This is a genomic window from Kitasatospora sp. NBC_00240 (assembly GCF_026342405.1).
Lineage (GTDB): Bacteria > Actinomycetota > Actinomycetes > Streptomycetales > Streptomycetaceae > Kitasatospora.
Window position 1 is genome coordinate 1 of record NZ_JAPEMU010000004.1, and the last position, 55,034, is coordinate 55,034.

59 protein-coding genes and 6 pseudogenes (1 of these 65 running past the window's edge) are annotated in these 55,034 nt (G+C 70.5%); 21 read left to right on the plus strand and 44 right to left on the minus strand.

The genetic code is table 11. The features are described from left to right. Nucleotides 1–9 precede the first annotated feature (9 nt). From OG689_RS42985 to OG689_RS43020, 8 genes are all read right to left on the minus strand, one after another. Nucleotides 10–806, minus strand: a protein-coding gene (locus OG689_RS42985) for an IS5 family transposase (RefSeq protein WP_266329156.1) whose coding sequence is annotated in 2 segments (ribosomal slippage) — nt 10–471 and nt 474–806 — 795 coding nt in all. Because the reading frame shifts where the segments join, the coding sequence is not laid out codon by codon here. A 242-nt stretch (nt 807–1,048) separates the two neighbouring features. Further along, a complete protein-coding gene (locus OG689_RS42990) occupies nt 1,049–1,918 on the minus strand; it encodes a hypothetical protein (protein ID WP_266328908.1) in 870 nt (289 codons plus the stop codon). Nucleotides 1,919–2,252: 334 nt separating this feature from the next. Next, a complete protein-coding gene (locus OG689_RS42995) occupies nt 2,253–3,155 on the minus strand; it encodes a hypothetical protein (protein ID WP_266328910.1) in 903 nt (300 codons plus the stop codon). A gap of 272 nt (nt 3,156–3,427) precedes the next feature. Then, a complete protein-coding gene (locus OG689_RS43000) occupies nt 3,428–4,651 on the minus strand; it encodes a hypothetical protein (protein WP_266328912.1) in 1,224 nt (407 codons plus the stop codon). Nucleotides 4,652–4,899: 248 nt separating this feature from the next. Next, complete coding sequence (locus OG689_RS43005; RefSeq protein WP_266328914.1) at nt 4,900–5,124, minus strand: hypothetical protein; 225 nt, start codon at nt 5,122–5,124, stop codon at nt 4,900–4,902. A gap of 140 nt (nt 5,125–5,264) precedes the next feature. Beyond that, a complete protein-coding gene (locus tag OG689_RS43010) occupies nt 5,265–5,702 on the minus strand; it encodes an NUDIX hydrolase (protein ID WP_266328915.1) in 438 nt (145 codons plus the stop codon). Nucleotides 5,703–5,777: 75 nt separating this feature from the next. Then, the gene (locus OG689_RS43015; protein WP_266328917.1) at nt 5,778–6,146 is read right to left on the minus strand and encodes an STAS domain-containing protein; all 369 of its coding nucleotides are present in this window, start codon (nt 6,144–6,146) and stop codon (nt 5,778–5,780) included. A 943-nt stretch (nt 6,147–7,089) separates the two neighbouring features. Continuing rightward, nucleotides 7,090–7,365 carry a hypothetical protein gene (locus OG689_RS43020; RefSeq protein ID WP_266328919.1) on the minus strand — a complete coding sequence of 92 codons (276 nt, stop codon included), beginning with the start codon at nt 7,363–7,365 and terminating at the stop codon, nt 7,090–7,092. A gap of 58 nt (nt 7,366–7,423) precedes the next feature. On the opposite strand from OG689_RS43020, the gene OG689_RS43025 reads away from it, so the two are divergent. From OG689_RS43025 to OG689_RS43050, 6 genes are all read left to right on the plus strand, one after another. Then, nucleotides 7,424–7,693 carry a hypothetical protein gene (locus OG689_RS43025; RefSeq protein WP_266328921.1) on the plus strand — a complete coding sequence of 90 codons (270 nt, stop codon included), beginning with the start codon at nt 7,424–7,426 and terminating at the stop codon, nt 7,691–7,693. A gap of 68 nt (nt 7,694–7,761) precedes the next feature. Beyond that, a complete protein-coding gene (locus OG689_RS43030) occupies nt 7,762–8,271 on the plus strand; it encodes a hypothetical protein (protein ID WP_266328923.1) in 510 nt (169 codons plus the stop codon). 25 nt (nt 8,272–8,296) lie between these two features. Then, a complete protein-coding gene (locus OG689_RS43035) occupies nt 8,297–8,551 on the plus strand; it encodes a type II toxin-antitoxin system Phd/YefM family antitoxin (RefSeq protein WP_266328924.1) in 255 nt (84 codons plus the stop codon). Continuing rightward, on the plus strand, nt 8,548–8,796 hold the full coding sequence (locus OG689_RS43040; RefSeq protein ID WP_266328926.1) for a type II toxin-antitoxin system RelE/ParE family toxin: 249 nt from the start codon (nt 8,548–8,550) through the stop codon (nt 8,794–8,796). The genes OG689_RS43035 and OG689_RS43040 overlap by 4 nt, the downstream gene beginning before the upstream one ends. Before the next feature lie 214 nt (nt 8,797–9,010). Then, nucleotides 9,011–9,280 (plus strand): hypothetical protein, encoded by a 270-nt coding sequence (locus OG689_RS43045; protein ID WP_266328928.1) that lies wholly within the window; start codon nt 9,011–9,013, stop codon nt 9,278–9,280. A gap of 66 nt (nt 9,281–9,346) precedes the next feature. Continuing rightward, nucleotides 9,347–9,514: a hypothetical protein gene (locus OG689_RS43050; RefSeq protein ID WP_266328930.1), complete on the plus strand. Its 168-nt coding sequence runs from the start codon at nt 9,347–9,349 to the stop codon at nt 9,512–9,514. Nucleotides 9,515–9,590: 76 nt separating this feature from the next. Here OG689_RS43050 and OG689_RS43055 read toward each other — a convergent pair whose 3' ends face one another. Then, a complete protein-coding gene (locus tag OG689_RS43055; RefSeq protein ID WP_266328932.1) occupies nt 9,591–10,178 on the minus strand; it encodes a transcriptional regulator in 588 nt (195 codons plus the stop codon). Continuing rightward, nucleotides 10,178–12,073, minus strand: coding sequence for a hypothetical protein (locus OG689_RS43060; RefSeq protein WP_266328934.1), 1,896 nt, complete (start codon nt 12,071–12,073; stop codon nt 10,178–10,180). Before OG689_RS43060 ends, OG689_RS43055 begins: the two co-directional genes overlap by 1 nt. Before the next feature lie 147 nt (nt 12,074–12,220). Between OG689_RS43060 and OG689_RS43065 the strand changes: the two genes are divergently transcribed. Then, nucleotides 12,221–13,017 (plus strand): IS5 family transposase gene (locus tag OG689_RS43065; RefSeq protein WP_266329158.1). Its coding sequence is split into 2 segments (ribosomal slippage): nt 12,221–12,553 and nt 12,556–13,017, totalling 795 coding nucleotides; the frame shifts between segments, so codons are not numbered across the junction. A 10-nt stretch (nt 13,018–13,027) separates the two neighbouring features. Continuing rightward, on the plus strand, nt 13,028–13,339 hold the full coding sequence (locus OG689_RS43070) for a hypothetical protein (RefSeq protein WP_266328936.1): 312 nt from the start codon (nt 13,028–13,030) through the stop codon (nt 13,337–13,339). Nucleotides 13,340–13,565: 226 nt separating this feature from the next. Here OG689_RS43070 and OG689_RS43075 read toward each other — a convergent pair. Next, a pseudogene (locus tag OG689_RS43075) lies at nt 13,566–14,399 on the minus strand (DnaJ C-terminal domain-containing protein); the annotation flags it as partial. 1,013 nt (nt 14,400–15,412) lie between these two features. Here OG689_RS43075 and OG689_RS43080 point away from each other — a divergent pair. Beyond that, nucleotides 15,413–15,784 (plus strand): hypothetical protein, encoded by a 372-nt coding sequence (locus OG689_RS43080; RefSeq protein WP_266328938.1) that lies wholly within the window; start codon nt 15,413–15,415, stop codon nt 15,782–15,784. 139 nt (nt 15,785–15,923) lie between these two features. Here the strand turns inward: OG689_RS43080 and OG689_RS43085 are convergent, their stop codons facing one another. From OG689_RS43085 to OG689_RS43100, 4 genes and pseudogenes are all read right to left on the minus strand, one after another. Beyond that, nucleotides 15,924–16,403, minus strand: coding sequence for a hypothetical protein (locus tag OG689_RS43085; RefSeq protein WP_266328939.1), 480 nt, complete (start codon nt 16,401–16,403; stop codon nt 15,924–15,926). A gap of 461 nt (nt 16,404–16,864) precedes the next feature. Further along, nucleotides 16,865–18,295: a group II intron reverse transcriptase/maturase gene (ltrA, locus tag OG689_RS43090; protein ID WP_266325163.1), complete on the minus strand. Its 1,431-nt coding sequence runs from the start codon at nt 18,293–18,295 to the stop codon at nt 16,865–16,867. An 874-nt stretch (nt 18,296–19,169) separates the two neighbouring features. Further along, entirely contained in the window at nt 19,170–19,412 is a 243-nt protein-coding gene (locus tag OG689_RS43095; protein ID WP_266328941.1) for a hypothetical protein, read from the minus strand. A 310-nt stretch (nt 19,413–19,722) separates the two neighbouring features. Beyond that, nucleotides 19,723–20,346, minus strand: a pseudogene (locus OG689_RS43100) (RNaseH domain-containing protein); the annotation flags it as partial. Nucleotides 20,347–20,528: 182 nt separating this feature from the next. On the opposite strand from OG689_RS43100, the gene OG689_RS43105 reads away from it, so the two are divergent. Next, nucleotides 20,529–21,479, plus strand: coding sequence for a transposase domain-containing protein (locus tag OG689_RS43105; protein ID WP_266328943.1), 951 nt, complete (start codon nt 20,529–20,531; stop codon nt 21,477–21,479). A 620-nt stretch (nt 21,480–22,099) separates the two neighbouring features. Then, entirely contained in the window at nt 22,100–23,887 is a 1,788-nt protein-coding gene (gene ltrA / locus OG689_RS43110; protein ID WP_266328945.1) for a group II intron reverse transcriptase/maturase, read from the plus strand. Between the two features lie 691 nt (nt 23,888–24,578). Here the strand turns inward: ltrA (OG689_RS43110) and OG689_RS43115 are convergent. The 4 genes and pseudogenes from OG689_RS43115 to OG689_RS45135 all read right to left on the minus strand — a co-directional run. Continuing rightward, a pseudogene (locus OG689_RS43115) lies at nt 24,579–25,199 on the minus strand (integrase); the annotation flags it as partial. Nucleotides 25,200–25,390: 191 nt separating this feature from the next. Beyond that, on the minus strand, nt 25,391–27,010 hold the full coding sequence (locus OG689_RS43120) for a hypothetical protein (protein ID WP_266328947.1): 1,620 nt from the start codon (nt 27,008–27,010) through the stop codon (nt 25,391–25,393). A gap of 323 nt (nt 27,011–27,333) precedes the next feature. Continuing rightward, entirely contained in the window at nt 27,334–27,951 is a 618-nt protein-coding gene (locus tag OG689_RS43125) for a hypothetical protein (protein ID WP_266328948.1), read from the minus strand. Nucleotides 27,952–27,954: 3 nt separating this feature from the next. Then, nucleotides 27,955–28,476: a papain-like cysteine protease family protein gene (locus OG689_RS45135; protein WP_354536929.1), complete on the minus strand. Its 522-nt coding sequence runs from the start codon at nt 28,474–28,476 to the stop codon at nt 27,955–27,957. 721 nt (nt 28,477–29,197) lie between these two features. Here OG689_RS45135 and OG689_RS43130 point away from each other — a divergent pair. Further along, a complete protein-coding gene (locus tag OG689_RS43130) occupies nt 29,198–29,506 on the plus strand; it encodes a hypothetical protein (RefSeq protein WP_266328950.1) in 309 nt (102 codons plus the stop codon). Between the two features lie 18 nt (nt 29,507–29,524). Here OG689_RS43130 and OG689_RS43135 read toward each other — a convergent pair whose 3' ends face one another. The 9 genes from OG689_RS43135 to OG689_RS43175 all read right to left on the minus strand — a co-directional run bounded on the left by OG689_RS43135 (nt 29,525) and on the right by OG689_RS43175 (nt 37,530). Continuing rightward, nucleotides 29,525–29,815: a hypothetical protein gene (locus OG689_RS43135; protein WP_266328952.1), complete on the minus strand. Its 291-nt coding sequence runs from the start codon at nt 29,813–29,815 to the stop codon at nt 29,525–29,527. Next, nucleotides 29,812–30,093, minus strand: coding sequence for a hypothetical protein (locus OG689_RS43140; protein WP_266328954.1), 282 nt, complete (start codon nt 30,091–30,093; stop codon nt 29,812–29,814). Before OG689_RS43140 ends, OG689_RS43135 begins: the two co-directional genes overlap by 4 nt. A gap of 411 nt (nt 30,094–30,504) precedes the next feature. Further along, nucleotides 30,505–31,017 carry a hypothetical protein gene (locus OG689_RS43145; RefSeq protein ID WP_266328956.1) on the minus strand — a complete coding sequence of 171 codons (513 nt, stop codon included), beginning with the start codon at nt 31,015–31,017 and terminating at the stop codon, nt 30,505–30,507. Between the two features lie 68 nt (nt 31,018–31,085). Beyond that, complete coding sequence (locus tag OG689_RS43150) at nt 31,086–31,700, minus strand: hypothetical protein (RefSeq protein WP_266328958.1); 615 nt, start codon at nt 31,698–31,700, stop codon at nt 31,086–31,088. Between the two features lie 382 nt (nt 31,701–32,082). Further along, complete coding sequence (locus OG689_RS43155; protein ID WP_266328960.1) at nt 32,083–32,661, minus strand: restriction endonuclease; 579 nt, start codon at nt 32,659–32,661, stop codon at nt 32,083–32,085. Between the two features lie 79 nt (nt 32,662–32,740). Then, nucleotides 32,741–34,447: a transcription termination factor Rho gene (gene rho / locus OG689_RS43160; protein WP_323189413.1), complete on the minus strand. Its 1,707-nt coding sequence runs from the start codon at nt 34,445–34,447 to the stop codon at nt 32,741–32,743. Nucleotides 34,448–34,807: 360 nt separating this feature from the next. Continuing rightward, nucleotides 34,808–35,146 carry an RNA polymerase-binding protein RbpA gene (locus OG689_RS43165; protein ID WP_266328964.1) on the minus strand — a complete coding sequence of 113 codons (339 nt, stop codon included), beginning with the start codon at nt 35,144–35,146 and terminating at the stop codon, nt 34,808–34,810. A 304-nt stretch (nt 35,147–35,450) separates the two neighbouring features. Next, a complete protein-coding gene (locus tag OG689_RS43170; RefSeq protein WP_266328966.1) occupies nt 35,451–36,050 on the minus strand; it encodes a cysteine hydrolase in 600 nt (199 codons plus the stop codon). Between the two features lie 229 nt (nt 36,051–36,279). Further along, the gene (locus OG689_RS43175) at nt 36,280–37,530 is read right to left on the minus strand and encodes an MFS transporter (RefSeq protein ID WP_266328968.1); all 1,251 of its coding nucleotides are present in this window, start codon (nt 37,528–37,530) and stop codon (nt 36,280–36,282) included. 138 nt (nt 37,531–37,668) lie between these two features. On the opposite strand from OG689_RS43175, the gene OG689_RS43180 reads away from it, so the two are divergent. After that, entirely contained in the window at nt 37,669–38,637 is a 969-nt protein-coding gene (locus tag OG689_RS43180) for a LysR family transcriptional regulator (protein WP_266328970.1), read from the plus strand. A gap of 167 nt (nt 38,638–38,804) precedes the next feature. On the opposite strand, the pseudogene OG689_RS45140 reads toward OG689_RS43180, so the two are convergent. Together OG689_RS45140 and OG689_RS45145 are read right to left on the minus strand one after the other, a co-directional pair. Further along, nucleotides 38,805–39,019, minus strand: a pseudogene (locus OG689_RS45140) (Tn3 family transposase). 118 nt (nt 39,020–39,137) lie between these two features. After that, a pseudogene (locus OG689_RS45145) lies at nt 39,138–39,494 on the minus strand (Tn3 family transposase); the annotation flags it as partial. 177 nt (nt 39,495–39,671) lie between these two features. On the opposite strand from OG689_RS45145, the gene OG689_RS43190 reads away from it, so the two are divergent. Together OG689_RS43190 and OG689_RS43195 are read left to right on the plus strand one after the other, a co-directional pair. After that, nucleotides 39,672–40,163: a hypothetical protein gene (locus OG689_RS43190; RefSeq protein ID WP_266328972.1), complete on the plus strand. Its 492-nt coding sequence runs from the start codon at nt 39,672–39,674 to the stop codon at nt 40,161–40,163. Between the two features lie 50 nt (nt 40,164–40,213). Further along, entirely contained in the window at nt 40,214–41,392 is a 1,179-nt protein-coding gene (locus OG689_RS43195) for a barstar family protein (protein ID WP_266328974.1), read from the plus strand. A gap of 49 nt (nt 41,393–41,441) precedes the next feature. Here OG689_RS43195 and OG689_RS43200 read toward each other — a convergent pair whose 3' ends face one another. The 5 genes from OG689_RS43200 to OG689_RS43220 form a co-directional block, all read right to left on the minus strand. Continuing rightward, on the minus strand, nt 41,442–41,636 hold the full coding sequence (locus OG689_RS43200; RefSeq protein ID WP_266328976.1) for a hypothetical protein: 195 nt from the start codon (nt 41,634–41,636) through the stop codon (nt 41,442–41,444). A 51-nt stretch (nt 41,637–41,687) separates the two neighbouring features. Further along, nucleotides 41,688–42,059, minus strand: a complete 372-nt coding sequence (locus tag OG689_RS43205; protein ID WP_266328978.1) for a hypothetical protein — start codon at nt 42,057–42,059, stop codon at nt 41,688–41,690. Between the two features lie 188 nt (nt 42,060–42,247). Beyond that, nucleotides 42,248–43,027, minus strand: a complete 780-nt coding sequence (locus OG689_RS43210) for an SDR family NAD(P)-dependent oxidoreductase (protein ID WP_266328980.1) — start codon at nt 43,025–43,027, stop codon at nt 42,248–42,250. Nucleotides 43,028–43,039: 12 nt separating this feature from the next. Then, nucleotides 43,040–43,528, minus strand: coding sequence for an SgcJ/EcaC family oxidoreductase (locus OG689_RS43215; RefSeq protein WP_266328982.1), 489 nt, complete (start codon nt 43,526–43,528; stop codon nt 43,040–43,042). A 76-nt stretch (nt 43,529–43,604) separates the two neighbouring features. Next, nucleotides 43,605–44,312 (minus strand): SgcJ/EcaC family oxidoreductase, encoded by a 708-nt coding sequence (locus tag OG689_RS43220; RefSeq protein ID WP_266328984.1) that lies wholly within the window; start codon nt 44,310–44,312, stop codon nt 43,605–43,607. Nucleotides 44,313–44,416: 104 nt separating this feature from the next. Between OG689_RS43220 and OG689_RS43225 the strand changes: the two genes are divergently transcribed. From OG689_RS43225 to OG689_RS43235, 3 genes are all read left to right on the plus strand, one after another. After that, nucleotides 44,417–44,863: a MarR family transcriptional regulator gene (locus OG689_RS43225; RefSeq protein WP_266328986.1), complete on the plus strand. Its 447-nt coding sequence runs from the start codon at nt 44,417–44,419 to the stop codon at nt 44,861–44,863. An 18-nt stretch (nt 44,864–44,881) separates the two neighbouring features. Then, nucleotides 44,882–45,241, plus strand: coding sequence for a hypothetical protein (locus OG689_RS43230; protein WP_266328988.1), 360 nt, complete (start codon nt 44,882–44,884; stop codon nt 45,239–45,241). Nucleotides 45,242–45,666: 425 nt separating this feature from the next. Beyond that, the gene (locus OG689_RS43235; protein WP_266328990.1) at nt 45,667–46,008 is read left to right on the plus strand and encodes a hypothetical protein; all 342 of its coding nucleotides are present in this window, start codon (nt 45,667–45,669) and stop codon (nt 46,006–46,008) included. A 30-nt stretch (nt 46,009–46,038) separates the two neighbouring features. Here OG689_RS43235 and OG689_RS43240 read toward each other — a convergent pair whose 3' ends face one another. From OG689_RS43240 to OG689_RS43255, 4 genes and pseudogenes are all read right to left on the minus strand, one after another. Next, complete coding sequence (locus OG689_RS43240; protein WP_266328992.1) at nt 46,039–48,399, minus strand: arylsulfatase; 2,361 nt, start codon at nt 48,397–48,399, stop codon at nt 46,039–46,041. A gap of 107 nt (nt 48,400–48,506) precedes the next feature. Next, nucleotides 48,507–48,809, minus strand: a complete 303-nt coding sequence (locus tag OG689_RS43245) for a hypothetical protein (RefSeq protein ID WP_266328994.1) — start codon at nt 48,807–48,809, stop codon at nt 48,507–48,509. A gap of 408 nt (nt 48,810–49,217) precedes the next feature. Further along, the gene (locus tag OG689_RS43250; protein ID WP_266328996.1) at nt 49,218–49,466 is read right to left on the minus strand and encodes a hypothetical protein; all 249 of its coding nucleotides are present in this window, start codon (nt 49,464–49,466) and stop codon (nt 49,218–49,220) included. A 477-nt stretch (nt 49,467–49,943) separates the two neighbouring features. Beyond that, nucleotides 49,944–50,306, minus strand: a pseudogene (locus OG689_RS43255) (SpoIIE family protein phosphatase); the annotation flags it as partial. A 248-nt stretch (nt 50,307–50,554) separates the two neighbouring features. Here OG689_RS43255 and OG689_RS43260 point away from each other — a divergent pair. From OG689_RS43260 to OG689_RS43270, 3 genes are all read left to right on the plus strand, one after another. Then, the gene (locus OG689_RS43260; protein WP_266328998.1) at nt 50,555–51,028 is read left to right on the plus strand and encodes a DUF5994 family protein; all 474 of its coding nucleotides are present in this window, start codon (nt 50,555–50,557) and stop codon (nt 51,026–51,028) included. After that, entirely contained in the window at nt 51,028–51,477 is a 450-nt protein-coding gene (locus OG689_RS43265; RefSeq protein ID WP_266329000.1) for a CBS domain-containing protein, read from the plus strand. Before OG689_RS43260 ends, OG689_RS43265 begins: the two co-directional genes overlap by 1 nt. A gap of 391 nt (nt 51,478–51,868) precedes the next feature. Next, a complete protein-coding gene (locus OG689_RS43270; protein WP_266329002.1) occupies nt 51,869–52,054 on the plus strand; it encodes a hypothetical protein in 186 nt (61 codons plus the stop codon). A 592-nt stretch (nt 52,055–52,646) separates the two neighbouring features. Here OG689_RS43270 and OG689_RS43275 read toward each other — a convergent pair. The 5 genes from OG689_RS43275 to OG689_RS43295 form a co-directional block, all read right to left on the minus strand. Beyond that, nucleotides 52,647–52,790 carry a hypothetical protein gene (locus OG689_RS43275; protein WP_266329004.1) on the minus strand — a complete coding sequence of 48 codons (144 nt, stop codon included), beginning with the start codon at nt 52,788–52,790 and terminating at the stop codon, nt 52,647–52,649. 160 nt (nt 52,791–52,950) lie between these two features. Continuing rightward, entirely contained in the window at nt 52,951–53,193 is a 243-nt protein-coding gene (locus OG689_RS43280; protein WP_266329006.1) for a hypothetical protein, read from the minus strand. Between the two features lie 174 nt (nt 53,194–53,367). Then, nucleotides 53,368–53,592 (minus strand): hypothetical protein, encoded by a 225-nt coding sequence (locus tag OG689_RS43285; RefSeq protein ID WP_266329008.1) that lies wholly within the window; start codon nt 53,590–53,592, stop codon nt 53,368–53,370. Between the two features lie 227 nt (nt 53,593–53,819). Next, complete coding sequence (locus OG689_RS43290; protein ID WP_266329010.1) at nt 53,820–54,182, minus strand: STAS domain-containing protein; 363 nt, start codon at nt 54,180–54,182, stop codon at nt 53,820–53,822. 809 nt (nt 54,183–54,991) lie between these two features. Then, nucleotides 54,992–55,034 carry the final stretch of a hypothetical protein gene (locus OG689_RS43295; RefSeq protein ID WP_266329012.1) on the minus strand. 263 nt of this gene lie beyond the right edge of the window, so 43 of the gene's 306 nt are visible here — the last part of the coding sequence; its start codon lies off the right edge, out of view — the gene reads right to left on this strand; the stop codon is at nt 54,992–54,994.

Here is a 55,034-nt window from a genome sequence, read left to right on the forward strand (position 1 = left end):
GAGATTGTCTCATTTGGTGAGTCTGCGGTGGCAGATGAGGGTGGCGGCGATGGTGGCGAAGGCTGCGAAGTGGTCGGCCTTGCGTTCGTAGCGACGGTGGAGCCGGCGGAAGCCTCCGAGCCAGGCCATCGTCCGTTCGATGGTCCAGCGGTGGCGGCCGAGGCGGGTGGAGGCCTCGACGCCGCGGCGGGCGATGCGGTGAGCAATCTGGCGGCGTCGCAGGTAGGCCCGGATGAAGCGGTGGTCGTAGGCTTTGTCGGCATGAAGTTTGCCGGGTCGCCGACGCCTGGGGCCGCGGCGGGACCGGATCGGCGGGACAGCCTCGACGAGCGGGATCAGGGCCTGGCTGTCGTGGAGGTTGGCCCCGGAGATCGCAACCGAAAGGGGCAGACCGGTACGTTCGGTGAGCAGATGGATCTTCGAACCGTACTTGCCCCGATCTACAGGATTCGGACCTGTCAGATCCCCTTTTTCAGGGCCCGCATGTTCACCGAGTCGACCGCGCAGCGGGACCAGTCCAGCTTGCCCCGGGCGCCGAGCTCGTCCAGGACCAGGCGGTACAGCTTGGCCCACACCCGCGCCGCGGTCCACTCGGTGAAGCGCCGGTGCGCGGTCGGACCGGACGGGCCGAAGCACGGCGGCAGCTGAGCCCAAGTACACCCTGACGTTGCGACGAACACGATCGCGGCCAGCACCTCGCGGTCCCCGTGCCGCCGCCGACCGCCGCCCTGCGGACGCGTCGGCGCCGGGGGCACCACCCGCTGGAACAGTTCCCACAACTCGTCCGGCACGAGACGATCCACGATCAGCACACCCGGAGTCTACTCAAACATCCAAATGAGATGACTTCTTAGTGGGCTCGGTGGGGTGTTCTGGCTGGTCAGGGTGCGGGACAACCAGGGTGCGGGAGGGCCGACTACTTCTGTGGGAAGTAGTGCTCGCTCGGGTTCCGTACGCCCGTGGTGTTGGTGGAGTCGCGGGCTGCGGGCGGGGCCGGGCGGCCGGTGGGCGGCCCGGCGGGACCGGGGCGAGGCCGGCGGGCCGGTGCTCAGCGCAGGGCCAGGCCCCGGCGGAAGGCGTTGACGACGGCCAGGGCAGCGAGTTGGGCGGTGGCGTGGCGCTGGGGACGGTCGCGGAAGTCCAGGAGGTGGATGGGCTCGCCGGCGGAGCGCAGCAGGATGGCGGACCAGTGGGGGCCGGTGAGGCCGTATTCGACCCAGCCCTCGGGGCCAGGGAAGAGGCCGCGCAACTTGACGAGGTGGACGGTGGGGCGCTCGCCCAGGCTGCTCCAGGTGCGCAGTGTCCAGGTGGGGCCGGCTTGGGGCAGGGGGTGTTCGGTGTCGGTGGGGCCGTGGCGGTCGGTGGGCAGGGTGGGTGGGGGTGGTGGGGCGGTGGGGGTGTCGTCGAGGAGGGAGTCCCATTTCTCCCGGCCGGCGGGGGAGCGGTCAGGCCCGGCCTGGGCGGCGGGGCGGGGTGCGGGTGGGCGGCCGGCGGGTGGCCGCGGCCTCGCGGCGGTGGTGTCGGTGTCGGCGGCCTGGGCGTGCTCGGCGTGGGCGAGGCGGGCCTGCTCCAGGAGGCGGTCGAGGACGGCGGGCCAGTCCTGGTGGAGGTCGGCGAGCAGCTGCTCGACGTCGCCGGCCTCGCCGTTGTACAGGGCGTCGAGGTAGAGGTGGACGTCGTCGGCGAGGGCCTCGGCGATGGCGGGCAGTTGCTCGCTCGGTGTGCCGGTGATGTTCGGCAGGACCATGTCGGCGGGGACGGTGGCGGCCGGTGGCGCGGTGCGCCGGCGCCGGTAGGCCGCGGACCGGCAGGCCGTGTCGCAGTAGGCCCGCGGGCGGCCCCGCCCGGAGGGCGGCAGGTGCTTGCCGCAGGCCGCGCACCGCGGGGCCGGCTCGGGGCCGTGCTGATCGGGGATCACCTGATCCAGCGTACGGCGGCACAAGGTCGTGACGGCGGGATCGTGATCCGTGACGCGGGCCCGCAGCGCGGCCTCCCCACCTGGGCAAACGGGGGGTGGATGTCCTAGGACACAGGCCTGGGACAGCCCTTCGGCGTCACGAAAAGCGGGCCGCGGCTGCCCATGGGAGCCGTCCCGGGAACGGTCGCCCAGCCCCGCCCCTCGCCGCGCCCCGCTGTTCGCTACCGCTTCCTCCAGGCCCGAACGGCGCGTAGGGCCGCGCTGCCTCCCGCCACGGCCACGGCTGCGGCGAGGCCGCCGAGGAACTCCGGCAGCGCCGCGTACAAGATCCCGCTCACCGTGCCACCGCCACGGCGCCGGCGCGCTCGACCTGCTGCGCACCGAGCCGGTGCAGCTTGCGGCGGACCCGATCCCCGTACGTCTCCGGAAGGCCCGCCCGGAGGGCGGCCTCGGCCCATGTGCCCGCACCTTGGGCCCACAGCGCCGCCACTGCCTTCTCCTCGGCCTTGAGCCGGCGAAGGACGGAACGCACCCGCTCGTCGCCGAGCAAGTGTTCCAGTGCACGGTCCTCGGCCGTGCGCCGGTCGGAGAAGAGGTCCTCCAGGACCAGGCCGTCGCCGATCGCGGCGCCAGCCATGAGCAGTCGGCTGTGCCCCGCCCGGCGTTCCCACAACGGATGCCACCGCCGTCGCTCCACCTCCGCGTACTCCCGTAGGATCCGCGTCAGCTCGGGATCGGTCAGGTAGCCACCGAGGTGCTCCACCCAGTCACCCAATAGCGCATCCACCACCCCTTCGCGCCACAGCTCCGGTCGCACCCGCCCGAGCACCTTCCGCGTGAAGTTGTCCACTGTCTCGTAGTCGCCCTCGATCGCCGCCCAGCGGGCCGCGAGAGCGGCGAGCAGCACCTCCCGGGGCTTGAAGGGCGCCACGGCGACCTGCGTCAACTTGCCGAACCGCCGACCCTCCGTCGTGAACAGCCAGAGGTCCACAGTCCCGAAGCGCCAACCGAACCTGGCAAGGCGGGCCGACACCGTGAAGAAGTGAGGGTGGGACCTGTCTCCGAAGGGCATTTCCCGGCCTACCAAAAGCAGGACGAGGATGTGCTCCTGGTCCACTTTCCGGCTGGCCATCTCCTCAGCGGGCACACACCGCTTGGAGATCCCGACTCGGGCGGCGGTCTCCCGCAAGGCGGCTGCCGCCTGGGTGAGCACGCACGGCGTAGTGGTCGCGGTCATTCTCTGACTCCTCCAGTCGTCCATGGGGAGGTTCCCCCATTACCGGGCGCGGCAGAGGTCCAGAGCGACAAAGAATCTTGAGCAGCCGGCTTACGGGCCGGCTTGGTTGTTGGGTCCATCCGCTATCGGGCTGATGTCCCGGTCTCAGGCAGGGTCGCGTCACGAAAGCCAGACCGTTGACCACCTACGGGCCAGCGGCTGGCGCGGCTCTGGGAGGATCGGCGGGTGGTGCGCGCCGCACACCATTGCCCGCGGCGCGCACCGCCTTCACGTCACCGGCCGGGCCGGGGCGCGAGGCGGGCCTGGCGGACGGTGCGGGCCGCCAGCTCCGGGCTGGCGTGGAAGAGCAGCTCCCCCGTGGCGGTGTCGGTGAGGAAGTGGCCGTCGATGATGGCGGCCCAGCGCGGGACGGCGCCGATGCCGATCTCGACCCAGCCGACGATCTCCCCGTCGTGGAGCACGAAGTAGGCGAGGTTGTTGTCCCTCCAGCCGGCCAGCTCCCAGCCCGCGCCGAGCCGCGGCAGCGCCAGTAGGACGTCGCAGTCCCCGAAGCCCCGCTCATAGGGGGTCGGCGGCGCAGCCACCAGACGCTCCCCGTCGGCCGGCTGCCGCAGCTGTTCCCGGGTGGGGGCAGCCGCGGCGGCGGGTGCGGGCCGGTTGCCGGGCTGCGGGGCGCCGCCCGCCGGTGCGGGAACGGGCGCGGGCGTCGTGTCGCGGCCTCGCAGCTGGGGCGAGACGCGGGCGAGCACTTGCGGGCTGGACAGCATGCGCCGGGCCTCTTCCAGTTCGGCCGGGGTCGGCTGATTTACGAAGCGATCCGTAAGACGCGGACCCCCGGGGCGGCCGGCCGAGCTCGGCCCGGACGACTCGACCGGGCCCGGGCGGGAGGCGACCGCAGGCGTGGTTGTCCCGTTCCCGAAGGCGGTCCCGGCCGGGGTTGTCCCACCGACAGAGGCCCGCTTTTCGAAGCGCCGATTCGAAACGGCCGGGCCATCAAGGTGCCCGGAGGGGGCATCAAGGTGTGTGGCGGGGCGGGGCGCGAGGGCGGCAACGGCCTCGTCGTGCGCGGCCTGCGCCTGCTCCAGGAGCCGCGTGGCGAACCAGGGCACGGCGGTGCGCAGCCTGGTCAGGGCCTGGGTGGGGTCGCTGTCGTCGACGGTGCGGGCGAAGTAGTAGGCGGCGCCGGCGAGCGCGTCGGCGAGCTCCAGGACACGCCGGCGCGGGCCGGCCGGCTCATCCTCGGCGGCGGCAGCCAGGACGCCCGGCGGGAGCGCGAACGCGACCGGGGCCGAGCTGGCAGAGACCTCGACGACGGCTGGCTTGGGGCGCTGCGCGATGCGCTGGCGGGCGGCCTTCGACTTACACGACAGATCGCAGTAGGCGCGGGGCCGGCCCTTGGGTGCGGGCGGCAGTGGCGCCTCGCACCAGCCGCACAGCGGGCCCGGCGAGGCCGTACCCGAGGGATCATCATTTCGTAGCGGCGCTTCGGAAGTCACCGGATGATCTTACTCCCGGATACGAAGCGCGCTACGGAAAAGGCCCCACCAGAGTCGACGCCCGCCGACCGCACCGCGCAGCCGCCCGGGGCGCCGCGCTGCGCAGCCGCGCAGCCCGTGCGCAAAGGCCGCGCTGCGCAAGCGGGTGCGTGCGCAGCGCGGCCTTTGCGGGAGTGCGGGTGCGTGCGCAGCCGCCTTGCGGGATTGCGCAGCTGTCCGCACTCCCGCAAAGGCTGCTGCGTGGTCGGTCAGCGGGTGGCGTCGTTGGCCGGGTAGGCGGCGCCGCCCGGGCCCAGGCGGCGGCCGGTCTGCGGCTGGGCGCACTGCGGCGGGTCGTCTTCGTCGGCGGGGGCGGGCGGTTCCCGGAAGGGGGCGCGCTCCACCGGCAGCAGCCGGTCCCGGCCGCCGGTGGGCAGCGGGGCGTCGATGGGGGACGAGGAGAACAGGCTGTGCAGCGCGCGACGGTCAGACATCCCGTCAGTCTTCCAGCTCGACCAGGGGGCCGACGCCACCGCGGCCCGGCTGCGGCCTGCGGTGGCGGGGGCTGCTGGCGGCTGGTCAGTCGGCAGCGCGGGGTGCTGCGTCGCGGTGGCGTCGCGGTTCCGGGCGGCGGTCACTGGCGGGTGGTGCCGTAGCCGGCGCCGCCCGCCGCCAACAGCGCCTGGACCCCGTCGGCGTACCACGGCATCAGCTCGCCGGCCCGCGCCACGGGCACCCAGGCCACCTCGGACACGTCCTCGTCGAGGTGGCCGGCCGACGGCGTGCCCGACAGCAGTTCTGCGCGGAAGACGGTGAACACGTCGTGCAGCTCGGCGTCGATCCGTTCGCTGACGTGCACCACCGCGCCGGCCTCCACGACGACGCCGGCCTCCTCCTCGGTCTCGCGCACAGCCGCCTGCGCGAGGCTCTCGCCGTCCTCCCGCCGGCCGCCCGGCAGACTCCAGGAGTCCCGGTTGCGCACCAGCAGCACCCGCTCCCCGCCCTCGTCGCTCACCAGCGTGTACGCGACATCGACCCGTACCGCAGCCATCACCCGCGTCCTCTCCGTCATCCTCGATTGTTCCCACAACCGGCGCCGACGCCACGGCCTGCCCTGGTCCGGTCCGGCGGCGCGAGCCCCTCGGGGTCAGACTGCGTGGGGGTACGGGAGGGCGGGCCCGTCCCGGTCGACGGGGAACACCCTGTAGGCGCCGGTGAGCTCCAGCACCTTCGCCACCGCGTGGGCGGGTCGGGCCAGGTGAAGGGTCAGACCCGCCTGCTCGGTGGCGATGCGGGCGCGCAGCAGGGCGCCCAGGCCCGAGGAGTCGCAGAAGGTGACGCCCGCCAGGTCGATCACCAGACGGTCGGCCGAGGGGTCGGCTGCGAGGGCGCGGTGCAGGGCGGTGTCGAGGATGGGGGCGGCGTCGAGGTCGAGTTCGCCGGCGGCCTGGACGATCGGGCCGGCTGTGGTGCCGTGCACGGCCGTGGTGAAGCTCGGGTCGGTGGGGTGGCTCACGCCCTCTCCCCTCCCCTGTCGCGTCGTCGTCAACGGCCACCAGCGCGTATCTTGCGCGCCGGTGGCATTGGGCTGGTCCATCCACCGTACGGCGCGGCCCGCAGGCCCCCAAGGGCCGAAAGCACTGTTGCTCACCCCGGGTGCCCGACGGGGGCCGGGGCGGCGTGTCGCGGGCGCAGCGGGGCGCCTGCGCGGGTGGGGGCGGGCAGGGTGTTCGGCATGTCCGAGCGTCGAAACCGTCGTGGTAGCCGTGCCCGGGCCCTGGGCCTTCCCCTCGACCTGGTGGGGCCGAGGCCCGCGCCGCAGAATCGCCCCGCGCGGCCGGCACCGGGTCCTGCGCGGGCTGCCGCCGCGCCGCCGAGGGCGGGCAGCGCCGTACCGGCCGGGCAGAGCCTGCCGGCCGTCGGGTGCTGCGCGGCCGTGCGCAGCCGGGACGTGCGCGAGGGCGGCGGCGTGATCGTGTGGACGAGGCACGCCCCCGATTGCCCGGTCTGGTCGGCCCGCTGAGCAAGTAGGGCGGCGCACGGGCGGGACCGGGCCGGCGAACACCGTCGGCACTCGCCGGGCCCGGCGCGCGAACCTTCGGGACCCTCTCCCTACGGTTCGCGCGGCGTCCGCCTCGCCCGGCGGACGCGCTCCATCCCAGTACTCTCCAGCCTACGACCGCCCCGGCGCCGCCACGGAGGCCTGCCGGAACCGGGGCAGGGCACCACAGGTGGCAGCCGCACCGGCCTGGGCGGCGCAGGCCCGCAGGCGCCCGCGCGGATGCGGCACCGTCCTGCGGACGACCGCCCGGGGGGCTGTGCGCGGCGTCCGCAGGACGGGATGAGTGTGCGCCGCAATGGGCGTACACGGCGTTCAACGACCCCGTGGCATCACGGTCACGGCCGCACTCAGCGCAGGACGACACGACCAGGTGGGGCCGGGCCGGGCGGACGGTCCGCTACCCCGCGTCGGCTGGCTCCGGCGTCGGCTCGGTAGCGTGGAACAGCGCCACATCGGTCGCCGCCCAACAGCCCTCCGCGAGCGCCCGCACCATCGTCGGATGCCGGCGCACCGCGACGACGGCCGCGTCGCGTACGGCGCGCAGCTCGGCGAGGCGCTCGCGCTGCGAGGTGTGCGTCTCAGGCGCCGGCGGGCGCCCGCACCAGGCGGTACCGACCGCCAGGCCCCGGGCACCGGCGGCGCGACGGCCGGCCAGGCCACCCGGCGCGCCCACTGCGGTAGTTCGGCCCGAGTGGACCGGGGGCGGCCGCGGCGGGAGGAGAATGGTTGGCATGCCAACCCAGTGGGTGCACCAGCTTCGGGACTGCCCGGACGCCGAGGACGTCGAGGTCCTGGCCGAAGAGGAAGGCCGGCCCCGGCAGATCCTGGCCCGCGAACGGCCCGGCGCCGGCGGCCTGGTGGACGGGTACGTCCTGCAGACGGTCGACGTGCAGCTGCGCACGGCCGTGTACACGTGGGTGCAGGCCGGCGAGGCGGGGCAGGTGACGGAGTACCTACTGGACCTGCTGGCCGAGGTCTGCCCGAGGGGGAGCGTCCGTTGAGCGGCCTGGCAGGGGGCGCCGCGTCCCGTGACCGGCCGGATGCAGCCGCGGTTGCACCGGCCTACGACGTGACGACCTGCCTCCCCGTCACCACGGCGCTGCACGACGGCGACGGGGGCGAGGTGGGCCGGGCGGTGCGCGAGGTACTGGTCGAGGCTGGCGCCGTCGGGGAGCGGGCCGCCACATGGGTGGAGGCGCTGGCGGCGCGGCAGGGCGACGGTGCGCACCGTCGGGTGCTGGATACGTTCGCCGAGGCGGTGCGGCGGGTGCTGGGTCGCGAGATCGTCCCGGGCGGGAGCGGCGAGGTGAGCTGCGGGCTGCGCTACCGCCTGGACGCCTACGTGCTCCTGGGCGCCGCCGGCACCGAGGGCGCCCCGGACCTGACCAGTGCCGAGCAGCTCGCTCTCCTTGCCGTGGGTGCCGTCGCCGCCACCGCGCCGAGCACCGTCCTGGGCGACGTCCAAGCCGACCTGCCGGCGCTGTTGGCGGTCATTGACCGGGCCCTCGCCTGGGCGGCGCACAACCCGCAGGCCGGCTCCGCGCCGTCCGGCCTCGAATGTCAATCAACTGCGCAGTAGTGCGCACTTGTGTAGAGTTGTGCGCATGGACACCTACCCCATCACTGAGGCCCGGAACAAGCTCGGGGCTCTTGCCCGGCAGGTCAGCGCGGAGCAGAAGCACGTCGCCCTCACCGACCGGGGGCAGACTATGGCGGTGCTGATCAGCCCGGCCGAGCTGGAGGAGCTGGAGTACCACCGGGTGGCCGCCGAGTACCTGGCGCGCAAGGAGCGTGGCGAGAGCGGCCCCGGTATCCCGCAGGACGAGGCGCGCCGGCGGGTCTTCGGGGACGCCTCGTGACCTACCGCGTCACCTGGGAGCCCTCCGCCCTGGCCGCTGCGGAGAAGCACGCCGCCAGCGACCGTGAGGGCATCGAGCAGGTCTTCCTCGCCGTCGACCTCCTGGCCGACAATCCCCGTCCCGCCGGAGCCTTCACCATCGGGGCCAGCGGCATCTACCGCATCCAGGTCGGCTTCTACCGCGTCCAGTACGAGGTCCACGACCAGACGGTCACCGTCACCGTCTTCCACCTCGGCCGGGCCTAGCAGGCCCCCGCAGTGCCCTCTCGGCCCCGGACCGCAGCAGCGGCCCGGGCCGCGGCGTGCCGGGGCCGCGGCGTGCCGGGGCCGAGGCAGCCGTCGGCACGGGCTGTGCCCAGGGCTCGGGGGAGCCGGCTGCCTGTCCGTCCGTGCGGCGCGGCGGCCGGCCGGGGCACCCGGCGCGGCCTTGGCGGCAATTCCGGGGGGAAGAATGGTCGGCATGCCAACCCAGTGGGTGCACCAGCTTCGGGACTGCCCGGACGCCGAGGACGTCGAGGTCCTGGCCGAAGAGGAAGGCCGGCCCCGGCAGATCCTGGCCCGCCAACGCCCGGGCGCCGGCGGCCTGGTGGACGGGTACGTCCTGCAGACGGTCGACGCGCAGCTGCGCACCGCCGTCTACACGCGGGTGCGGGCCGGCGAGGCGGAGCAGGTGACGGAGTACCTACTGGACCTGCTGGCCGAGGTCTGCCCCGTGGAGCGGGCCCGGTAGGGGTGGGTGCGGCCGGGGGCGGCGGCGGTGGCGCTTCTACTCCACCCGCTCGTGAAGGAGGCCTCCATGCCGGTGACCATTTCCCAGCTGCCCGCCGCAGGCCCGCAGGGCGGGCTGCTGCCCGCCGTGCGGGACTCCACGTGGGGCGCGGTGCCCGACTCCACCTGGGGGGCTGCCGACGACTCCACCTGGGGTGTGCTCGGCGGCGCGGGGGCGCGCGGCCGCCGCCGCTGACGCAGGGTCCGAAACGCGGGTTGGCCCCGGAGGGAACCGTCCCTCCGGGGCCGACCCGTCTGCATTGCACGGTGGTTCAGGCGGCGAATCCGATGTGGGTGACGTAGGAGTAGGCGTCGTAGTCGGAGCCGAGGTCGGTGATGACCTCGTCCCAGATCACGTCGAGCATCTCGGCCGCGGACGGGTCGTTGGGGCCCTTGTCCCAGGCGTCGACCATGTCGTCCCAGGCGCCGCGAACGTTGATCGCCCGGTGGGAGATGTCGCGGCGACGCTTCTCGTCGACGCCGGCCTGGTCGACGGGGTAGATCTCCACCCGGGTGCCGGCGCCGTTGTTGTTCAGCCGGCGCTTGAGGTCGGTGACGACGTTGTGGCGCCGCAATGTCCAGTACGCGGCGTCGACCATCTCCCGGTTGGCGGGGGTCGCCTTTCCGGTCTTGATCCAGTTCTTGATGGTGCGGGGCTTGGCGGTGATTCCGGCCCGGGCCATCGCCTCATAACCGGCGGCGGAGCGGGTGAGGTACCGGACGCGTGCGGCCAGGCCGCGCTTGCTCGTCACCGGAGAAACGGGACCGGTGACCAAGTCGTCCAGCCCGCGCGCGATGGCGAGCCAGCCGGGAATTCCGGCCGCGCCGTACTTCCCGAATTCCATCCAACGTCCGGCCATTACTTACCGCCCCCGATGGTGTAGGTGTCCTTCAGTTTCACTTCGGTGACCTTCCGGCCCTCCGGGAAAACGCTGCGCCAGTCACCGACGAGGTGGAGTTCGTCGGTACCCATCATCTGCACGATGGTGAGTCCGGCGTCGTGGGCCTTCTTGCCCTTCCACCACAGATTCGCGAAGGCCTGCGCCCGGATGATGTGCATCCAGTCCGGCCTCTTCATTTTATGATTCGCGGTGGAAAGGCCGATCGTGGAGACGAACTTGGAATACATCGCCTTCACGTACTCCAGCGTGACGGCGTCGTTCTCGGCGATGGCGGTGTCGCGCGCGGCGCCGAGGGCCTGGCGGAAGTTCTCCAGGATGTTCTCCGTCGAGTAGGCCGTCCACGCCTCGTGGATGACCGGCGCCTCACACAGGCCGAACTTCGGGCCGGCCAGGCGCTGGAGCATCCGCATCGTGCTGGACGTGAGCCAGAGCGGGCCCGGCTCGTCCCGGTTGCCGATGGGGTTCGGCAGGTCCGGGTGCTCCCAGGCCGGCGGGGTGGCGAGGTAGAGGCCGGCCTGCCTCGGATCCCACACGCCGGAGGTGTCCTTCGACAGCTTCCCGATCGGCAGGTGCGACTTGAGGGCGGAGAGATAGGCGCCGTTCATATCCAGCGCCGACACCGTCAATTCCGAACCAGCGCTTTTGATGAGCGCGGAGTTCTTCCACTTCGGGCGCGCCTCCCACACCTGATCCGCCGACGCCTTCGACGCCTTCTTCAGAATGTCCGGCAGCGGCGGATGATCCGTGTGCTCATAGCGCGCGCCGACCCGGGAAACGGCGAGCAGCGCCATCGCATCCGGGATCGCCTTCTTCACCAAGGCGGCGGTGGCGGCGTCCACGTCGCCGCCGTGCCGGGCCAGCTCCCGCTCGACCGGACGCCGGATCAGGTCCAGCAACTCCGCCAACGTCGCCGGCTCCGTGCGGACCGGAGCACCGGCCGCACCGGCCTCGGCGGCCGCTGGCGCAGCCGGGCCGGGCGGGGTGGGCGCGGCGGCGGGTGTCTGCTCGGCGGGACTCGTTGCGGCTTCGGCCGGGGTCGGTGTCGGCGGGGCGGGGGCTTCAGCGGGCCGGGAGGGGGCCGCGACGGGCGTGGTGGTGGCAGGGGCGGGCGGTTGGCCGAGGACGGCCTGGACGGCCTGCTGGGCCCTCTCGGCGAGGCCTGCGGGGGCGGTGGGCCCGCCGGCCGGTGCGGGCGTGGTGTCCGGTGCCACGGCGGCCTGTACGGCCTGCTGGGCGGCGTCGGCGAGGCCTGCGGGCTCCACCGGGGCGGCGGGGGTGCACCAGCCGCCGGCGTGCAGCGGGCGGCCCCCGGCCCGGTACGGCGTCGGGCGCCCGCACCGCACGCACGGCGCGGGGTCGGTGAGCAGCAGCTCGCCGTCCGGGCCGCGGTCGAGCTCGACGGCGACGTCCAGGACGACCGGCACCACTGGGGCCACCGCGGTCACCGGCGGCGGGGTTGCGGCGGGTGCAGCCGCCGCAGGGGTGGTCGGGGCCGGATCGGTGGACCGGGACTTCGTCGCCGCGGGTGCGGCGGCAGCGGGCGGGGCCGGGGCGGCGGCGAAGGTGGCAGGGAGAAGCTCGCCGGTGGCCGCCGGGCCCGGCCGGTGGTGGCGGGTGCTGTAGGCCTCGGTGGCACGGGTGGGGCCGGCCAGCAGGTCCAGGACGTCCAGGCCCCAGTGCGCGGCCAGCGCGTCGACGTCGTCCAGCGTCCACACCGTGGCACCCGACTGACGACGGGACACCTTTTCCTGGGTCAGGCCGATCCCGGCCGCCAGCTGCCCCTGGGTCTCCTCGGTGACCTGGCGCAGTGCCGCGACCGTGATGCGCAGCGTTTGCAGCGTGCTCAGTGACATGGCCTCAGTCTACCCCATTTCATGCATATTTCCAATAAGGAATGCGAAATATGACTATCCTGGGATGTGCGGCGGGTTCGGCGCGGGCTCACACTGGCACTATGAAGTCATCTCATTTGGATGTTTGAGTAGACTCCGGGTGTGCTGATCGTGGATCGTCTCGTGCCGGACGAGTTGTGGGAACTGTTCCAGCGGGTGGTGCCCCCGGCGCCGACGCGTCCGCAGGGCGGCGGTCGGCGGCGGCACGGGGACCGCGAGGTGCCGGCCGCGATCGTGTTCGTCGCAACGTCAGGGTGTACTTGGGCTCAGCTGCCGCCGTGCTTCGGCCCGTCCGGTCCGACCGCGCACCGGCGCTTCACCGAGTGGACCGCGGCGCGGGTGTGGGCCAAGCTGTACCGCCTGGTCCTGGACGAGCTCGGCGCCCGGGGCAAGCTGGACTGGTCCCGCTGCGCGGTCGACTCGGTGAACATGCGGGCCCTGAAAAAGGGGATCTGACAGGTCCGAATCCTGTAGATCGGGGCAAGTACGGTTCGAAGATCCATCTGCTCACCGAACGTACCGGTCTGCCCCTTTCGGTTGCGATCTCCGGGGCCAACCTCCACGACAGCCAGGCCCTGATCCCGCTCGTCGAGGCTGTCCCGCCGATCCGGTCCCGCCGCGGCCCCAGGCGTCGGCGACCCGGCAAACTTCATGCCGACAAAGCCTACGACCACCGCTTCATCCGGGCCTACCTGCGACGCCGCCAGATTGCTCACCGCATCGCCCGCCGCGGCGTCGAGGCCTCCACCCGCCTCGGCCGCCACCGCTGGACCATCGAACGGACGATGGCCTGGCTCGGAGGCTTCCGCCGGCTCCACCGTCGCTACGAACGCAAGGCCGACCACTTCGCAGCCTTCGCCACCATCGCCGCCACCCTCATCTGCCACCGCAGACTCACCAAATGAGACAATCTCTATGACCACCTACACCGGGGATGCCACCGTGTCGGCCGGTGGATCGCCATACCCCTGCCACGCTGACCTGAGCCGCTGGACGGAACCGATCCCCGCGAGGCCGTTCGCCCGCCCCGACGAGCACATCGAAGGCCAGGCGCAGTGGGCCGGCACCATCGTCCTGCAGGACGCGGACGCCACCCTGGCCGTCCGCCACGGCGACGACCGACAGCTGACCGTCAAAGGCCCCGCCGCCGCATTCCTCGTAACCGGCTGGAGCCCCGGCTCCACCGAACTACGCATCCGCGGCAACAGCCACGAGCTGCCCCTCTAGGCTCTCCCCTACGGTTCCCGGAGCCATCGCGACCGACCGGCCTGTACACGCCTGAGGCCCGGCGGAAACCACCCACGCCACCCGGGCGAAAGCTGCAGCGGGTCCGCCTCCGAATGAATCACCGGCCGCAGCTGGGCCGGCTCCGCCATCACCACCGGAAGAGGCTCCGCGCAAGGACGGGATGCGCACTGTGCGGCAAGGTCAGGGGAGGGCCGGCCGCCGGACTTCAGCGGCCGTTGAACGCGTCCTTCAGACGGGAGAACAGTCCTTGCTCGCCCGGCGCGAACCGGCTGGAGGGGTGTTCCTCGTCGCGCAGCGCCGCCAGTTGTCGGACCAGTTGTTCCTGCTCGGCGTCGAGCGTGGTGGGGATCTCCACCACGATGTGCATGATCAGGTCGCCGCGGCCGCCGCTACGCAGGTGGGTGATGCCCCGGCCGTGCAGCGGGATGGACCGGCCGGACTGGGTGCCGGGGCGGATGTCGACGTCGTGCGGCCCGTCCAGGGTCTGCAGCGGCACCTGGGTGCCGAGGACGGCGGCGGTCATCGGGATGGTGACCGTGCAGTGCAGGTCGTCGCCGCGCCGCTGGAAGGTCGGATGGGCGCTCTCTTCGATCTCCACGTACAGGTCGCCGGCCGGGCCGCCGCCGGGACCGGCCTCGCCCTCGCCCGCCAGCTGGATCCGGGTGCCGTTGTCGACCCCGGCCGGAATCTTGACCGTGAGGGTGTGGCGGACACGGATCCGGCCGTCTTCGCAGACCAACTCCGGGCACGGGGCCGGCACGACCGTGCCGAACCCCTGGCACCGCGGGCACCGCCGCAAGGACGTGGTGGTGCCCAGGAAGGTCCGGGTGACCTGCGAGACCTGGCCCCTGCCCTGGCAGGTGTCGCACTCCTGCGCCGAGGTGCCGGGGGCCGCGCCGGCGCCGGAGCAGGTGGCGCAGGTGACGGCGGTGTCGACCTGGAATTCCTTGGTGGTGCCGAACGCGGCCTCCTCCAGGGTGATCTCCTGCCGGATCACCGCGTCCTGGCCGCGCCGGCGCCTCGGTCTGGGGTACTTCTCCGGATCCGGCCCGGCAGGACGCCGGACGGTGTCGTCCGGGCCGTCCGTGTGGTTCCCGGCCCCATCCGGGCCGTCCGGCCGCGGTGGTGCGGTTGCCGCGGCCAACCGCTGCGCGGCCTCCTGTTCGGCGTGCTCGCGGATACGGGCGGCGTCCGCCGCGGCCTGGGCCATCTCCTGGCGGGCCTTCGCCTTCGCAGCCGCGAGCTCGTCCGCGACCCTGCCGCGCAGCCGCGCAAGTTCGACGGCCGCCTGGTCGCGTTCGGCCTGCGCCTCGACGAGGATCTGCTCGGCACGGGCGGTGGCCACCGCCCGGATGCCCTCCGCCTCGCTCACCGCCGCCCTCAGCCGCTCCTCCTCCACGGCCGGACGCTCGCCGTCGCCGCCGAGCGTCTCCCCGCCGGGCTCCGGCGTCCCCCGGGGCGGCGGAACCGCAGCCCCCACCCCGCCGTCCGGGCCAGGAATGCCGCGCCCGCGCCGGTCCGCCACCTGCAGGCGCACCATGTCCTGCCAACGCAACCGCCAGGCCTCCAGACGGGCGTCGTCGTGCCGCACCGGGCGGCCGTCCTCGATCGCCAGCAGGGTACGCACCACGGCCATCAGGAAATCCAGGCGCGGCAGCCGCCGGCCGGTGAACGCCTCGCTCAACGCCGACACCGACAGCGCCCGCGCAGCCGGCGCCTGCCGGCCCAACGTGCGCAGCGCGGGGTTGCCGCAGGAGATGCGCAGGTCCCTCAGGTCTTCGGCGAAGCGGGCGAGTTCCTGCTCGAAGGACGGTGCCGGCAGCTGTGTCGAGCCGTCCCTGTCGCTCACCTTTGTCCCCCTGCGTGGTGTGTGAGCTCCAGGCTAGAGGGGACGGCGCCGAACGGTACCGAAATCGGCCGAACAGCTGAGGGCCGGTGGAGGTGTCCGGCCGGGCAAGGGTTCGTTTCGCCTCTGACCTGCGGCGATCGAGACTCTACGAGAGTGTTCGTGCAGGCCCTGGAGGCGGCCGGCCGGGCTCTGTACTGGCAGACATGAACCCCACCGGCAACACCCCACAGCACCCCGACCACGCCTACCGGCCCGCCCCGGCCCCCGCCCCGCGGGAGATCCCCGCGCCCCCCACCGACGGCCCCACGCCCTCCCCCGACACCAACGCCCCGGCCCCGCCGGCCGGCCAGGAGCCCCAGCCGGTGGCCATCGGGGAGCCCTCCGCGACGCCGGAGGGCCGGCCCCGGGCCGCGGCCGTGGGCGAGAGGGTCCTGGAGCTGGTCGCCCTGCTGGTCCTCCTCGCGCTCGCCACCGTGCTGTTCGTCATCGGCGGCGCCGGCGCACTCACCGCCGTCACCAGCGTCACCACCGGACTCTTCATCACCTGGCGCACCAACCAACGGCCCCGCCCGTGAACCAGGGGGCCCACGCGACGATCCCGGAGGTCGATAGGGACGACTGCGGGTGGGACGGGTGGGACACGGCGAAGCTGTGACGGCAGCACAGCTGATTGCTGCGGCGACCCTTGGTGCGCAGGGCACACTTGCAGGCCGGTCAACGGATCTTGCGTCCGCCGATCTGCGCCAGAGCGTCCAGGGTCCGGGGTGACCACATCGCCAGCAGAGCGAACCCCGGAACGGTGAAGCCGCCTACCTGTACTGCAGTGAGCGTGACAAGCAGAACCCAACCCTCCGCATCGTCGAGGCCACCATGCCCAGCAAGCATTCCACCGGTGAAGGTCGCGGTACCTCCGACGCAGAGCGCGAACATCACCCACGCCCAAAACATTCGCGGAATGCTGAACAGGAGCAGGGCCGACACGATGCCTGCTACGACCACCGCCAGAACCGCCCCAACGATGGTGAACAGGCTCTCCCCGTCGCCTTTCACAGCCTCCCGAGTGAACGACACCAGCATGAGCGCGCACATCACGGTGTAGCCGACCAGCACGACGGTGCCCGGGACGGCCAGGAACCGGGGGACCGGGGCAAGAGGACGGGTACGAACCGGCGCGCCTTGCTCGTCAACAGTCATACCGCCAGTGTGGCGGAGCAGTGACTATGCGTATCGAAAACGCCGAAAGGAGGGTAGGCCCCCGGCCGTGGGGTCGGGCGCCCGCGGCGGAGGCTCTTACACGGGCCTGGCGGGGGCTTGAAGATGCCGTGGGTGCCGATGCGGCGCCACACGACGTGCGGCTCCCCCGGGCGTTGCTCTTGGGACCGGCGACCCCGAGACGGTGACGGAGTACCTGCTCGACCTCCTGGCCGAGGTCTACCCGCAGGGCAAAGCCCGGTAGACCCGCCGGCTACCGGCCACCGGCCGCCCCCGGCCGGCAGGCCCAGAACGAAAAGGCCCAGCTGGTGAAGTCGGCCCGGGGCGCGGTTCCGGTCTTTCGACCGGCCCGTTTCCCCGGAGCCGCTTCCCGAACCGGGCATGCGACTTGGCATCGCACCCGGCTCTCCACAAGCCCCGAAAGGGCCTCGTGGTGGTGGTTCTCATCCCGCGATCGGCCAGGGAGTGGGGATGGCTGCTCCCCGATAGCGGTAGCGCGTGGTGCCTACCGAGATGGGGTTGAACAGCTCCCTGTTCTCGCTGGCCCACCAAGATCCACGGCCGAAGTAGTGGCGGTAGATCTTCCTCAGGGCCGTCTTGGGGTGTTTCCGCCGCGCCCATCGCCAGACCGTGTGCCACAGGTAGTGGCGCAGGTAGGAGAAGGTCGCGAAGGACACTCCGGGCCTGAAGTAGGCGCACCAGCCCCGCAGCGCCGGGTTGAGCCGGAGCAACAGGGCGTCGAGCGGCTGGTTCGTACCGACCTCGCGGCACAGCGTCTTGACCTTGGCCATGATGGCCCGCAGGGCCTTCTTGGCGGGGTAGGTGTAGACGTAGTACCGATCGGTGCCTGGTTTTCGGTGGCGCTGGATGCGCCAGCCGAGGAAGTCCAGGCCCTGCTCGATGTGGGTGAGCAGGGTCTTCTCCTGCGACAGGCGCAGGCCCATCGTGGAGAGGACCGCTGCGATCTGTTCGCGCAGCGTTTCGGCGTCTGCCTGGGTGCCGTGAACCATCAGGCACCAGTCGTCCGCGTACCGGACCAGCCGGAAGTTGGGCAGACTGCGGCGTCGACGCCTCCGGCGCTCGTTGAGTTCAGTTCCGGGCCCTCCGGGAGCCTGGGCGATGAACTCGTCCAGGACCGAGAGAGCCACGTTGCTGAGCAACGGCGAGAGGATCGAACCCTGCGGGGTGCCGGTGTCGTTGTCCCGCAACAGGCCGTCCTCACCGAGGATGCCCGCCTTGAGGAACGCCTTCACCAGAGCCAGGACGCGCTTGTCCCCGACTCGTGCCCGCACCCGGTCCATCAGGGCCGTGTGCGAGATCTCGTCGAAGCAGGCCTTGATATCGCCTTCCACGATCCACTCGTACTTCTTGGACGTGAGCAGACGCACCTCGGCCACCGCGTCATGGGTCCGGCGGTTCGGGCGGAACCCGTAGGAACACGGGAGGAAATCCGCCTCGAAGATCGGCTCCAGCACCAGCTTCAAGGATGCCTGCACCACCCGGTCGGTGATCGTCGCGATCCCCAGGCGACGCAGCTTGCCGCCCGCCTTGGGGATCATCCGCTCCCGCACCGGCAGGGGACGGAAACTGCGGTCCTTGATCTGCGACCGCAGCATGCCGAGGAACTCCTCGACTCCGACCCTCAGCGCGATGGACGACGCCGTGCGTCCGTCCACCCCGGCAGTACGTGCACCCTTGTTTCCCCGCACCCGGTCCCAGGCCACCAGAAGGAAGCCGGGATCGGCGACGAGATTGAAAAGGTCGTCGAACCTGCGATGAGGATCACCACGAGCCCAACGGTGCAGCTTGGTCTGGATATTCAGTACCCGCAGCTCTGCCCCGAACAGGGCGGACTCCAGATCGTCGGTGTTCACCGGCGATGACCTCCTGACCTTCCAGTAACTTCAGCCACTGACTTGCTGGCCCCCTTGGCCCTGCGACCGGCTTTCCCGGCCTCCTTGACGGGTCGTTACTCCCGCGACTACTACGGGGCCTCCGCCCCACCCACGGCCATCAGTCGGCAACGGACCTGCCCACCGCCGCACTGGCTGTCCGGCGGTTCGGGCGACCGCAGGTGGTTCCCACGTTCACCACACAATCGATCGGTCAGGGAGGTGCCCAGCTCTACTCCGGCAGCATCGCCACGTCTACGCCGCAGGCTTTCAACGTGGCCTCCCCACCGGAACAGGAAATCCGGCTTCGGAGTTGACCTGCCCGCCCGAAGGCGGCCGCGTCACGCACTGCACACCGGCCCGTATCCACCAGGTTTGAGCCGGCTCACTGCTTACGGAGCTTCAACCACTGGTTCGCTCTCGCTACACCTTCTGACCTCGCTAGACGGACCCGCACCGTCCGGTAGTCCCGGCACGTCCCGCCGTTGTCGGGGCTGCTTGCCGCCCTCCCCGGCGTTCCCCGGATCAGGCTGCCCCCAGCTTCACCAGACCGCTGCGACGATCCGGCGGAGAAGGCCTTTCACCTCCACTCGATTGCATAGCGCCTCGTGGCGCACACCCGTCTCAGCGAAGTTTGATCAGTCTCAACGAAGTTCGACCGACCCGATGAGATCACGCGCCTGACCCGACCACACTCCGTGAATCCCTGCTCGTTGTGCCTGCAGTTTGGAGGGGACGCGTTCAAGGGTGGCACCCTGACCAGTTCCGGCCTCGCCGGCGTTGTCGCCCAGAAAGTCGATTTCGGTGGCTCCGTCCGTCGCCCGCAGGATCTCGGCCTGGCGAGGACGACGCCGCCCTATCGGACCCGGCGCCTCTCCTCGCCGGTGGCCTTCGGCGCCCGGCCCCACATCCACGCGCCCCCGGCGAGGACGGCCAGCAGTCCCAGCACTCCCATGCCAGCAGTCCAGCCCACCCACTCCAGGACCGCGACGATCAGCCCCGCCAGCCCTTCCCCACCGGGATTCTCCCCCGGGGCCGGTGGCTCACCGTCCGCCAGCAGGCCGAACACCGCGCTATGCGCTACCTGACTACCTGTCATCTACCTCTCCGTCCCCTGGGGAGCCCCGCCCGGCAGACCGCCTCACAGCCTGCCGGGCGCTCCCCCGTGTGTGATCACTCCGAACGGAGCATCAAGTGTGCGTGCTGACATGGACAACTGCCTACCGCGTTCCGGTTCCGCCACTGGTCAGGACAGGTGAAGTCAGGGCGATACAGAAACGATCAAGGAACCGTGAGGCAACGCCCCGGCACACCCTGACCATGTCCCCACTCCAACCACAACACCCCACATCACAGCCACGACCCACAACCAATATGGCGACACGTCACAACCCGGTGGCGGCGCACGATCACCTGTCTCCAGTCAGGTCGAGGCCTTCCACCGCTTGGTCGAGGATGACACGGTCCTCATACTCCGCGGGTGCCGAGCGGCGGAAGTTCGGATGGTCGAGGTCCATCTGGAGGGCGGCGTGCAGCGGCGCGGGGTACTTGGTCCGATCCGACCAGGACAGTGCCTGGTCGCACATGCGGGCGGTGGCCACCGCCAGTCCTTCACGTGTCAAACCTGCGCCATCGACGAACATGGGGGTGATCTCGCGGCAGGTCATCGTGTACCAGGGGGCTTTCAACTCGCTCTCCGACTGTGTCCCGGTCTTTTCTGGCAGAGCCCGCCAACGGGTCTTCCACTGGCCGAACCGTGTTTTGCCGTAGTTCCTCGGCTCGGTGACCACCCACCATGACGAGCCGGTATCGGCGTCCGTGGGCTGGAACAGCTCGCTGCTCATCTTGATCCGGTCGTCGTTCACGTAGGAGAGATAGGCGATGTTGGGCATCTCCTGCGACATGCAGTTCACTCGCACGATTCCGGCAGGCCGCATGTGCTCCGGGAGGCCGTGTCCGGGGAGCCATACCCGGCCGAAGGAGTCGAACGGCTCCATGCCCTGCTTGTTGTTGTGCAGGCCGGGGAAGATCCGTCGTGAAGTTCCCCCAAGGCCGGGTAGTTAGCGTTTCCGCAGGTCACGCAAGCTCGTTGAGGAAAGAGCAACGGAGCTCGTTGGTACAGGTAGTCGACCAAGACAGCTTGTTTCCGAGGAGCTCCGTTGCCGTCTCATCATGTCTTGTCCGCCCCGGTAACCGCCATCACCCGTACGGTCACGTGGCCGCCGGGAGGTTCGCTGCTGGGCAGCTCGGTGGCCTGACTCCCTTTCTGCCCTTCGAGTTGGTGGATGCCGTTCTGGAGGAGACCCGCGCGGTCCAACATCGACTGCGGGACCTGCCGTCGCGGGTCGGGGTGTACTTCCTGGTGGCGATGTGCCTGTTCCCGGAGGTCGGATACCGACTGGTGTGGGACAAACTGGCCTCCGGAGTCGGTGGCGTCCTGCTCGCCCCCAGCGCGAAGGGCCTGCGCGATCTGCGCCGCCGAGTGGGCTGTGCCCCGATGAAAGCGCTGTTCGAGGTGGTGGCCGGGGCGCTGGCTCAACCACGGACGCCGGGAGCGCGCTTCGGTCCCTACCGCACGGTCTCCTTCGACGGCTGCAGCTCGATCAAGACACCAGACAGCGAACGCAACCGCGCCTGGCTCGGCTGGTGCCCGCACGGCGGCTATCCCCAGATCGAGTTGATGACGCTGGTCGAGACGGGGACGCGCGCGGTGATCGGCGCGGTGTTCGGCCCCACCCGAGAGGGCGAAACCTCCTACGCAAGCCGCCTGTTGTCTCATCTGAGCCCTGAGATGCTGGTGCTGTGGGACCGGGGCTTCGACGGCAACGACTTCCTCGCCGCCGTACACGCCACCGGCGCACGCGTCGTTGGCCGCATCAGCCAGCGCCGCCGCCCGCCGGTCCTGCAGCCCCTCTCCGACTCCTCGTATCTCTCGGTCATCGGCGGTGTCGCCGTGCGCATCATCGAGGCCCAGGTGCGCGTCGTCTGCACGGACGGCACCGGCTTCGACGGCTCCTACCGGCTGGTGACCACCTTGTTGGACGCTCGGCGCTATCCCGCCGACCGTCTTGTGCAGCTGTATCACGAACGCTGGGGTGCGACACGAAGTCGCACGAGATTGAGTGAATTACCTGACAGGAGGATCGACTTGATGTCGACAGCGTAGTTCCGGGCCAGTGCTCAAGGCCCGTCCCCACTTCGACATGCGTCGCCGGTAACGGCGGGGTGTGAAGCTCGGAGGAGAAGCCCAAGGGCCCCTGTTCCATCCGGGGGCTACAGGCAAGGGGAAGACCGGACGGGTGAACGTGAGTGAACCCCTGACGATGCTTCGTGATCGTGGGCCCCGCCGATGGGTTGTTCCAGCGGGGTGCAGGACTGGCCGTTGAGAAGCGGCAGGCGCCGGCTGAGGACCCATCATCAGCCGGGAGAGCATCGCCGTCCCGGAGTTTAGGGGGCACCCACCCCGGTCGTGTCTCACTCGTGTGGAACGTGGAAACCCCGTTGGGGTCCGGCGCCGAAGGGCGCCGGTAAGCCGACCGCAAGGAAGGTCCAACTCCCCAGCGGGCACAGGATGACCCAAGAAGCGAATGCCGGTCGCCGAAAGGCAGCGGGAAACCGGGGCAGATAGCCAGCACCTCCGCTGGTCGCCCCGCATAACCGGCCGGATACGGGCTCTGCCCGGACCCGAAAGGGTGCTGACGTGGGTCAGGTGGGCCTGTGAGGACTCGATGACCATCAACGCTGGAACCGAAGGGCAAGTTGGACACCGTGGCGACACCATCATCCGTGGCGGACACCGTCCAGGACGACACCGTCATCATCGTGAACGGACCGGAGGGCGACTTCACCGACTGGCAGTCGATCGACTGGCAGGGCGCGGAGGACGAAGTACGGCGGCTGAGGCAGCGGATCTTCACGGCATCGCAGGCAGGGGACCTCAAAAGGGTCCGCAATCTCCAGAAACTGATGCTCCGTTCCCGCTCCAACACGCTGGTGAGCGTACGGCGGGTGACGGAGGTCAACGCTGGCCGCAAAACGGCGGGGATCGACGGTCGGGTCGTCCTGCTGCCCCAGGGGAAGGCCGAACTGGCCGACTGGATGCAGCATCGGGCGGCCCCGTGGAAGCCCTTGCCCGTCAAGCGGGTGTACATCCCCAAGGCCATCGGCCGTCAGCGCGGCCTCGGAATTCCCGTGATCATCGACCGGTGTCTTCAAGCCGTGGCGTTGAACGCGTTGGAGCCCGAGTGGGAGGCGCGGTTCGAGCCGAGGTCCTACGGATTTCGTCCCGGCCGCGGCTGTCATGACGCGATCGGAGCGATCTTCCTGGCCGCCAAGGGCAAGAACCCGAAGCGGCAGTGGGTCCTCGACGCGGACCTGGCGGCGGCGTTCGACCGCATCGACCATGACCACCTTCTTGCCTCCATCGGCCTGTTCCCCGCACGGGGGCTGGTCCAGCAGTGGCTGAAGGCGGGAATGATCGACCGCGGTTCCTTCGCTCCGACCGAGGAGGGGGTTCCGCAAGGCGGGATCATCTCCCCCGTGCTGATGAACGTGGCCCTGCATGGAATGGAAGAGGCCGCCGGAGTCCGCTACCGAACCTCCGGCCCTCGTGCCGGTGAACTGGCAGTGGGCTCACCGACCTTGATCAGGTACGCCGACGACCTGGTGGCGCTCTGTCACAGCCGTGACGAGGCCCAGCAGGTCAAGGCCCGGCTCGCCGAGTGGCTGGCGCCCAGGGGCCTGGCCTTCAACGAGGACAAGACGCGCATCGCGCACCTCGACGAGGGCTGCGACTTCCTGGGGTTCAACGTCCGCCGCTACCACGGCATGCTGCTGATCAAGCCGAGCAAGGCGGGCGTGCGACGGATCCGGGCACGGCTCACCGACGAAGTGCTGGCCCTTCGGGGGCAGAACGCGGCGGCGGTGATCGCCAAGCTCAACCCGATCATCCGGGGCTGGGCTGCCTACTATCGGGGCGTGGTCTCCAGCGAGGTGTTCACCTCGCTGGACGACCATGTGTGGAGGCTGGTCTACAAGTGGGCCAGGCACACACACCCGAACAAGCCGAGGGGCTGGGTCACGGCCCGGTACTTCGGCCGGTTCAACACCTCCAGGCAGGACCGGTGGGTCTTCGGCGACCGGGAAACCGGCCGCTATCTCGCCAAGTTCGCCTGGACCAAGATCGTCAGACACCAGTTGGTCATCAAGGGCGCGTCCGTGGACGACCCGGCGCTGACCGAGTACTGGGCCTCACGGCGGCGCAGGAACAAGCCCCCGCTGAGCCCGTTCTGGCTGCGTCTGCTCCAGACGCAGCACGGACGGTGCCCGCTCTGCGGAAGTCTCCTCCTCCACGCCATCCGCCAGCCGCAAAGCCCTCAGGAATGGGAGCAGTGGCTGCGGGCGACCCGGATGGCGGTCCGCGAGAACGCGATCACCGTCGAAGCGGGCACGGGCAGGTCTGACGGTCGCGTCGCCTTCCGACTGATCCATGCCCATTGCCACCGCTGGCGCGGCGGCAATGGCACCGGGGAACCAGCACTTCTGGCTGCCCGTGGGCCTTCAGGGCCTGCTTGAGCCGGATGCCCGGAAAGCGGGCAAGTCCGGTTCTGAGGGGGGTGCGGCGCGGCGACGCGCCGCACCTACCCGACAGCACGAGAGTGCCTACTATGCCCTGCGTCACACCATCCTGTACGGGCGAGTCCTACGTTCGTGCGACCCGGTCGGCGTCGAGCAGGAGATGTGGTCCCTGCTGACCCTCTACCAGTTGTTGCGTCGGGCCATGGTCGAGGCGGCGGAGTCGCGGCCGGGGACCGACCCCGATCGTTGCGGCTTCACGATCGCTCTCCAAACGGCGCGCGACCTGCTGGTACGTGCGGAAGAGGTCTTCGAGCAGGGCATCGGGGCGATCGGACGGCGGGTCCTGTCGGAGCTGGCCCCGTCGCGCCGGCCCCGCGTGAGTACCCGGAAGGTGAAATCGCCCATCTCGCGCTACGCGGAAAGGAAGATGGACGGCCGCCCCGACGGGAGCCGGACCGTGGCCTCCGTAACGATCGCTCTCCTGCAACCCCCGCCCCCTCGGCCCGCGCTGCCGGCCACCACGGTCCCTGCGTCACCCTGGTCGCCACCTATCGACAACTCGCCCGCTGGACCGAAAGAGGGCTGATCAGGAGAGTTCGCACGGGCCGTTACACGGCAGCCGCCCCAACGGGCACCGCCGCCTTGCGTGACCTGCGGAAACGCTAACTACCCGGCCTTGGGGGAACTTCAGGCGCCGGGTACCGTGCTCAAGGAACGCGAGCGCGTAGAGGCGCTGGCCGAGCACCGTGTCGAGATGGAAAAAGTCGACGGCGATGATGCCCTCGGCCTGGGCCGTGAGGAACTCACGCCAGGTCGGGCCGGTGCGGCGCGGGACGGGGTCGATGCCCGCCGCGTGGAGGATCTCCCACACCGTGGATGCGGCGATCGGGTGCCCGAGGCGGGCCAGCTCACCCTGGATCCGCTTGTGGCCCCACCCAGCGTTTTCCCGAGCCAGGCGTAGCACGAGGTTCTTGACCACCGCTCTGGTCGGCGGCCGCCCGGTGCGGGTGCGCTGGGTGCTGTAGTCCCACTTCGCCGCGATGAGCCGACGGTGCCAGGCCAGAAGAGTGCCGGGCGTGACCGGGAAGACCGCCCGCCAGCGGTGACGGGGTATCAGGCTGGAGAGCGCCGCCAGCCAGAACCGATCCTCCGGTTCATAACGGACCGGGCCGGCGAGGTGGCGACGCAGGACCGCGTTCTCATGCCTGAGCACGAGCAACTCTGCGTCCTTGGCGGTGTCGCGGCGAAGCAGCATCTTGGGGAAGGACAGCAGCTTGCGCGCCACCTTGTACAGCATCGAAACGATCACGCGAACATCATGCCAACCGGGATCGTCACACTCATTTCACCTGCGGCGATGACTTTCCGAGCCCGACAGGGTGTGCCTGCGGCTGCGCTGGGGTGCCCTTAACGGCAGCAGGCCACTTGGCAAAACCCGGCGGTCCGCGCTCACCAGCCCGGTGCTGGCCGCCGCCTTCCGATCAGGTGTTGCGGACCGGTTCACGTTTGAACCGGAGTGATCGTGAATGTCGGCTCGACCCAGGAGTGAGCAGCCTTGATCAGTCCAGCCTGCGACACGTCCTGTTGGCTCCCGTCGGGCAGGACCACCGTATAGCGGGACGTCATGTTGTTACGTAGCGCCAAGCCCCCGTCCGGTGGAGTGCTCTCGAGAAGCGAATGCACCTGACCGTCGTGCCCGGTCACATTGCTCAGCTCCTGCCGGAGGTAATCGATCACCCGTGCTACCTCTTGCGGGTCGGCGAGCACGTCCTCCAGCAACCGCTGGGCGCCGGGGAGTTGAGCTGTCTTGGGGCGGGTGACGCCGTCCGAGTACACGAGGACGACACCCCGTAGCACCAGCAAGGTGATGTAGGACTGCAGTTGCTCATAGAATTCGTACACCCGAACCCGGTCACTAGCGTTGGTCTCCTCGAAGAATTCCTTCTTCAGCACGTGGACAGTGCTGCTGATTTCCGCCAACGAGTCGTATGTCTTCTGGTGGGTTTCCCGCCGGGTCTGTTCGAGCTGCGATCCGATCGACTTGAAGGCGGCCTGGCTAAGACTGGAACGCACCGTCTCGGTCTGACCCTGGGCATTCAGATCGGCGTTTACCTCGCCGCCCCACAGGCTCGTGGCACCCGCTTCCCCATGGAATTGGGCATTGAGCTGGTAACGGTAGCTGTCGCTGCTTTCGTCAGACGATAGGTTGGTGTCGAGCCTGTCATAGAAGTCCTCGGTCACCTGAGTGTCCTGACTGTCCAGCATGCTCTGCCTAAGATTCTGCAGACTGGTGTCAGTGGTCTCAGTGACCAGGAATTTCTGGATCTTGGATCCGGCGCCGATAGACCGTGTGTCGATGAGCCGGCCGAGGCTCACTGGCCCCACCAGCGTTGCCATGTCGTAGTCCTCGGCAAGGAACAGTTGTGGCCGGTCGATGAATTGGGCGAAGACCGGGAACCTTTTTGCTACCGGCCCCTGGTCAATGACCTGCCGCCGCCGGAAATCATAGAGCACGTAGTTCTCGCCGGAAATGAAGTTGATGTCCTCTTCGTGGGCGCCGGTACCGTAGAAGGCATAGTCTATTCGGTCGAGGAACATCTCGGGCAGGTCCCATTCCTCACCGATCGGGATCGGCCCGGCTTCCGGACGACTACCCGTGCGCAGATTGTGCCGCACGTATTTCCCGTCCTTGAAGAAGTGGATCATCCCGTCGAACCGGGTCCCCATGCCGTGCAGTGCCACCGGAACCCCTGGCGTCATCCATGTGCCGTCAGGAGCTGCCCATACCCCGGCTGCCCAAGCACCGAGGATGCCACGCGGTCCCTCGGCCTGTGCCCATCCCCGCACCGCATCCATCGAGTAGTACATCTCGTCTTTGAAGAACGTCCACAGGTTAGGAAAGGCTGGACCACTCCACACAGCCGAGTGGATGCCGCTGCGGAAAAGCTGCGGCAGCGCCCCGGCGCCCCATGGCTGGGTGAGCGGGATGGGCCCTTCGACCACCGCGTCGTCGAGCAAGTCGTAGAGATAGTATTCCGAGCCTTTGAAGAGCCACAGACCGTTGGGGTGGGACGCGTCGGCATTCAAAACGGCGTCAAAGGGGCGGGGATCATCGGCCACGTCCGAGAGGTCAAAACGCTCTCGCGGCAAGCCGAGAGACGTGAATACCCTGTGCAAACTTGTACTGCTCAGCGGTCGGTAACGGCCTGTTTCAGTCATTGTCAAAAACCCTTCATTATCCCGGGAATTCGTCCCCACTACTCCCTGGCGAAGCTGAGATAGCAGTCCGACAACGTTGGGAAGGTGACGTCTGAAGCCAAGCCCCGCTGCCGCTTGGGGCGGACTCGCGACAGCGGCGCTATCGGTGACCTTTTCCCGGGGTCGGCTAGCCAACGCCCGATCTGATCGAATCCTCGCATCAGGCCGACGCGTTCACGTTGCGACTAATTCTCTGTTCTGCTGCGTGGCGAATTGTCGAATTCCAGGCGTTTCCTTGCCGGGCCTTCCAGAGCGTCCAGCAGCTCGCCCTCGTGATAGATGCGCCCTGCTTGAAGGAATTTGGGTGCGGGAGAGAGTGCGATGTAGAGGTCTGCATTTCCATCAAGCTGACGTAGCCACAGCAGGAAGGCCCATAGGGCTGGAATCTTGAGTGTGCGCAGTTCATATCGGCCTGACTGCACATCAGGGATGTCGTCGAGCCCCCGCAGGGCCGATGCCGTCGACTGCACAAACGGCCCCATGTTCACCTGCTCCAGTACGGGCGGCCGCTCGTCGCTGCCGATGGACAACTCGCTGCTCGCCACGGCACCGTCCTCGGTCAGGACCAGGTACTGCCAGCCGGTGGCTGCCGAGTTCCTGATTGATTCGCGCGCCACGATCTGCAGGAGTCCGAGATGGTGTACCGGCCGGGGCGCTGAGAGCGTTACATCCGTCTCAGGCAGGGCCTGCATGCCCGCCTCACCTTCACGGTGACTGCGCTGAGTGAATCGGGCAAGGTTCTGAAATCCGGTGAGCGCAATCTCGTGTGCACTGCCGGGCGGAGATGCGAATTCGACAGCCACAGGTCACCTCTTCGTAAAGTATGTACTCGCCCAGGTTCCTGACCCGTGGTACGAGGTACGGAGAGTGTCATATTCGATGAATGATGGACCGTACTCCGAGTCCTGAACCTGGACCCACTGTTCATGGAAGGCGATACCGGGGAACCCGCTGATGATTTCGTCCGTAAAAGCGCTGATGACCACGGCATGGCCTCCACCACCCTCCCAAAGAACAGCCGCAACCACTGGACGGAGAGCTTTGATCTCTGTCGCCACTGTGGGCTGCAAAGCCACCGGCGTTCCCACGATGCGTTCCAAGCACTCGACTGCATCCAACCCCGCCCCCAAAAACGCATCTTCGTCACATATTGACGGGTTTTCGCAGCAACCCCTTTGGAGTAGATCGTCCACCAGTAAGCACTGCAACCAACCGGAGTTCGGCTCGTAATATTTTTTGATACTGACCGCTGTCGCCGCCCAGCACCAATTGGGCTTTTGCTGAAGCTCCATAACGAACGGGAATCCGCCTGACGACATCCCACCCATCTCCTTGTTAACTGAAAGCTAGCATTCGCGCGGGGAAGACTGCTAATGCAGCTCATTACTCACGCTTCAAGAAAGGGTCGTAAACCGAATTCGAAGCGAGGTGCTCAGCGGAAATTTCAAGAGTTATTCATGACTGCAGCCCCGCCTTGAGTATCTGTTCGTATACGATTGAAAATCCGTCGAATGGGCCCCGGCGGCCAGCTGGGGAAGCCTCGGTTACTGCTAAGCGCGCCTCAAAAGATCGACGCAACGCGACTCGCTTTGAAGTGAATCTTCGTGCCTGGTGAGCAATTCCTCGCACGGAGACGTCAACTCGTTGTCGCTTACGTACAATCCACGATCCTCGGCCAAGAGAGGAAACGCAACTGCAACTACGACTTCGTCTTCAGGACGGTCGACTGGGCCGAGGTACCTGCGCACAGCCTGGCGCCTGCCTCCGGCGCGCTGAACTCCCGTTGACGCCGTTTCATAGAGCCTGGAGCCCCCCCCCGGGGGGGGGGACGTCGCCTCCGTCAGTACCATTCTGGACTCGCCGCAGCTAACCTCGCCGCCGAGGGCCTGTGCGAACTCGCCTCCGCGCAGCTCCTGCAGAAGCTGCGCGACCACGACGGCCACCGGCCCGCGTGGGCGGCCCGGATCCTGCCCGACGGGCTGCTGGCTCCTGCGCTACCGCGAGCTGCACACCGCCTCGGCCACCGGCGAACTGCCGCCTTGGCCGCCCGTGCCCGCCGGGATCGACCTCACCAGCTCGGAGATCGCAGTCCTGCGGCACGTCGTCGCGCTCGCGCCTCTGCTTCCCGGCGCCCGCACCCAGGCACTCGCCGACGCCCTCGCCCAAGCCATGCCCGGGACCGTAGGCACCCACTGGACGGTGCCCGCCACCGCCGAGCACCTGGACGCGATCGAGGCCGCCTTCCGACTCGAGATGCTCACCGGCGCCAGCAACAGCCGCAGCAACCACCGCGTTCGGCGCGAACACCGCAACATCAACGAACCCCTTGCCCGCCTCACCCACACCCCCGGTACCTGACCGGGTGACCAGACCGGGTCAGTCGGCCCGCAGGATCCGCGAGACGTAGATCGCCGGCGGATCAGCGTCCTCGTTCACCGCGTACTCCACCAGCCCGAGATCCCGGCGCAGCGGCGCGGAGTGCATGCCGGGCCGGCCCGGGACGGGCATGCTCAGGTGGGGGAAGGGGTTCTCGCGCAGGTCGACGATGAACGCGACGACGGCGGAGAACACCTCGGCCGGCGTTCCCGGGTCTTCGAGGAACTCCTCGACCACCGGGGAGAAGGTGATCGGGTCGTCCTCCTCCGGCTCGTCGTCGTACTCGCTCACTGGGCCCCACGGCGGCGCAGCACCTCGGAGGCCGACGTGCCGGGCGCGGTGCCGGCCTGGATCGCGGTGTGGATCCGGTCGCCCTCCGGGTCGCGGTACAACCCGGCCCGCAGCCACCAGCGGCGCAGCACGCCGCCGATCGTCGCGTCGTCGGCCTCGCCCATCTCCCGGTAGAACTCCATCCGCTGCGCCGGTGGCAGGGCCGCGGCGACGCCGTCCTGGGTACGGGCGATGGGCTGGCGGCCGTCGTGGTGGCCGTGCTGGGGCGCTGCGCTCACCGTTCCTCCGGAAGCTCTCGTGCGGGCGGGACCGGTACCAGTGTCCTCCCCCCACGGGTCCGGACGGTACCCGGGGCATCACCCCCCGAGTCGGCGCGGCTGCCGCTGTGGGAAGGGCACCGAACTGCGGTCGAAGCGCCGTCGTAGTCGGCATGACGGCCGCTGGCCGGGACCTCGGGCTCGGGGGCGCCCCGGCGCCCGCAGGGGCCGATCCGGATCCGGCGGCCTGAGCCGCCTCCTGCTGTCCCGGGTCGGCCTGTGTCGGAGCCGGTGCCGGGCTGCCCCCTCTGGGCGCCTTCCACAGGGCACCGGCTCGACGCGGGCTCTCGTCACCGCCCGCCGGGCGCACCTGCACCTGCCCGGAGGAGTCTCAGTTGGGCCGGGCAGGTGTGCCCGGCGCCGTGCGGGTGGTCAGTTGGGCGTGGTGGCGCTCTGGAAGGTGAGGTGGCGGGCGATGGCGCGGAGGTCGTCGGTTCCGGCGACGGCAAAGGTGTAGGCACCGAGGGGAGCGCTGAGGGCGAAGTAGCCGTCGCGGGCGATCGCGGTGGCGGTGATCGGGGTGCCGTCGAGGTGAAGGACGGCGAGCTCCCCGGGGTCGGGGAGGGTGATCGGCGGCGGGGCGTCGTCGCCGTGGTTGGCGATGTAGGTCCGCAGGAAGCCGTCGAGGGAGAAGAGCGGCTGGACGCGGGCCTGGGCCGGGACGGGGCGTACGGTACGGACCAGCAGGCGGTGCCGGCCGTCCTGGTGGTACTGGACGTCGACGTCGGTGAGGAATCCGTCGGAGGACTGGCGGCCGTGCAGGGCCGTCCAGCCCGGGTGGGGGTGGGCGAGGACGGCCACCCGGCCCTCGAACTCGCGCAGCGTCCGCTCCCAGTCGGGCCCGGCGGGGTGGTGGGGCCCGAGCGGGCCGGGGACGCGGATCATCGAGGTTCCCTTCCTGCGGGTCGGGCCGGGGCATGCGAGGTGTCCCGGCCCGGCCCGATGGTGGTGTGTCAGTTGATGCCGTAGTGGACGGTGACCGGCCCGGGGTAGCAGTAGGCGCCGTCGATGAGGGCGGCGTAGCTGCTGGAGCTGTCGATCCAGGCACGGCCGTTGCTGGGGCTCAGGCCGCCGACGGTGCGGTGGCCGCTCCAGCTTCGGCGCTCCGCGAGGCCTGAGGGGCCGAAGTCCTGGTGGCTGGTGCCGCTGGCGTCGGACAGGTAGACGTTCCAGTAGTAGAAGATCGCGGCGTCGCCGGCGTTCAGTTCGAAGCCGGTGGAGATGTCGACGGAGAGGTTGCCCAGCGCGATGCCGGACAACCAGGCCTTCCCGCAGGAGGGCGAGATGAAGTCGCAGTAGTCCTCCTGGACGGGCTGCACGCCCTGCCCGGTGTTCTTCAGTGTCTTGCCCCACCGGACGGCGGCCTTCGCCTGGGCGGCGGCGTCCTGCTCGGGGGTGGCGTTCTTCACGACGGAGTACTCGAAGCCGGCGGGGCTGGTCTTGATCGTGTAGCCGTGGGCCTCGGCCACCGCCTTGTCGTACCCCTTGAAGACCAGGCCCACCTCGACCGCGGTCGCCGTCGGCTCCGCCGGATCCGTCGTCGCGGCGGATGCGACGGGCGCCGTCATCAGAGTTCCTGACCCTGCGAGTCCGATGGCCGCCACCGCGGTAGCGAGCTTGCGATAGGTCATGTCCCTCCCCCTTTCTCTCCGACAGCCTCCCGGCTGTCAGAGACATGACTATCGAACCGCAGACCCCACCGGCACCCTCCACACCAGAGGTGGCCGGATCAACCCAGTCAATATCCGAGTACGAACAGCCGAACGAGAGCAAGGATCCTGCGGGAACGTCCTGACGACTACAGGCAGATGAACCCCGCCCAACCGTACTAAAGCCGGGCAGCCGACTCGGCGGCGGGCGGGCCGTCGGGAGCCCGACCGTCTTCTACGCCTATGGCCGACCCCCAAGCAGGGAGGGCCGGCCCGGCTCTACCGGCATGGCGCGGCCGGGTCACTTCCAGGGGGGTGTGCCGGTCCCCTCGGCCCATAGGGCGAGGGCTCGTTGGTCGACGGTGCGGATGCCGACCTGGGCGCAGAACGCGGCGGCGGCTTTGGTGAAGGCGCTGGTCGTCACCACGAGGGCCTGGTCGCAGCCGTGAATGTCGCGGAAGGTGCCGTTGACCTTCTGGACGTCCTGGGAGCCGACGAGGTTGCGCGGTGCGTAGCGCTTGGCCTGGATGAGGATGCGTTGGCCGGTGGGGGTGGTGGCCAGGACGTCGGCGGCGAGGTCGCCGGCGCCTCCGACCACCGTCACCTTGGTGCAGCCGTCGCGGCGGCACAGGTCGGCGAGGGCGTGCTCGAAGGCCTTGGGGCTCATGGTCAGGAACGAGCCGATGTGGCGCAGCTGGGCGACGCGTGCCGTGAGTTCCCGGCGTCGGGTCAGCACCCGGGCGCGTAGCACCCCGGCCGCCGCCACGATGCCCGCGGCGAGCACCGCGAGGACGAGCAGCAGGTGGTGGGCCAGCCACGTCACCACCAGCGTCGATCCCCGCGAGCCGGCCGAACCATCCTCCCGTGATGACGCGGGCATGGCCTCTCCCTCTCCCTCGTCCTGACGCGCTCGTCGGCGGATCCGGCGCTGACGCTGTTGGTAGAGCGACCTGAAGCGGTCAGCCGGCATTGGGCCGGGTCGCGGTCACCTGGCGGAGGAACTCGGTGTTGTTCATGGTCTTCTTCAGCCGGTCCTGGAGCAGTTCCATCGCCTGCTGGGTGTCCAGGCCGTTGAGCACGCGGCGCAGTGTCCAGGTTGCGGAGGTGCAGGCAGGGCCGAGGAGGAGTTCCTCGCGGCGGGTGCCGGAGGCCTGGACGTCGACGGCGGGGAAGATGCGCTTGTCCGCGAGCCTGCGGTCCAGGCGCAGCTCCATGTTGCCGGTGCTCTTGAACTCTTCGAAGATCAGGTCGTCCATGCGGGAGCCGGTGTCGACCAGGGCGGTGGCCACGATGGTGAGGGAGCCGCCGTTCTCGATGTTGCGGGCGGCGCCGAAGAACTTCTTCGGATGGTGGATCGCTGCGGAGTCGAGGCCGCCGGTGAGGGTGCGGCCGGAGGCGGGGGCTGCGGTGTTGTAGGCGCGGGCGAGCCGGGTGATCGAGTCGAGCAGCACGACCACGTCGTGTCCGAGTTCCACCAGGCGTTTGGCGCGCTCGATGGCGAGTTCGGCGACGGTGATGTGGTCGCGGGCGGGCCGGTCGAAGGTCGAGGCGATGACCTCGCCCTTGACCGAGCGCTGCATGTCGGTGACCTCCTCCGGACGCTCGTCGACCAGGACGACCATCAGGTGGGCCTCGGGGTGGTTGCGGGTGATCGCGTCCGCGATGGCCTGCATGATCATTGTCTTGCCGGTCTTCGGCGGGGCGACGATCAGAGCGCGTTGGCCCTTGCCGATCGGGGCGACCAGGTCGATGATTCGGCCGTTCAGCTGCCCCGGGTCGGTTTCCAGGCGCAGCCGCTGCTGCGGGTGGAGCGGCGTCAGCTTGGTGAACTCGGGCCGGTCGTGGGCCTGGGGGGCGGCTTGGCCGTTGACGGTGTCGATGTGGGCCAGGGCCGGGCGGCCGTCGCCGTTGCCCTGGGCGCGGGTGGTTCCGGTCAGTACGTCGCCGGGGCGCAGGCCGAAGGTGCGCACCTGGGCCAAGGACACGTACAGGTCGTCCGGCCCGGCTTGGTAGCCGGAGGTGCGCAGGAAGGCGTGGTCGTTGCGGATGTCCAGGATGCCGGCGGCCGGGATGAGGTCGCTCTTCGGGGTGGATGTGGCCTGGTGCGAGCGGCGGCCGGCTGGTGTCCGCTGTGACGGTACGTCTGGTGAGGTGCGGGGACTGGCGGCGCTGGCGGGCCGGGGGTTCGTAGCCGGAGGGGCGGTGGCGCGTTTGGCGGTGATCGCATCGACGAGCTCGCCCTTGCGAAGCCGCGCGGCGCCTGGGATGCCGAGGGTGGAGGCGAGTTGGTGGAGCTCGGCGCGCAGCAGGCAGTCCAGCGCGGGGTGGCCGGCGGCCGGTTCCCGCAGGGCGGTTCGGGATGTGGTTGATGGTTCGGTTGCAGTGCTCATGAGAGGGTCCTCCCCTGGAGGTGGTGTCGAAGGGCGGCAGTACCAGGTGGGCCGTGCAGCTCCAGGCGCGCCGGAACGCGGTGGTGTCCCAGCAGGGCTGGCTGCGGCATGGTCGGCGCGGTGTCGGCACGCGACCTGGGCCTGCGCATGGTGCGACGCCGAAAGCTGGTGTCGCCGTGATCTGCGGTGCGGTCTCCGCTGGCAGGAAGTGCGTCTGCCGATTTCTCGACCGCGATCAGTTCGCGGGAGGGAGTGGAGTGCTCCGTTGCCGACCATGATAGCAGGGCCCGTCGATCGCGCCCTTGGGATTCGGCGGGAGTGGGCCGCGGAGACGATGACCGCGGCGCTCGACGGGGCCGGTGCGAGCACTACGCCGCGCCGCGCCGTACAGGGAGGCGGGGCCCGATGCTCTCTGTCCCGAACCGGGCGCGGGCCTGGTCGGCGACGGCTTCGATGCGGCGCAGCCGGTCCTCGAGCGGGTTGGAGCTGAGCTGTCGGGACGCCTGGGGCGCGCTGCGGATGCTGTCCGCTTCGGGGGTGAGTGCAGCGAGTTCGCCAACGCCCTGATCGTCAGGGCCCGCCCCCCCGGGGGGAAGTGCGCAACTCGCCTTCCGCCGTGGCGCCGTCCCGAGGCGGTCAGATGGTCCCGCGCAGCTTGGCCAGTGCTTCGTTGAGCAGGATCTCGCCGTCTTCCTGGCTCCGGCGTTGCCGGACGTAGCCCAGGTGCGTCCTGTAGGGGGCGTTGCCTGCGGCGACAGGGGCCTGGTCGGGGTCGGGGCCGGCGGGCAGGCCGCACTTGGGACAGTCCCAGGTCTCCGGGGCCACGGCCTCGATCGCGAAGGTGGGCTGGGTGTGGTGGCCGTTGCCGCACCAGAACGACACCGCTCTGCGAGGGGCGAAGTCGCCACGCTCGGACTCCCCCATCGGCCCTGCACCGATGCGCGAACCCCTGATACCACTACGTCCCTGCGCCACGATCGCTCTCCTCGGCCATGATGTCCACGCCTCGGATGTGCATGGGGACGCCCAGCGTACGGCCACCCTCCCGCAACGCCGTCACGGCCTCCGCTGGTCGCTCTGCTCAAAGCCGTGGCGCGGGTGGCGGGCGGCAGAGGGAAGTCAGATTCCGCGGAACCCCAGGGGGCGGGTTGCTGCAGGGCCGCCACGGCCTCGTCGATGCGGCTCACCCCACCCCGCCCGGGGTCCGGGGCGGCAGGCAGGCGGCCGCCGCACAGTGCGGGTGTGGCGGCCGTGGGTGGGATTGGCTCGGCGGTTGGAGTCAGTCGGCCCCGAGGAGGGTGTGCAACTCGGCGGTGTCGATGACGTGGGCCCGTGAGGGGAAGACGCGATGGAGCAGGATGTTGTGGACTTCGGTGTCGGGGTCGGCGACGCCGTCGGACAGGACGTAGAGCTGGTAGTCGCGGTCAGCCGCGTCGATGACGGTGGACAGGACGACTCCGCTGGTACTGAAGCCGGAGACGACCAGAGTGGTGATCTCGTGCTCGCGCAGCTGCTCGTCGAGATCGGTGGTGGACATGCCGCCGTAGCGGATCTTGCGCACGATGATGTCGCCGTCCTGGGGCGCCAGGCGCTCGTGGATGGCGGTGGCAGCGTCCTCGTGGTGCATGAGGCGGTGCTGGGCCAGCGGGGCAAAGGACTTGTTGGTGGCCGGGATCGCGTCCCAGTCGGCCTCGGTGAAACCGACGCGGACGTAGGCGATGGTGCCGCCATTGGCGCGGACGGCAGCGATGGCACCTTCCATCCGGGCCAGCAGGGCGTCGTAGTCCCAGCCTTCGGACAGATGGGCCAGGGTCGCGGGCTGGTAGTCCATGACGAGAAGGGCGGTGCGCACGGGGTCGAGCGCGGGGGCAGTGCTCACGCGAGCTTTCTCCTTGCTGGTGGTGCTGGTCGGCGCTCAGCCGGCCAGTGGCTTCGGACGGAGGTCGAGCAGGGGCATCGCCGGCAGGGCGGCTGCGGCTGTGATCACAACGTCCGGCAGTGCAGTCGGCGCGCCGCCGAGTTACCCGCGGACAGCCAGTGATTGGACGGGACGTGTATAGGCGGACCGGCCGCAGCGTGTTTTCGGGCGAGCTGCGGGTTGCGGTGTGTCACGTTTTACTCCGGATCAGATCTCCCTCGTGGTGCAGCGCGTGGTCGTGCCGGGGAAGCAGGAAGGGGGTGATCAGGATGAGAAGACCGGCGATGGCGATCGCGGTGCGGGGGCCGGTGATGCCGGCCAGCAGACCCCATAGCGCGGTTAGGGCTGCGATGGTGAGTTTGCTGGTGACCGACCACGCTGACAGGGTGCGGGCGATCCGGTCCGTCGGGACTTGCTCGAGCCGGTAGGTGGCGAACACCGGGTTGAACACGCCCATGCAGGTGATCAGTCCGAACTCGACCGCGATGACGAGCACGAGCCCGGCCACGCCGGGCCGGATGAAGGCCAGCCCGAGCGACCAGCACGCGCGCAGTGCCCCGGTGGTGAGCATGACCTTGTGCCGTCCGAACCGTGCGACGAGTCGGCGGGCCAGCCGTGAGCCGATGGTGCCGCCGACACAGGGCAGGCCGAACGCGAGGCCGTACTGCCAGGGGGCGAACCCGAGGTCGCCGAGCATGAGGACGGCGAGCAGCGGCGAGGTTGCCAGGATCAGGCCGTTGACCAGGACCGTGTTGAAGAACAGGGGGCGCAGGGCCGGGTGGGTCAGGACGTACCGCCACCCTTCGAGCAGGTCGCCGGGCCGGAGCCGCGCCCCCTGCACGCCGGTACGTACGGGGCGCGGCTCGCTGCCGCCGATCGCACGGATTCCCGCGGCTGAGAGCAGATAGCTGACCGCATCGGCCACCACGGTCATCGCCGGTCCGAACAGCCCGATCGCGGCCGTGCCGACCGGCGGTCCGAGCACGGTGGCGGTCCAGGTGGTGGACTCGAATCGCCCGTTCGCGACGAGCAGGTCCTCCGGCCGCACGAGCGCCTTCAGATACGCGCCACTGGCCGCACTGAAGGCGATACCGGCCGCACCGACGACGACGGAAACAACCAGGAGCTGGACGAAACCGAGCAGACCGAGTGCGTACGCGGCAGGGACGCTCATCAGTGCCACGAACCGGGTCAGGTCCATCGCGACCATCACCGGCCGCTTGCGGCGGAACTCCACCCACGGCCCGAGCGGCACCGCCACCGCGGCCCCCACCGCAAGCCCCGTGGCCGCCAGCACCGACACCTGGGTCGGCCCGGCGTCCAGCACGAGGATCGCGATCAGAGCGAACGCGTCGAACGCGAGCCACGTGCCGAACGTACTGACCCCATACGCCGCCCACAGCCACCCGAACTGCCGGCCCAACCCTCTCCTGCCCACCATGCTCAGCGCACCCCTCAATGTCCCACCCGAACAAGCTGACGTTGACCAAGGAGAGCTAAGCGAGCAGCACAACAGCAGGTCAAACAACCAACCTGCCAGCAGGTCACAACCGAACGTTGTGCACTAGGGTGGATCGGCATGGACCTCGACACCGTCCGGACCTTCGTCGCCGCCGCCGACGCGGGGCAGTTCCAGGAAGCCGCCGCCGAGCTGGCGGTCACCCAGCAGGCCGTCTCCAAACGCATCGCCACGCTGGAGCGCAACCTCGGCGTGCGGCTGTTCACCCGCACCGCGCGCGGCGCCGAGCTCACCATCGACGGGCAGGCGTTCCTGCCCCACGCTCGCGAGCTGCTGCGTGTCGCCGAGCGCGCGGTCGCGTCCGTGCACTCGGCCAGCCGTCCGCTGCGCGTCGACGTGATCAACTCGCGCGGCGCGGCGTCGGGCCTGATGCGCGGCTTCCACCGCGCGCACCCCGAGATCGACCTCGACGTGCTGATGCTGTTCGACATCGAGACGGCCGTCACCGCCATCCGCTCCGGTGCGATCGACGCGTCCTTCCGCGCCGTCGCCGTACCCGGCCGGCCCCTTCCCGAGGACATCGAGTCGGTCCGGGTGCTCGACGAGCCGCTCCAGCTCCTCACCGGCCCCGCCCACGCGCTGGCGGGCGCCCGGTCGGTGCCCGTCGCTCAGCTCGCCGGGCACCGGATCTGGATGCCCGGCATCGTTCCCGGTACCGAGTGGGCCGCCTACTACGACGACCTCGTCGCCGAGTTCGGCCTCACCATCGAAGCGACCGGCCCCAACTTCGGTTCCGACGCGCTCCTCGACACCGTCGCCGACACCCCGGCCCTGGCCACCTTCATGGGCGAGCAGACCCGCCTCGTCTGGCCCGCCGGCCTCGACCTGCGCCGCATCCCGGTGACCGACCCGACGCCCGTCTACCCGCACTCACTGATCTGGCGCCGCGACAACCCACACCCCGCACTCACCGCACTCCGCAACTACCTCGGCTCCACACAGCCCCACCGCCCCGACAGCGAGACTTGGACACCCACATGGACACAGCGGCAAGCAGCACCGCGTCAACCATCGGCAACGACCTCGTGAGCCGCAACAGCTAGGCCTCCGTCCCCTCGTCGTCATCGTCGAGTTCGACCGCGTCCGGGTCGCGCAACGGACGCAGGCCGCCGACCGGGATGGAGGCGGTGAAGCTATAGCGGCCCAGGACGTTGAGGTTCTTGTGCTTGAGCTGGGACAGCCGCGCGATGTCCTCGTCAACGGATCTCGTGTCCGTCGGCGCGGAGCTGGGCGACAGCGGCGTCGATGTACCGCGTCGTCCACAGCACCACGGCGTTCAGGACCAGACCGAGTGAGCCGAGCTGGTCCTCCATCCCGTCCCGGTACGCCTGGTGGATGGTCCCTTCTTGCCGTGGCAGATGTCGCGGGCGAGCCTGTGCCGGGACTCCTGGACGGTGAGCTGCTTGTGCATCTGGCGACGGTAGGTGTCGTCGACCGGGTCGACGACGGCGAGCAGGTGCAGGGTCTTGGCGCCCGTACTCGGCGAACGCCTGCCCCAGCGGGGTGGGGTGGCCCTCGCGGCCGAACATCCGCAGCAGGTCGTAGGCCCGGACCTGGTTGGTGACCAGGGAGCCGGCTACCCGCAGCATGTCCGGCCAGGCGGTGAGGACCTTCTTCACGCTGACCTTGTTGCGGGCCAGCGTCTCCAGCGGCCCGTACCCGCCCGCCGGCTCGGCGCCGGGCATCTGGGCCTTCCAGAACCGCTGGTCTTCGAGGTCCTTGAAGCGCGGGGAGAAGCGGTAGCCGAGCATTTTGAAGATGCCGAAGACCATGTCGGAGTACGAGGCGTTGTCGGTGGCGACCATCTCCGGCTTCACCCCGCCGTCCAGGTTCAGCAGCGCGTCCAGAATGAACAGCGAGTCGCGCGGAGTGCCGGGCACCACCATCTGCCCGATGCCGATGACCTGGTCATTGATGGCGTTCCTCCTTCCTGCTGCCCGACATGCCCGGGGGATTGAGGCCCCTGCGTAACCCGGATGCCACGAGGAAGGTATGACGCCGTGCCCCAGCGGCGGTTCGATAATCCGTTTGGTAAGCCGTCGGCCGGGTGCTATGAACACAGAGTGACTGTGTTTGTGTGCTCGGCCTGCGGGCTTGCCATCACTGGACCGCTGACTGAGCTGCCCGAGGTGCCCGCCCGTCCAGGGAACCAGGGCTACCCCAAAGCCGACGGATCACGTCGTGCCACCGCGACCACGCCGCTCGGCTTCTTCGCTCTGGAACCCGAGCCGTGGGGTGCACCGCTCGTGCCCTGTGCCGAGCCCCGCCCGGTCTTCGCCGGCGGCCCCTGTCTCGGAGACCCGGACGATGTCGACGGGTACTTGGTGTCCGCCGGCACTCGCAACACGGTGGTCCTGCACCCCGACGACGCCCGCGGCCTTCGGGAAGACACTGACTATCTGAGGCACTGCAGCGGATGCTGTGGTCTTCACGGCCAGGCAGGCATGAACCGCCTGTGCCCCTGTGGCGCGCACGTAGGCACACTCATCAACGACTGCAACACCGCGTATGAGCTGCACCTGGAACCCAGCCAGGTGCGCTTGATCACGGATTGATTCCCCAGCTCGCAACGTTGGTGAAAGCTGCTCACATGTTCGGAAGTCGGGTGCGCATCGCAGATCACGCCGGGTGGGACCGGGGCTTCCCGGTGAAGTACCTCCTGGTCCAGGAAGACGAAGACGGCGTGGAACAGCTCTGGGGGAGGTGCGCGGGCGTCGAAGGGCTGTTCGTCGACCCAGTCCCGCCGCCACGGGAGATCCTCACCCTGCGCGGATGCAGTCCCGACGGCCTCCTGGGCGATGTCCTGGCCGAGCCCGACGTCTCGTTGCGGGGTCTGGGCGACGTGTGCGTCGAGGTCTGGGACGACGAGCAGCCCGTGCAGTGGTGGACTCTCGTCGATGCGGTCATGGTGGCCCATCAGCCCCACCCCGGCGACCCGGCGCGGTACGACATCGTGCTCGGCGCCGGCGTCAGGAACGAGGAGAGCTTCTTCGAACTGCCTGCGACACCACGCTTCGAGCTATTCGCGGGAACGACGGTCGCTGGTGCGAGTGCAGGCCGGTGCTCCGCCGTGGACGGCCTGTTCAAGTCGCGAGCGGACCCGACCCCCGTCCCGATGGAGCTGATCGGCTGCGAGGCTACGGAGCCACTGCTCGTAGGGACTCAGCGACCACGCCGGTGGACACGGGGCTGGGCCGATCTCCTGGTGCTGGATCGCCATGGCGCCGTGATGGCCTCGCGCACCGTGGGCCTGGCCATCACCGGAGCGCGCCCGTCTGTGCTCGGCGATGGGCTGGAAGACATCACCCTCACCGATGGCGGCGCCGACCGACCATCGCCGGCGGCCCGCCCGATCTGGGCGCAGTGGTATCAGGGCCCGCCGGCAGCACCCAACATGTGGGCGCCGTACGACTCGCAGGGCAGGGCCGCTTGGCTCGACCTCACCACCCGTGCCTGGCGGGTGCCCGCGCCCCGACCGGACCGCTCCGGCGGCGAGTACCACCTCGACGGCCGGTTCGTCACGGACGTCACCGGGCTTCACTGCGCGATCGCCGAGGCATTGCTCGGACCTGGCCGCTACTTCGGCCGGGAGTGGAACGCCTTCAAGGACTGCCTGTGCGGGGGATTCGGAGTGGCCCCGCCCTTCACCTTGACCTGGCATGACTCCGAGATCGCACGCCGCGCACTGGCGGACGTTGTGGAGGATCCGGAGGGTCAGCTCTCCTACTTCGAGGAGATCGTGCAACTTCTCGAACGGCGCGGCGTCACGGTCGTACTCCGGTAGCCCGGAGGCACCCGAGCGACTCCGACTCGGCGACGGGGCTGAGCAAGATTCAGCGCCTGCTGTTGCCGGGCGCGAGCAGGCTGGTGACCTCGTCGACCTGGGCCGGGCGCAGAGCGGTCCGGTCGATGAGGCCGGCCTGCCGCAACAGGAACTCCCTCTCGGCGAAGAAGCTCCGGCCCGCACCGGAGAACCGGTCGATCAGGTTGAGGATGGCCTGCAGTCTCCTCCTCGTACGCGGGCGCATCGGCGTACGCCTGCTTGGGGGTCGGCACGGCCCCGTCGAACGGGTCGGTGCTCACGGGCGGCCCTTCCCCTCGCGGGTGAGCAGGTCGGTGGCTGCCAGGGCCTGGACGGCCGGCGCCCACTGGGCGAGCAGTTCCATCACGTCCGCGAGGGTGGCCGCGTAGGCGGTCAGCGTCTCGCCGCTGTCGTAGCCCATCAGGTCGATGGCGAACCCGGGGACGGCGCCGTGGCGGTTGTAGACCCGCAGGTCGAGCGGGAGTTCGTCGCCGCCCTCGCGGGTGGAGGTGCCAGCGCTGGTCCAGCGCGAGAACCCGGCCGCCTTGAGCATGCCCTCCCAGTCGCCGTCGTTGTTGTTGTCCGGGGCAGGGTCCTCGTCCAGGTCGACCCATCGGCCGCTCACGTACATCTGCCAGTTGCTCAGCATCGTGGAACTCCCTTTCACAGGCCCTTGCGGCGGGCGGCGTAGTCGACGGCGGTGGAGTGCTCGGCGGGAATGGGCGGCAGCGCCGCGCCGGTGTCCTTCGGAGCTGCGCGGTAGCGGGCGCGCAGCTCCGAAGGACGGTGTCTTGGGCTGCTCGGAGATCCGGCCTCTTTCGCGTTTGTGCGGGTGGTTCAGGTGCGGGCGAGGGCGGTGAGGGTGCGGTGGCGGGGGAGGATGCGGGCGGCGGCGAGGAGCAGGCGGTTGGCCGTGCCGGGCACGACCGTGGGGCGGCTGCGGCGGCGCAGGGCGCGTAGGGCGGTGTCGACGACCTGTTCGGGGGTCTGCACCAGGGCGGCCGGTGCGTCGTCGTGCGACTGCGACTCGGTGGCGGTCATGCCCGGGCAGAGCGCGAGGACGTGGATGCCGGATGCCCGGTGCTCGGACCAGAGCGCCTCGGAGAAGGCGGTGACGAACGCCTTGGTGGCGCTGTAGACGGCGAGGTCCGGCAGCGGGGTGTGGGCAAGGGTGGAGGAGACGTTCAGCAGGGCATCGCCGGGGCGGGCCTGGGCGAGGAAGGCGTGGGAGAGGGTGACGAGGGCCTCGCAGTTGAGGCGCAGCATCTCGTGGGCGTGGGTGAGTGGGGTCGTGGCGAAGGGGCCGGTGGTGGCGGTTCCCACGTTGTTGACCAGGAGGTGGACGCGTCGGTCGGCGAGGAGTCGGGCGGCGTTGTGGAGGCCGTCGGGGTCGCCGAGGTCGGCGGCCAGGTAGTCGTGGGCGGGGCCGAGTTCGGCCGTCAGGGCTTGGAGTCGCTCCTCGTTCCGGGCGACGGCGATCACCCGGTGGCCGCTCGCGGCCAGGCGGCGGGCGAAGGCGCGGCCGATGCCGGCGCTGGCTCCGGTGACCAGGGTGGTGGGGCGGTGGGCGGTGTCGGAGGGCCGGGGTGTCGCGGCGGTCGGCTGGGTGGTGGTCATGATGGCTGCGTCTCAGTTCGCGGCGGGTCGGGTGGCCGGCTGGAAGCGGAAGGAGGCGGCCTCCATCAGGGGCTTGCGCTGGGTCTTCTGGACGGCGGCGATCCGCCACGGGCCGTCGGCCTCGCGCACCACCGTGTACGTGGCGAGCTTGCGGAACTTGCCCTGCTTGCCGTCCTGCTCCGGGGTGCCGCCCTTGCGGACGTCGCCGCGGGTGACGACCACGGCCGCGTCGGTGCCGTAGAAGCGCAGGTCCGTGATGTCGAGGATCAGCCGGGTGCCCTTGAGGAAGCTGTCGAACAGGGCCTGGTGAGCGCGGCCGATCTCCTCGCCGCCGCGGTAGACGGTGCCGACGTAGGTGACGTCGGTGGCGTCCTCGGTGAAGCAGGCGCCGTACGCGGTGCCGTCGCCGTCGGCCCAGGCTGCGGCGCCGCGCTCCAGCAGGGCGCGGATCGCGGCGGCGTCGGACGCGCGGGGGGCGGTGGTGTGGTGGTCGGCGGTCATGGTGTCGTCCTCCGGGTTGGGGCGTGCGGTGGTGGCGTGCAGGCGCGGGTGCCGGTGTGCGGGCGGAGCCGGCCGGTCACTTCTCGGCCTCGGGCATGGTCGCCGAGTCCCAGAGGAAGGAGAGCCGCTCCATCACGTTCTGGCGCTGGGTGTTGTGGAAGGCGGCGATGCGCCAGCTGTGGTCGCTCTGGCGGACCAGCGTGTAGGACTGCGTCTTGGTCAGCTCGGACGGCTTCTTGGGCGTACCGCCCTTGTAGGTGTCGCCGCGGCTGGTGACGACGGCGGCGTCCGGCCCGTAGAAGCGGATGCCGAGGAAGGAGTCGGCGAGCTTGGTGTCCTTGACGAATCCGTCGAACAGGGCGCGGTGGGCGTCGGCGATGTCGCGGCGGCCCTGGTAGTGGGTGCCGACGTAGGTGGTGTAGGTGGCGTCGACGGTGAACTGCTCGCCGTACGTGGTGGCGTCGCCCCGGCCCCAGGCGTCGGTGAGAGCGCGGATGGTGTCGCAGACGGCACGGTGATCGTCGGTGGTGGGCGTGCCGGCCGGGGTGGCGGTGACGGCGGGGGTGACGGCGGCGCAGTCGGCCTGGCCGAGGTTGCGGACGTCGGACGTGGCGTCCAGCCAGAAGTACCCGCCGGCCGCGGCGACGGCGAGGGTGAGGGCGGTGATGCCGAGGGCGCGCTTGACGGTGCGCCGACGGTTGGTGCGCCCGACGTTCCCGGTGCTCGTCGGGGCGCTCTTCAGGTCCGTCGGGTCGGTCGCCTCGGTGGTGGTGACGGTGCTCATGGTCTCCCCCTCATGATAACTTCTTTGAAGAAGTTACTGCGTCGAAGATTTCTCTTCTCTGAGGAAGAGATTAGGGAGTGGAGAAGCCCGTGTCAACACCTGCCGTGCCATCCGATGCGAGTGAGGTCTACCGCCGGTACCTGAGCGCCGTGATGCTGCACGGCCATGCCAGCGCCAAGGCCTGCGAGCTCGGCGCCACCGACCTCTACGCGCTGAACATCCTTCAACTGACCGGCCCGATGACCCCCGGCGAGCTCGGCACCCGCACCGGCCTCACCACCGGGCCGACCACCCGCCTCGTCGACCGCCTCGAACAGGCCGGCTACGTGCGCCGGGCCCCGGACCCCGGAGACCGCCGCAAGGTGATCGTCGAACCGATCGGCAAGCCCGCCGACCTCGACCGGGTCATGGCCCCGGCCCGGCAGCGGATCGGCGAACTCCTCAGGGGCTACTCGCCCGAGCAGCTCGAAGTCCTCTTCGACTACTTCGCCCGCGCCACCGACGCCTACCACGAAGCCGCCGAGCAGCTGCGCACCCACAACGCCGACTGAAACGCCGACACGGCGCCGTTGCGCTCTGCCGGCCGTTTCGCGCGGAGCGTCGAGGAGATGCAGACCCCGTACGCCTACCCGCAGGAGAACGGCCACCGCAGCGACGTGCGCTGGGCCGACATCACCGCGGACGGCGGCGAGGGCCTGCACGTCGAGGGCGACCCGGTGTTCGGCCTCACCGTCCGCCGCTGGACCAGCGAGCAGCTGGAGAACGCACGGCACCCGACCGACCTGCACCCGGCCGACCGGACATGGATCAACCTCGACCACGGCGTGCACGGCGCCGGATCCGCTTCCTGCGGGCCAGGTGTCCAGGAGAAGTACTGGCTCCGGCCCGTCCCGGCCTCGCTGCGCCTCGTCCTGGCGGCAAGGAGCTGAGAGAACACCCGTAGCCGGCCATGACCAGCGGGTCACCCCGTCAAGGAGCAGCTCGACCGGATCGCGTCCCAGCTGCCGCCGCATCTCCACGCAGCAGGCGAGTTTCCGGGGGCGTTCGACGGTCGGCGGGACGTAGAGGACGAATCGACTGTCGGCCGACGTTGGTGGTGGCGAGCTCGCCACACCGACGTCGGCCGGGCCACATCTTCACCGCCGAGCGACGGGCCACGGGCCGGATGGTTCCACAGCGCGAACAACGGGCGGGCCGTTCAGGTCCGGCCCGCCCGGTGTGGACCCCGTGCGTCGCCTCACCGCGTGGCGCGTCCGCGCTGCGGTCGGGGCCGCCGATGACCTGCCCGGATGTCGTCGGCCCCGTGTGACACTCGGAGTCGATCGGTGCTTCGGGCGTGGGTGAGGTGGTTTCGATGGTGGTGGTCCCGGCCGGTGATGTGCGGGTGGCCGCGGTCCGGGCGGCGTTGGAACCCTTCGCGTGGCGGTCGTTCACCGCCGAGCTGGTCTGCCGCCGTGCGGTTGCCGCCATGAACGGTGAACTCGCATTCCCCCGTCCTCGTGGTCCACGCGAAAGTCGGCCGGGCCCGCGGGAGGAGTGCGTCGAGGCGCTGGTGGAGGTTCTGGCCGGCTGCCGGTGGCGCTCGCTGACCGTCGAGGGGCTGAGCCGGCTGATGGTGGGCGCCGCGATCGCGTGGCGCCAGGAGCGGGCGTGGTTCGACATCCGGCTGGGCCTGCTGCTGGACGGCGTGGGCTGAGCGGCAGCAGGCCCCGGGTAGACGCAGGCGCTACTGGCGGGCCATGTGCATGCGCATCTCGCTGGGGGCGTCGACGATCAGGTCGCCGGACATGTCGACGGTGACACTGTGCAGCGTGCCGGTGAAGCGGAACGGCGCCCGGTAGTCGGCGGTGACGGCCGATCCAGGGTTCGCTCCGCAGCTCATGCCGCCCGGATTGAACGCGACCGGCGTGGTGTACGGCATCTCCATCTCGCCGACCAGGCGCCCGTCGACGTAGAGCTGCGCCAGGCCGGGTGAGCCCTTGCCGTGGGCGATGTCCGGGGCGCCGGTGGGCTCGAACTCGAAGCGCAGCGTGTGCCGGCCCTCGGGGAGCACCTCGCCGGAGGCCACGTGGTGCAGAGCGCGTTGCACGTAGTTGTGGGCGTAGCGCAGGCGGTTGTCCTTGACGTACAGGGTCCAGCCGCCGGCGTTGGTGCCCTGGCACAGCAGGACGCCCTCGGCGCCGCCGGGTGGGATCTCGACGTCGGCGGTGATGCTGTGCGGGCGGTTGAGGACGCGGGGGGCGACGGCGGCCGGCAGGACCTGGGTGCCTGGCCGGAAGGTGTAGCTGGTGCGGTCCTCGGTGATCTGCGGGCGCTCGCCCATCATCCGCTCAAGGACGCTGCCGTCGATGGGCAGCACGTTGTACCGGCCCGCCTCGACGTACCACAGGGCGATCATCTCGATCAGCTTGCTGCGGTTCTCCTGGGCGAGGTTGCGGGTCTCGGCGACGTCCTCCTCGACGTGGTAGAGCTCCCAGTGGTGGGCGTCGAGGTCGTCCAGGTCCGCCATGGTGATCGGGGTGCCGAACGGGCGCTCGGCCTCGGCGAAGGAGGGGCCGGGCCAGGGGCAGACGGCGCGCCAGCCGTCGTGGTCGATGGCCCGATGGCCGAGCATCTCGTAGTACTGGGTGCGGTGGCGGGTCAAGGCGGCGGGATCGTCGAAGGTGTGGGCGAAGCTGACCCCGTGCAGGGGCGACTGGGTGACGCCTCGGATGGTGGCGGGCGCCTCGATGCCGAGCACGTCCAGGACGGTGGGGACCATGTCGATGATGTGCGCGAACTGGTGGCGGATCTCGCCGCGGGCCTGGATGCCCGCGGGCCAGTGGACCAGGAAGGGGTCGCTGACGCCGCCGCGGTAGGTCTCCCGCTTCCACCGGCGGAACGGGGTGTTGCCCGCCCAGGTCCAGCCCCACGGGTAGTGGTTGAAGGTCTCCGGGCCGCCGATCTCCTCGATCCGCGCCAGACTCTCTTCGATCGTCTCGGGCGCGTTGTTGAAGAACTGCAGCTCGTTGGTGGTGCCGGCGGCCCCGCCCTCGGCGCTCGCGCCGTTGTCGGAGACCACCATGACCAGGGTGTTGTGGAACTCGCCGGTCTCCTTGAGGAAGTCCAGCAGCCGTCCGATCTGGTGGTCGGTGTGCGACAGGAAGCCGGCGTAGACCTCCATCATCCGCGTGGCCAGGCGCCGTGCGTCGGGCGTCAGCGACTCCCAGGCAGGCACGTCCGGGTCGTGCGGGGACAGTACGGCGTCCGGGGGAACGATGCCGAGCTGCTTCTGCCGGTCGAAGGTGTGGGTACGGTAGGCGTCCCAGCCGTCGTCGAACCGGCCCCGGTACCGGTCCGCCCACTCCTTCGGGACATGGTGCGGGGCGTGCGTCGCGCCGGGGCAGAAGTTCAGGAAGAACGGCTTGTCCGGGGCGACCTGCTTGGCGTCCGCGATGAAGGACATCGCCCGCTCGGCCAGGTCCTCGGTGAGGTGGTAGCCCTCCTCCGGCGTGGCCGGCGGCTCGACCTGGTGGTTGTCGTACACCAGGTCCGGGTGCCACTGGCTGGAGTCGCCGCCGAGGAAGCCGTAGAAGCGTTCGAAGCCCCGCCCCAGCGGCCACCGGTCGTAGGGCCCGGCAGCCGACTCCTGCTCGGACGGCATCAGGTGCCACTTGCCGACCATGTACGTGTTGTAGCCGTGCTGCAGCAGCATCTCGGACAGGAACCCGTTCTCGAACGGGATCTGCCCGTCGTAGCCGGGGAAGCCGGTGGCGAGCTCGGTGATCGCCGCCATCCCGTTGGCGTGGTGGTTGCGGCCGGTCACGATGCAGGAGCGCGACGGCGAGCACAGCGCGGTGGTGTGCATGTTGGAGTACAGCAGGCCGCCCGCCGCCAGCGTATCCAGGTTCGGTGTCTCGATCGGGCTGCCGTAACACCCGAACTGCCCGAACCCGGTGTCGTCCAGCACGATGAACACCACGTTCGGCGCACCCGGCACCGCCCGCACCGGCTGCGGCCATGCCGGAGTCGACTCGTCCGTCGTCCGCCCGATCACCCCCGGGAACGTCTGCCCCGGCTTGTACTCGCTCCACGATGCCTGCGTCATTTCGTTCTCCGTCCCATCAGCGGCGCGACCGCCGGTGATGTGTGTGTGCGGCTCTCCACAGGGCTCTCACCGACGCGCGGTTGCGATCGAAACGGCCGTGCGCCCGGTCACGGTGGCCACCGGGCTACTCTCCCTGGGCCTGTCCGGGCCCTGCGCTCTGCGGGACTGCCCGGCCGGTCGCTGCCAGCAGCGCGAGCACGCCGAGTACCGCGAGCAGGATCGGCGCACAGCGGTGCGGTGATCCGGTCGGCGATGTCGGCCGGGGTCTGGACGGTGCGCTGCTGGGTGTCGTGCGGGCCGGTGACGGTCAGCCGGATGTTGCGGGTGGCGTCGGGGGCGGCGGTTGGCTCGGTGAAGTCGTCCAGGGTGCCTGCGAGGTCGGCGGCGGCGCGGGTGTTGTCGCTGTTCATCGGGTCAGCGCAGGAGCGCGGGTCGGCGGCCGCGGTGCTTGGCCTGGGCGCGGCGCGCGGCCGAGGACGGTGTCGCAGGCGCCCTTGACGAGGTCGCCGATCGCGCGGAGGGCGGCGGCGAGGGGTTGGGCCTGGGAGCCGCCGGGGTCGGCGGGCGCGAGGTCGAGGAGTGCAGGAGGTGCGGCAGGAAGTCCACGGGCTGCCTCTCAGCGCCCCCGTGCTCGGGGGTAGTGGCCGGGCGTGGTGACGGGCAGATCGTCGTTCACCGGTGTGAGGCCGGCTTGGCCGAGGGCCGCGAACGGGGCTGCGGTCAGTTGGCGTTGCTCCATGGCGGGTCCCAGGCGGCGCGGGCAGACGCGTGCCGCGGCTCCCGGTGGTCCGACCCGGGAGCCGCGGCGCGTCGCGGTGCTACCGCTGGGTGGCCGCCGCCTTGGCCTTGCGGGCGGGCAGACGGTCCTGGAGGCCGTTCCAGTCGATCGTCTTCTCGGCGACCGCGTGCTCGCGGGCGAACCGGAGCACCTCGTCCTGGGCGTGGACCGGCCGGCGGGACTTGGGGGAACCGTCGGACGGCTTGAGCTCCACCACCAGGCGGGCCGGGTCCGCGTGGTCTTCGGTCAGGACGATCGTCTGGGCGGGCTTGTTCTTGTTCTTCTTCATGGCGTCACGCTAGGCATCGGCCGTGCCACTGTGCGCGGTCACGCCCGCCGGACGGGTGGTCGCGGGCGGTCACCGCGCCGAACGCCGTCGATGTCATGGCACGGTCCCCGGGGATGCCGCGAGAAGTCCCCGCCGGAATTCGGCCAGGGATCGGACAACACCCTGGGGGACCGGTTTCCTCGGTCCGCGGCGAATGACTCCAAGACGCGGACCTGCTCCCTGTCCACCGTACCGCCGAGCTACCGTCCGCCGGACGGTCCGGTGCACACACCGGCGCCCATCCGCCCGAGCATCTGAAGGTGCTGTCCGGCAATCGGCCGCCGTTGCCGCCCAGGCGCGCCGAGCCGGGCCGGGAACCGGGTCAGCCCAGGCCCGGCGCAGCGTGGCTTGGACGGTGCCAGGTGGGGCGTGGACGATCGCGTGGGTGAGCAGTGCGGAGCGTGCTGGGGTCGGGCGCAGTGGGGGCTGTCTTCGTGGTCAGGTGGTCGGGTCCTGGCGGGCCGCTGCTCCTGGAGGGGTGTTGGGGTCGTCGTCCCAGGAGGTGGTGGCGAGGTGGTCGGCGCTGCCGCCGCGCCATTCGACCAGGAAGAGCGTCGCGTCGTCGCTGGTGGTGCCGCCCCGCTTCAGGGTGTGGGACAGGGCCCGCACCATCGCACGCACGCCGACCTGCGTCCGCCCGACCCGGGTGACGACGTCGATCAGCTGGTCCTCGTCGAACTGCTCGCCGCCGGCCTGGTGTTCCTCGACGAGTCCGTCGGTGAAGAAGAGCACCCGGTCACCGCGGTGCAGCGGCTGTTCGCTGATCCGTGGCTGCTCCCCGCCGAAGCCGACCGGCAAGGTGCAGGCCGATGAGGCTGTGGCTCCGCCGAAGTGGATGCCGCAGGGCCGGGCGGCCGACCGTCGCTCGGCCGGCCGTCGCTTCAGTCACAGACGGATTCCTGCCTTGCGGCCGTGGTGGGCCGGGCGCCCCACCGGAGTAACCTGGGAACCACCGAAGGCACATCGCATGCCGGTCCCCGAACCGGCTTCGTCTCCGGAGACCGACAACGCCGGGCCCATGTGAATGGACCCGGGGACAGGTCCGGGACATGAACGTGACCCTCGACCGTGAGACGACCACGCCACGGACACCACCAGCACCACTGCGTCTGTCCCTCACACCCGACGACGCCACCGCAGGCCGGCTCGACGGCGCCTGGTGGCCCCGCTCGCACGACCTCCTCACCGAACTCCCCTCCCTCGCGAAGGAACTGGACAACCGTTGGGGCCGGGTCACCCGCGTCACCCTGAATCCCGCGCACTGGCCCAGCATTCCCCCACGGATCCCGGTCGCCGGACACGTCGTCCACGCCGGCTGGTTCCAGCAGGAACAGGATCCCAACGAGATCATGGTGCGCTCCTACGCACCGGGTCGCCTCGACCTGCTGGTGGTCCCCCCGCACACCGGCCCGACCGAGGCCGCGAACCTGATGGCCACCGCAGCCGACCCCGCGAACACCCTCACCGCCAGCGACCTGCTGGCAACCCGGCCGACGGAGCACATCGTGCGAGGGACGAACTGATGACCACCTACCAGCCGCTCCCGGCCGGATCCGTCAACACGCTGCACGACGTGCCGGTCCGCGACATCGTCCCGGTCGCCGCGATCGACGACCGCGCCACGGTCCAGGACCGCATGAGCCTGCCGGACCTGCAGATCAGTGACGACGTCCTCGTCGACACCGCCAGCGACATCCTCCGCAGCGCCCACGTGGGCCACATACTCGTTCGCGGACACGACGGCCGCTGCACCGGCCTGCTCACCAGTGCACAGCTCGGCCCCTACCGCCGGGCGACCTACGCCGGCGGGACCTCGGTGAACGACATCGTCCACGACCGCGGCCCGTTCGCGCACACGTCCATGCCGGCCAGCACCGCCCAGACCGCCATGCGCACCCGCGCCCTGGAAGCCTGGCCGGTCGTCGACCACGACGGCTACAGCGTCGGTCTCCTCGCCCGGGAGCGGGTCTGACGTATCACCTGACGTATCAACTGCACCGGACCTGACCGGCGAATGCCCGGGGCTCACGTCCGACCGGTCATCCCACCTGTGGCCGACGCCAGCGCCCCGGGCCGCATCGCCGCTCGCGGGCGCCGGCACCTCCAGCGGAATGCCCATCGCTCCCGCGACCAGCGCGTCGTCTCGATCCGGCGGCAGGCACCGTGCCGGCGTAGCCGGCGGTGTGAGTCCGGGAGGGCGTGGCCGCTGGAGCTGACCCAGGCGCGACACCAGCGAGAGGATGCGGCGGGCTCAGGGACAGACGGGGTGCGGAGCGGGATCCGGCTGCCCGCGGCGATGAGGTTGGCGGCGGGTCGGGTGCGGCGTCGGCCGCACTCCGGCGCCGGTTTCCTACAGTGAGCGCATGATCGCCGAAGACACCCAGCCACCGGCGCACGGACGGGAGTCCCGGCCCCGCCCCGGCACGACGCCCGACACCCTCCACGCTCCCGCGGTTGATCCGCCCGCCGGCACGACCGGACAGCTGACTGTCAGTCAGGCAGTCGCCAACCTGGTAGGCGACGTGGAGCGTCCCGTTGATGCGCTGTGACCCGTCCGGGGGCGGAGTCCTGAGCGCATCGAGCAGTGAGGAGTCGCTGGTGAGCGCAGGGAAACCGGGCGGCAACGACGGGCCGCCCCTCGCCCTCCCGGTGGCGGGCGCAGCCGGGGCAGGGCGATGCTCTGGCGGGAACGCATCTGGCTGCGCGGCACCCCGTACGGCGACGTGATCCGCACCCAGCAGCAGAAGGTGCAGAACAGCGGCGGGAACGCACTGGTGCGGGCCCCGGTGGCCAACCGCGGAAACACCGTCGGGCTCCTCAAACGTGGAGATCCACGCCGATACGAGGCCGGCAACTCCCGGGGGCCCGGGCTCGCGCCGGCGCGGGCGGACGAGCTGGTCGACATCCCCGGTAGCGCGGGCGGGCACTGGACTGGATCAGCGCCTACCGCGGCCAGCACTGCCACGGCCGACCTGGAAGTCGTTCCGGGAGGAAGAGGCGCTGTGACCCGCGGAGGCTTCGGCGAACATCCGGCGCATCGCGCTGCTCGTCCTGGCCGCCAGCGGTCGGGTGGACGGCACGAGGATCGCGTTCGGCCTGCGGGTGCGCGAGAGCCTGGCGCCGACGGCGTACTGCGGCCGGTCAGCCGCCCACCTCCTGGCCACCGCGGCGGGGAGGAGGCTGGGAGACGGGATCGGGCGGCAGGCCGGCGTGCATGCGGGCGGCCTGCTCACGCAGGTGGGCGCAGGCCTCGGCGGTCTGTTGGCGCAGCAGTTCGGCCGTCAACTCCGTTGGGATGGCCGTGTCCGAACTCGTGTCCGCTTGGTATGGGCTGTTTCATGCCTGCCCACCTACCCCGTCCCGGTGCTCGACCACCCCGGCGACCGGGCCCCTCGCCACGTGTTCGCCCCCGTCGCCGTGCAACCCAAGGCGGCGCAGCTGCGGGTCAGCGACGAGGGCGCCGGCCCCCGCACGCGGATGCGGCGAGGAAGGCCATGGTGGCGACCAGGAGACCGGTGCCGAGGGCGGCCAGGAGGAACCTCCCCCGCAGGACGCCCACCAGGACCAGGCCGATCGCCGCGGTGACGACCTGCAGGAAGAAGGCCCTCGCGCGCCGTTCCGGTGGGGCCGGCGCCCGAACGGGCAGGAGGACGCGCCCAGGCTGCGGTGCGCCTCCGTCGGCGGGCACACGCCCAGGCCAGGGCACTAGGGAGCGCGCCCGTTCCAGCCGTCTCAGCAGCCGGCACTCCCGCGGGTCCTCGGGCGCCGGGCGGCTCCAGTCCTTCGCCTGCCGCGCCAGGGCCTGGATGCCCTCGCGCGACCCGGCCTTGCGGCGCCTGCCGGAGGTCCAGCACATCCGCGCTCACCGGCGCCCGGTGCCCGGGCCGCCGGTGCCGTCCCCGGCCGGCGCCCTTCCACCCACCGGCCCCGGCACCGCCCCGGCGGGCAGGTCACCGGCCAGCACACGGCGCAGCGCGTACAGCGCCGCCGCGCCCGCGCGCGCCCCCTGGCGCGGCAGCAGCCCCCGAACCCGTTCGCCGGCCCCGGCGCCCAGCGCCGCCACGATCTGCGCGATGACAACCGTCACATCGCCCGAACCCGTCGATCTGCTTGTCATACGCCGCCCAACGAGCCAAAACGCCAGCAGGTACGGTGCTCGCACGACCACGCGGGACCGGCTAACCGGAAAACCACCCGGCACGGGCCGGCGGCGGATGGCGAAAAGTCCCGCGACCGACATACCAGCCAAGCCTGACGACAGAGGGCCGGCCCGTGAGAACCCCCGCTCACACGGTGGGGCGGCTGCCCGGTGGGTCAGACTGCGTGGGGGTGCGGGACGGCGGGCTCGTGCCGCTCGACGATGAGGACGTGGTCGGCGCCGGTGAGCTCCAGCAGCCTCGCCACGGCGTGGGTGGGACGGGCCAGGTGGAAGGTCACGCCCGACCGCTCGGTCTCGATGCGGGCGCGCAGCAGGGCGCCCAGGCCGCAGAAGTCGCAGAACGTGACGCCCGCCAGGTCGATGACCAGGACGACGGCCGACAGGTCGACGGCGAGAGCGCGGCGCAGCGCGGCGTGGAGGGTGGTGGCGGCGTCGAGGTCGAGTTCGCCGACGGCCTGGACGATCGGGCCGGCTGTGGTGCCGTGCAGGGCCGTCGTGAAGTCGGTGGGGTGGCTCACGCCCTCTCCCCCTGTCGCGTCTTCGTCAACGGTCGCCGGCACGTATCTTGCGCGCCGGGTTGGCATTGGGCTGGTCCATCCACCGTACGGCGCGGCCCGCAGGTTCCCGCAGGGCCGAAGGGACCCGTTTCGCCACCCCGGGGTGCCCGCCGGGGCCGGGGCGGCGTGTCGCGGGCGCAGCTCGGCGGTGGAGCGGCCGGGGCGGGCAGGGTGTTCGGCATGTCCGAGCGTCGTAACCGTCGTCGTAGCCGCCTGCGGGCCCTGGGGCTGCCCGTCGAACCGGTGGAGCCGCGGCCCGTGCCGCAGAATCGCCCCGCGCGGCCGGCGCCGGGTCCAGCGCGGGCTGCCGCCGCGCCGCCGAGGGCGGGCGGCGCCGTACCGGCCGGACAGAGCCTGCCGCCCGCCGGGTGCTGCGCGGCCGTGCGCAGCCGGGACGTGCGCGAGGGCGGCGGCGTGATCGTGTGGACGAGGCACGCCCCCGACTGTCTGGTCGGCCCGCTGAGCAAGTGAGCGGCGCACGGGCGGGACCGGGCCGGCAAACACCGTCGGCACTCGCCGGGCCCGGCGTGCGAACCCTCGGAACCCTCTCCCGACAGTTCGCGCGGCGTCCGCCTCGCCCGGCGGACGCGCTCCATCCCTGTCCGACCAGCGTACGACCAGACCCGACCAAACCCCCGGCCGGACAAGCAGCCGGCCCGCGGCCGGCCCTCCCCGACCACCTCCCCCTCGCGAACCACCCCCGCGGGCAGCGTCCGGGCCGACTGGCGCGGGACGGCGACCCGCTACCCCCGTCCGGGACCGGAGCGCGATCAGCGCCGTCGGCCGGCTCCCGTCGGCTCGGGCCAGCCCTGG

Coding starts and splice junctions, on each gene's coding strand:
- OG689_RS43070 (WP_266328936.1), top strand. CDS start 13,028: ATGACCACCTACACCGGGGATGCCACCGTGTCGGCCGGTGGATCGCCA.
- OG689_RS43270 (WP_266329002.1), top strand. CDS start 51,869: ATGATCGCCGAAGACACCCAGCCACCGGCGCACGGACGGGAGTCCCGG.
- rho (WP_323189413.1), bottom strand. CDS start 34,447: ATGGTCGGCAACGGAGCACTCCACTCCCTCCCGCGAACTGATCGCGGT.
- OG689_RS42995 (WP_266328910.1), bottom strand. CDS start 3,155: ATGACCGCGACCACTACGCCGTGCGTGCTCACCCAGGCGGCAGCCGCC.
- OG689_RS43200 (WP_266328976.1), bottom strand. CDS start 41,636: ATGCGCCCGCGTACGAGGAGGAGACTGCAGGCCATCCTCAACCTGATC.
- OG689_RS43205 (WP_266328978.1), bottom strand. CDS start 42,059: ATGCTGAGCAACTGGCAGATGTACGTGAGCGGCCGATGGGTCGACCTG.
- OG689_RS43210 (WP_266328980.1), bottom strand. CDS start 43,027: ATGACCACCACCCAGCCGACCGCCGCGACACCCCGGCCCTCCGACACC.
- OG689_RS43155 (WP_266328960.1), bottom strand. CDS start 32,661: ATGCCCGCGTCATCACGGGAGGATGGTTCGGCCGGCTCGCGGGGATCG.
- OG689_RS43215 (WP_266328982.1), bottom strand. CDS start 43,528: ATGACCGCCGACCACCACACCACCGCCCCCCGCGCGTCCGACGCCGCC.
- OG689_RS43245 (WP_266328994.1), bottom strand. CDS start 48,809: ATGAACAGCGACAACACCCGCGCCGCCGCCGACCTCGCAGGCACCCTG.
- OG689_RS43095 (WP_266328941.1), bottom strand. CDS start 19,412: ATGACAGGTAGTCAGGTAGCGCATAGCGCGGTGTTCGGCCTGCTGGCG.
- OG689_RS43035 (WP_266328924.1), top strand. CDS start 8,297: ATGGACACCTACCCCATCACTGAGGCCCGGAACAAGCTCGGGGCTCTT.
- OG689_RS43260 (WP_266328998.1), top strand. CDS start 50,555: ATGAACGTGACCCTCGACCGTGAGACGACCACGCCACGGACACCACCA.
- OG689_RS43050 (WP_266328930.1), top strand. CDS start 9,347: ATGCCGGTGACCATTTCCCAGCTGCCCGCCGCAGGCCCGCAGGGCGGG.
- OG689_RS43025 (WP_266328921.1), top strand. CDS start 7,424: ATGCCAACCCAGTGGGTGCACCAGCTTCGGGACTGCCCGGACGCCGAG.
- OG689_RS43010 (WP_266328915.1), bottom strand. CDS start 5,702: ATGACGGAGAGGACGCGGGTGATGGCTGCGGTACGGGTCGATGTCGCG.
- OG689_RS43055 (WP_266328932.1), bottom strand. CDS start 10,178: ATGGCCGGACGTTGGATGGAATTCGGGAAGTACGGCGCGGCCGGAATT.
- OG689_RS43220 (WP_266328984.1), bottom strand. CDS start 44,312: ATGAGCACCGTCACCACCACCGAGGCGACCGACCCGACGGACCTGAAG.
- OG689_RS43145 (WP_266328956.1), bottom strand. CDS start 31,017: ATGATCCGCGTCCCCGGCCCGCTCGGGCCCCACCACCCCGCCGGGCCC.
- OG689_RS43235 (WP_266328990.1), top strand. CDS start 45,667: ATGGTGGTGGTCCCGGCCGGTGATGTGCGGGTGGCCGCGGTCCGGGCG.
- OG689_RS43045 (WP_266328928.1), top strand. CDS start 9,011: ATGCCAACCCAGTGGGTGCACCAGCTTCGGGACTGCCCGGACGCCGAG.
- OG689_RS43265 (WP_266329000.1), top strand. CDS start 51,028: ATGACCACCTACCAGCCGCTCCCGGCCGGATCCGTCAACACGCTGCAC.
- OG689_RS43005 (WP_266328914.1), bottom strand. CDS start 5,124: ATGTCTGACCGTCGCGCGCTGCACAGCCTGTTCTCCTCGTCCCCCATC.
- OG689_RS45135 (WP_354536929.1), bottom strand. CDS start 28,476: ATGGGTGGGATGTCGTCAGGCGGATTCCCGTTCGTTATGGAGCTTCAG.
- OG689_RS43150 (WP_266328958.1), bottom strand. CDS start 31,700: ATGACGGCGCCCGTCGCATCCGCCGCGACGACGGATCCGGCGGAGCCG.
- OG689_RS43180 (WP_266328970.1), top strand. CDS start 37,669: ATGGACCTCGACACCGTCCGGACCTTCGTCGCCGCCGCCGACGCGGGG.
- OG689_RS43175 (WP_266328968.1), bottom strand. CDS start 37,530: ATGGTGGGCAGGAGAGGGTTGGGCCGGCAGTTCGGGTGGCTGTGGGCG.
- OG689_RS43060 (WP_266328934.1), bottom strand. CDS start 12,073: ATGTCACTGAGCACGCTGCAAACGCTGCGCATCACGGTCGCGGCACTG.
- OG689_RS43080 (WP_266328938.1), top strand. CDS start 15,413: ATGAACCCCACCGGCAACACCCCACAGCACCCCGACCACGCCTACCGG.
- OG689_RS43085 (WP_266328939.1), bottom strand. CDS start 16,403: ATGACTGTTGACGAGCAAGGCGCGCCGGTTCGTACCCGTCCTCTTGCC.
- OG689_RS43240 (WP_266328992.1), bottom strand. CDS start 48,399: ATGACGCAGGCATCGTGGAGCGAGTACAAGCCGGGGCAGACGTTCCCG.
- OG689_RS43250 (WP_266328996.1), bottom strand. CDS start 49,466: ATGAAGAAGAACAAGAACAAGCCCGCCCAGACGATCGTCCTGACCGAA.